At 68.0% G+C, this 57671-nt stretch carries 49 protein-coding genes, 1 tRNA gene and 1 pseudogene (1 of these 51 running past the window's edge); 32 read left to right on the top strand and 19 right to left on the bottom strand.

Going from position 1 to position 57671, the window contains the following annotated elements; genetic code table 11:
- The 4 genes from EPO52_RS05980 to EPO52_RS05965 form a co-directional block, all read right to left on the bottom strand.
- On the bottom strand, positions 1-1101 hold the 5' portion of the coding sequence (locus EPO52_RS05980; protein ID WP_290803405.1) for an ABC transporter substrate-binding protein. 72 nt of this gene lie to the left of the window's left edge; only the first 1101 of its 1173 coding nucleotides appear in the window; it begins with the start codon at positions 1099-1101; its stop codon lies beyond the left edge, outside the window.
- Positions 1102-1200: 99 nt separating this feature from the next.
- Positions 1201-2049 carry an ABC transporter permease gene (locus EPO52_RS05975; protein WP_290803401.1) on the bottom strand — a complete coding sequence of 283 codons (849 nt, stop codon included), beginning with the start codon at positions 2047-2049 and terminating at the stop codon, positions 1201-1203.
- A 34-nt stretch (positions 2050-2083) separates the two neighbouring features.
- Positions 2084-2857, bottom strand: coding sequence for an ABC transporter ATP-binding protein (locus EPO52_RS05970; protein ID WP_290803397.1), 774 nt, complete (start codon positions 2855-2857; stop codon positions 2084-2086).
- A gap of 8 nt (positions 2858-2865) precedes the next feature.
- Complete coding sequence (locus EPO52_RS05965; RefSeq protein WP_290803394.1) at positions 2866-4167, bottom strand: amidohydrolase family protein; 1302 nt, start codon at positions 4165-4167, stop codon at positions 2866-2868.
- Between the two features lie 273 nt (positions 4168-4440).
- On the opposite strand from EPO52_RS05965, the gene EPO52_RS05960 reads away from it, so the two are divergent.
- Both EPO52_RS05960 and EPO52_RS05955 read left to right on the top strand, forming a co-directional pair.
- Positions 4441-5001 (top strand): XRE family transcriptional regulator, encoded by a 561-nt coding sequence (locus tag EPO52_RS05960; RefSeq protein WP_290803391.1) that lies wholly within the window; start codon positions 4441-4443, stop codon positions 4999-5001.
- Positions 5002-5095: 94 nt separating this feature from the next.
- Positions 5096-6082, top strand: a complete 987-nt coding sequence (locus tag EPO52_RS05955) for a PDR/VanB family oxidoreductase (protein ID WP_290803387.1) — start codon at positions 5096-5098, stop codon at positions 6080-6082.
- 641 nt (positions 6083-6723) lie between these two features.
- Here EPO52_RS05955 and EPO52_RS05950 read toward each other — a convergent pair.
- Complete coding sequence (locus EPO52_RS05950) at positions 6724-8070, bottom strand: amidohydrolase family protein (protein ID WP_290803383.1); 1347 nt, start codon at positions 8068-8070, stop codon at positions 6724-6726.
- 56 nt (positions 8071-8126) lie between these two features.
- Here EPO52_RS05950 and EPO52_RS05945 point away from each other — a divergent pair, with 56 nt between their 5' ends.
- Together EPO52_RS05945 and EPO52_RS05940 are read left to right on the top strand one after the other, a co-directional pair.
- Complete coding sequence (locus EPO52_RS05945; protein ID WP_290803380.1) at positions 8127-9272, top strand: XdhC/CoxI family protein; 1146 nt, start codon at positions 8127-8129, stop codon at positions 9270-9272.
- Complete coding sequence (locus EPO52_RS05940) at positions 9269-10729, top strand: 8-oxoguanine deaminase (protein ID WP_290803377.1); 1461 nt, start codon at positions 9269-9271, stop codon at positions 10727-10729. The genes EPO52_RS05945 and EPO52_RS05940 overlap by 4 nt, the downstream gene beginning before the upstream one ends.
- A gap of 29 nt (positions 10730-10758) precedes the next feature.
- On the opposite strand, the gene EPO52_RS05935 is transcribed toward EPO52_RS05940, so the two are convergent.
- Complete coding sequence (locus tag EPO52_RS05935) at positions 10759-11604, bottom strand: LysE/ArgO family amino acid transporter (RefSeq protein ID WP_290803372.1); 846 nt, start codon at positions 11602-11604, stop codon at positions 10759-10761.
- A 71-nt stretch (positions 11605-11675) separates the two neighbouring features.
- On the opposite strand from EPO52_RS05935, the gene EPO52_RS05930 reads away from it, so the two are divergent.
- Positions 11676-12572 carry a LysR family transcriptional regulator ArgP gene (locus EPO52_RS05930; protein ID WP_290803368.1) on the top strand — a complete coding sequence of 299 codons (897 nt, stop codon included), beginning with the start codon at positions 11676-11678 and terminating at the stop codon, positions 12570-12572.
- A gap of 247 nt (positions 12573-12819) precedes the next feature.
- Here the strand turns inward: EPO52_RS05930 and EPO52_RS05925 are convergent, their stop codons facing one another.
- From EPO52_RS05925 to EPO52_RS05900, 6 genes are all read right to left on the bottom strand, one after another.
- The gene (locus tag EPO52_RS05925) at positions 12820-15684 is read right to left on the bottom strand and encodes a molybdopterin cofactor-binding domain-containing protein (protein WP_290803363.1); all 2865 of its coding nucleotides are present in this window, start codon (positions 15682-15684) and stop codon (positions 12820-12822) included.
- On the bottom strand, positions 15681-16484 hold the full coding sequence (locus tag EPO52_RS05920; protein WP_290803360.1) for an FAD binding domain-containing protein: 804 nt from the start codon (positions 16482-16484) through the stop codon (positions 15681-15683). Before EPO52_RS05920 ends, EPO52_RS05925 begins: the two co-directional genes overlap by 4 nt.
- Positions 16485-16602: 118 nt before the next feature.
- Positions 16603-17073, bottom strand: coding sequence for a molybdenum cofactor biosynthesis protein MoaE (locus EPO52_RS05915; RefSeq protein WP_290803357.1), 471 nt, complete (start codon positions 17071-17073; stop codon positions 16603-16605).
- Positions 17057-17560 carry a MogA/MoaB family molybdenum cofactor biosynthesis protein gene (locus tag EPO52_RS05910; RefSeq protein ID WP_290803354.1) on the bottom strand — a complete coding sequence of 168 codons (504 nt, stop codon included), beginning with the start codon at positions 17558-17560 and terminating at the stop codon, positions 17057-17059. Before EPO52_RS05910 ends, EPO52_RS05915 begins: the two co-directional genes overlap by 17 nt.
- Entirely contained in the window at positions 17557-18036 is a 480-nt protein-coding gene (moaC, locus tag EPO52_RS05905) for a cyclic pyranopterin monophosphate synthase MoaC (protein ID WP_290803351.1), read from the bottom strand. The genes EPO52_RS05910 and moaC overlap by 4 nt, the downstream gene beginning before the upstream one ends.
- Entirely contained in the window at positions 18029-19450 is a 1422-nt protein-coding gene (locus EPO52_RS05900) for a molybdopterin molybdotransferase MoeA (RefSeq protein WP_290803348.1), read from the bottom strand. The genes moaC and EPO52_RS05900 overlap by 8 nt, the downstream gene beginning before the upstream one ends.
- Positions 19451-19603: 153 nt before the next feature.
- On the opposite strand from EPO52_RS05900, the gene moaA reads away from it, so the two are divergent.
- The gene (moaA, locus tag EPO52_RS05895) at positions 19604-20740 is read left to right on the top strand and encodes a GTP 3',8-cyclase MoaA (RefSeq protein WP_290803345.1); all 1137 of its coding nucleotides are present in this window, start codon (positions 19604-19606) and stop codon (positions 20738-20740) included.
- Between the two features lie 2 nt (positions 20741-20742).
- Positions 20743-20982, top strand: coding sequence for a MoaD/ThiS family protein (locus EPO52_RS05890; protein ID WP_290803342.1), 240 nt, complete (start codon positions 20743-20745; stop codon positions 20980-20982).
- A 108-nt stretch (positions 20983-21090) separates the two neighbouring features.
- On the opposite strand, the gene moeB is transcribed toward EPO52_RS05890, so the two are convergent.
- Positions 21091-22353, bottom strand: a complete 1263-nt coding sequence (moeB, locus tag EPO52_RS05885) for a molybdopterin-synthase adenylyltransferase MoeB (RefSeq protein ID WP_290803339.1) — start codon at positions 22351-22353, stop codon at positions 21091-21093.
- Between the two features lie 102 nt (positions 22354-22455).
- On the opposite strand from moeB, the gene EPO52_RS05880 reads away from it, so the two are divergent.
- Together EPO52_RS05880 and EPO52_RS05875 are read left to right on the top strand one after the other, a co-directional pair.
- Positions 22456-22824 (top strand): VOC family protein, encoded by a 369-nt coding sequence (locus EPO52_RS05880; RefSeq protein ID WP_290803334.1) that lies wholly within the window; start codon positions 22456-22458, stop codon positions 22822-22824.
- 114 nt (positions 22825-22938) lie between these two features.
- The gene (locus EPO52_RS05875) at positions 22939-26715 is read left to right on the top strand and encodes an AAA family ATPase (protein ID WP_290803330.1); all 3777 of its coding nucleotides are present in this window, start codon (positions 22939-22941) and stop codon (positions 26713-26715) included.
- Between the two features lie 171 nt (positions 26716-26886).
- Here EPO52_RS05875 and gndA read toward each other — a convergent pair whose 3' ends face one another.
- Positions 26887-28344, bottom strand: coding sequence for an NADP-dependent phosphogluconate dehydrogenase (gene gndA / locus EPO52_RS05870; RefSeq protein WP_290803326.1), 1458 nt, complete (start codon positions 28342-28344; stop codon positions 26887-26889).
- Positions 28345-28592: 248 nt separating this feature from the next.
- Between gndA and EPO52_RS05865 the strand changes: the two genes are divergently transcribed.
- The 4 genes from EPO52_RS05865 to EPO52_RS05850 all read left to right on the top strand — a co-directional run bounded on the left by EPO52_RS05865 (position 28593) and on the right by EPO52_RS05850 (position 34991).
- Positions 28593-29204, top strand: coding sequence for a 50S ribosomal protein L25/general stress protein Ctc (locus tag EPO52_RS05865; RefSeq protein WP_290803323.1), 612 nt, complete (start codon positions 28593-28595; stop codon positions 29202-29204).
- Positions 29205-29246: 42 nt separating this feature from the next.
- A complete protein-coding gene (gene pth, locus EPO52_RS05860; protein WP_290803320.1) occupies positions 29247-29837 on the top strand; it encodes an aminoacyl-tRNA hydrolase in 591 nt (196 codons plus the stop codon).
- A 523-nt stretch (positions 29838-30360) separates the two neighbouring features.
- Positions 30361-34092, top strand: a complete 3732-nt coding sequence (mfd, locus tag EPO52_RS05855) for a transcription-repair coupling factor (protein WP_290803317.1) — start codon at positions 30361-30363, stop codon at positions 34090-34092.
- 185 nt (positions 34093-34277) lie between these two features.
- On the top strand, positions 34278-34991 hold the full coding sequence (locus EPO52_RS05850) for a MazG family protein (protein WP_290803313.1): 714 nt from the start codon (positions 34278-34280) through the stop codon (positions 34989-34991).
- Positions 34992-35082: 91 nt separating this feature from the next.
- On the opposite strand, the gene EPO52_RS05845 is transcribed toward EPO52_RS05850, so the two are convergent.
- From EPO52_RS05845 to EPO52_RS05835, 3 genes and pseudogenes are all read right to left on the bottom strand, one after another.
- Positions 35083-36135: an ABC transporter permease gene (locus EPO52_RS05845; RefSeq protein WP_290803311.1), complete on the bottom strand. Its 1053-nt coding sequence runs from the start codon at positions 36133-36135 to the stop codon at positions 35083-35085.
- A gap of 175 nt (positions 36136-36310) precedes the next feature.
- On the bottom strand, positions 36311-36466 hold the full coding sequence (locus EPO52_RS05840) for a hypothetical protein (RefSeq protein WP_290803556.1): 156 nt from the start codon (positions 36464-36466) through the stop codon (positions 36311-36313).
- A gap of 106 nt (positions 36467-36572) precedes the next feature.
- Positions 36573-36770 (bottom strand): annotated as a pseudogene (locus tag EPO52_RS05835) (ATP-binding cassette domain-containing protein); the annotation flags it as partial.
- Between the two features lie 100 nt (positions 36771-36870).
- On the opposite strand from EPO52_RS05835, the gene hisS reads away from it, so the two are divergent.
- From hisS to EPO52_RS05785, 10 genes are all read left to right on the top strand, one after another.
- Positions 36871-38217 (top strand): histidine--tRNA ligase, encoded by a 1347-nt coding sequence (gene hisS / locus EPO52_RS05830; protein WP_290803308.1) that lies wholly within the window; start codon positions 36871-36873, stop codon positions 38215-38217.
- A 130-nt stretch (positions 38218-38347) separates the two neighbouring features.
- Positions 38348-38815, top strand: a complete 468-nt coding sequence (locus EPO52_RS05825) for a MarR family transcriptional regulator (protein ID WP_290803304.1) — start codon at positions 38348-38350, stop codon at positions 38813-38815.
- Between the two features lie 79 nt (positions 38816-38894).
- A complete protein-coding gene (locus tag EPO52_RS05820) occupies positions 38895-40091 on the top strand; it encodes an MFS transporter (protein ID WP_290803547.1) in 1197 nt (398 codons plus the stop codon).
- A gap of 78 nt (positions 40092-40169) precedes the next feature.
- A complete protein-coding gene (locus EPO52_RS05815; protein WP_290803300.1) occupies positions 40170-40616 on the top strand; it encodes a MarR family winged helix-turn-helix transcriptional regulator in 447 nt (148 codons plus the stop codon).
- 131 nt (positions 40617-40747) lie between these two features.
- Positions 40748-42028 carry a phosphopyruvate hydratase gene (gene eno, locus EPO52_RS05810; protein ID WP_290803298.1) on the top strand — a complete coding sequence of 427 codons (1281 nt, stop codon included), beginning with the start codon at positions 40748-40750 and terminating at the stop codon, positions 42026-42028.
- Between the two features lie 24 nt (positions 42029-42052).
- Positions 42053-42568 carry a septum formation initiator family protein gene (locus tag EPO52_RS05805; RefSeq protein WP_290803296.1) on the top strand — a complete coding sequence of 172 codons (516 nt, stop codon included), beginning with the start codon at positions 42053-42055 and terminating at the stop codon, positions 42566-42568.
- A complete protein-coding gene (locus EPO52_RS05800; protein ID WP_290803293.1) occupies positions 42565-43080 on the top strand; it encodes a DUF501 domain-containing protein in 516 nt (171 codons plus the stop codon). Before EPO52_RS05805 ends, EPO52_RS05800 begins: the two co-directional genes overlap by 4 nt.
- The gene (locus EPO52_RS05795; RefSeq protein WP_290803290.1) at positions 43080-44330 is read left to right on the top strand and encodes a S8 family serine peptidase; all 1251 of its coding nucleotides are present in this window, start codon (positions 43080-43082) and stop codon (positions 44328-44330) included. The genes EPO52_RS05800 and EPO52_RS05795 overlap by 1 nt, the downstream gene beginning before the upstream one ends.
- A 42-nt stretch (positions 44331-44372) precedes the next feature.
- The gene (locus EPO52_RS05790) at positions 44373-45923 is read left to right on the top strand and encodes an FAD-dependent oxidoreductase (protein WP_290803288.1); all 1551 of its coding nucleotides are present in this window, start codon (positions 44373-44375) and stop codon (positions 45921-45923) included.
- 99 nt (positions 45924-46022) lie between these two features.
- Positions 46023-46096: transfer RNA gene (locus EPO52_RS05785), tRNA-Leu, on the top strand.
- On the opposite strand, the gene EPO52_RS05780 is transcribed toward EPO52_RS05785, so the two are convergent.
- Together EPO52_RS05780 and EPO52_RS05775 are read right to left on the bottom strand one after the other, a co-directional pair.
- Complete coding sequence (locus tag EPO52_RS05780; RefSeq protein WP_363339474.1) at positions 46056-47303, bottom strand: tyrosine-type recombinase/integrase; 1248 nt, start codon at positions 47301-47303, stop codon at positions 46056-46058. The genes EPO52_RS05785 and EPO52_RS05780 overlap by 41 nt on opposite strands.
- Positions 47303-47863: a hypothetical protein gene (locus EPO52_RS05775; protein WP_290803285.1), complete on the bottom strand. Its 561-nt coding sequence runs from the start codon at positions 47861-47863 to the stop codon at positions 47303-47305. The genes EPO52_RS05780 and EPO52_RS05775 overlap by 1 nt, the downstream gene beginning before the upstream one ends.
- Before the next feature lie 399 nt (positions 47864-48262).
- Here EPO52_RS05775 and EPO52_RS05770 point away from each other — a divergent pair, with 399 nt between their 5' ends.
- The 9 genes from EPO52_RS05770 to EPO52_RS05730 all read left to right on the top strand — a co-directional run bounded on the left by EPO52_RS05770 (position 48263) and on the right by EPO52_RS05730 (position 57105).
- On the top strand, positions 48263-48598 hold the full coding sequence (locus EPO52_RS05770; protein WP_290803283.1) for a hypothetical protein: 336 nt from the start codon (positions 48263-48265) through the stop codon (positions 48596-48598).
- 885 nt (positions 48599-49483) lie between these two features.
- The gene (locus EPO52_RS05765; RefSeq protein ID WP_290803280.1) at positions 49484-50419 is read left to right on the top strand and encodes a hypothetical protein; all 936 of its coding nucleotides are present in this window, start codon (positions 49484-49486) and stop codon (positions 50417-50419) included.
- Positions 50420-50733: 314 nt separating this feature from the next.
- Complete coding sequence (locus EPO52_RS05760; RefSeq protein WP_290803277.1) at positions 50734-51030, top strand: helix-turn-helix domain-containing protein; 297 nt, start codon at positions 50734-50736, stop codon at positions 51028-51030.
- A complete protein-coding gene (locus EPO52_RS05755) occupies positions 51011-52006 on the top strand; it encodes a hypothetical protein (protein ID WP_290803273.1) in 996 nt (331 codons plus the stop codon). Before EPO52_RS05760 ends, EPO52_RS05755 begins: the two co-directional genes overlap by 20 nt.
- A 37-nt stretch (positions 52007-52043) precedes the next feature.
- The gene (locus EPO52_RS05750; RefSeq protein WP_290803269.1) at positions 52044-52892 is read left to right on the top strand and encodes a hypothetical protein; all 849 of its coding nucleotides are present in this window, start codon (positions 52044-52046) and stop codon (positions 52890-52892) included.
- 203 nt (positions 52893-53095) lie between these two features.
- The gene (locus EPO52_RS05745; protein WP_290803265.1) at positions 53096-53431 is read left to right on the top strand and encodes a hypothetical protein; all 336 of its coding nucleotides are present in this window, start codon (positions 53096-53098) and stop codon (positions 53429-53431) included.
- A 4-nt stretch (positions 53432-53435) separates the two neighbouring features.
- Complete coding sequence (locus EPO52_RS05740; protein WP_290803261.1) at positions 53436-56381, top strand: hypothetical protein; 2946 nt, start codon at positions 53436-53438, stop codon at positions 56379-56381.
- A 52-nt stretch (positions 56382-56433) separates the two neighbouring features.
- On the top strand, positions 56434-56865 hold the full coding sequence (locus EPO52_RS05735) for a hypothetical protein (RefSeq protein WP_290803257.1): 432 nt from the start codon (positions 56434-56436) through the stop codon (positions 56863-56865).
- Between the two features lie 18 nt (positions 56866-56883).
- Positions 56884-57105, top strand: a complete 222-nt coding sequence (locus EPO52_RS05730) for a hypothetical protein (RefSeq protein WP_290803253.1) — start codon at positions 56884-56886, stop codon at positions 57103-57105.
- Positions 57106-57671: the final 566 nt, after the last annotated feature.

Raw genomic sequence — 57671 nt, 5'->3', positions numbered from 1 at the left:
CGGGGTGCCGAGGTTCTGGAAGATCGGCAGGGTCTGGTCGAAGAAGTCCGACAGTCGCGCATCGTCGAAGTCGCCGATCGTGTCGTTGTCGCCGTTCGAGACGATGCCGAGGTCGGTCATGGTCTTGAACGAGTAGTCGGCGACGCCCTGCGAGTAGACCCAGCCGGTGTCGAACTGGGAGACCAGGTCGAGGATCAGCGAGTTGACCGCGGTCGGGTCGGCGAAGTAGTCCACCTCGGCCTGCTGCAGAACGGGAACCAGCGCCTTGAGGCAGTCCGAGTTCTTCTCGAGGTCGCCCGTGCGGATGGCCATCACCGACTGGTAGTAGTCGTAGCCCGTGTCGTTGATCAGCTGGAAGTTCACCGGCTTCATCCAGTCGGCGACCTCGTTCTCGTAGATGTACGGCTCAGCGGTGGCGAAGCCCTGCTGCGCGGCCTTGCCCTGGTCGGCCACGAAGTTGGCCGGGGTGCCGTCGTAGGAGCCGTCCGCCTGGGCCGCGGGCACGATGCCGGCCGACGTCAGGTACTCCATGTAGGCGGAGTTCGCGAAGTAGCGCACCACGGCGCCCTGGCTCGTGACGTCCTTGATCGTCTTGGCGTCGGGGTAGGTCGCCGGGTCCCACATGATCATCAGCGGGCTCTTCTCCAGCGGAGCGAAGACGGCCGTGGTGGGGAAGTCGGCCGAGTTCTGGATCTGCTCGTCGGTGGAGACGTAGCCGAGCAGGATGTCGGGGTCCTGGTACATCGTCGAGGTGACGTTCTGGAATCCGATCGCGGGTCCGCCCGAGCGGATCTCGACGTTGACCCCCGTGTACTCGCCGTTCGAGTAGAGCGGGCCGGAGACCTTCTTGTTGGCGGCGTCGATCGTCGGGTTCGGCCCGAGCAGCTCGTAGAGGTGGCCGTGCTCGGCCTCCGGGTTCCAGTCGGTCTGCAGCACCACGTTCGCCGGGCACACGCCGGAGAGGTCGGTGGCGCCGATGGCGGTGTCGGCCGAGGAGGTCGAGGTGTCGGTGCCGCCTGAACTGCTGCAGGCAGTCAGGGCGAGTGCGGTGGTGGCGACCAGTCCGGCTGCGAGGACGAGCCGTGTTCGGGTGCTGCGCATGTCATCTCCTTGTAGTGGGTGCGGTGCGTGTGATTGTGGTGCGGTGGGACAGGTGGGGCCGGATGCCGCCCGAGGGCCGCATCCGGAGGTCGTCGTGGCTCAGCTGGCCGAGAAGTCGTACCAACGACCGACGACGCGCTTGCCGATCCAGCCGAAGATGGCGAAGATCGCCACTCCGAGGAGCGCTGCGGTGATGATCGCGGCGAACAGCTCTGCGGACTGGAGCCGCGAGGTGTAGGTGCTGAGCAGGGACCCGAGACCCGGGTCTCCGCGGCGGAAGAAGAAGTCGCCGACGATGGCGCCGACCACGGCGAGACCGGCGGAGATGCGCATCCCGGCGAAGATCGCCGGCAGGGCGGCGGGGAACTCGAGCTTGGTGAGCACCGTCCAGCGGTTGGCGCGCTGCAGCTGGAAGAGCTCACGCTGCCCGCGATCGACCGACTGGAGGCCGAAGAGGGTGTTCGAGACCATCGGGAACAGCGCGATCATCACGCACACGATGATGCGGGCCGGGTAGTCGAAGCCGAACCAGAAGCCGATCAGCGGCACGAGCGCCAGGATCGGGATGCACTGGAGCACCACCGCGTAGGGGTAGAGCGAGCGCTCGACCCATTTGGCCTGGCTCATCGCGATGGCCCAGAGCACGCCGATCACGATCGCCACGGCGAGGCCGATGAGAGCCACGAAGGTGGTGCGCCCCAGCGCCACCACGAGTTCGTTGAAGGTCTTCGGGTCGAAGAACGCCGCGAGCACCTCGTGGGGCGGAGGCATCAGGAAGCGGCGCTTCTCGTCGAGGATCAGGTAGCTGATGGCGTACCAGATGGCCAGAACGCCCGCGAACACCGCGATCGGCGGCAGCCAGGTCGCCGTCCGGTTCTTCGTGGTGCGCACGGTGGCGGGCCGCATCAGGGTGCGGTTCTTCGGGGGAGCCGGGGGCGTGGTGGTCATGAGCGGTCGCCTTCTCGGGGAGCTGCGGGGATCATCAGTGGTGGCCCTCTCGGAGTGCGTGCGAGACCTGGCCGCAGAGTTCGGCGAATTCGGCGGTGAAGCGGATGTCGGGGTCGCGGGGGAAGGGGAACTCCACCGGGAACTCGTCGACGATCTTGCCGGGGCGGCCCGACATGACGACGACCTTGGTGGAGAGGTACACCGCTTCCGACACGGAGTGCGTGATGAAGAGGCCGGCGAACTGCTGCTCGGTGAAGAGCTTGATGAGCTCGTCGTTGAGGCGCTCGCGGGTGATCTCGTCGAGTGCGCCGAACGGCTCGTCGAAGAGGAAGAGCTCGGGGTCGAGGGTGAGGCTGCGGGCGAGGCTCGTGCGCATCTTCATGCCGCCCGAGAGCGTGCGGGGGAGATGCTTCTCGAAGCCGGTCAGGCCCACGAGGTCGATGGCCTCCTTGGCCGTCTTCTGCCTGTCCTTCTTGGGCTTTCCGTTCAGCTCGGCGAGCAGTTCCACGTTGGACTGCACGTCGCGCCAGGGGAGCAGCGTCGCATCCTGGAAGACGTAGCCGATGCGGCTCGTGTCGACCTGCGTGACGCCCTCGGTGGCGGGGGTGAGACCGGATGCGATGCGCAACAGGGTGCTCTTGCCGCATCCGGAGGGGCCGACGACGGTGACGAACTCGCCGCGGTTGACGGTCAGTGACACTCCGGAGAGCGCCGTCGTGCCGTTCGGGAACGTCATGGCGACGTCCTCGAAATGCAACAGCTGATCGGTCGTGGTCGCGGGAGCGACAGGAGGGGTGGCGATGGACATGGAGCTTCTCACCTCGTTTCGAGAATGGCTTCGGTGGATCGGGACGTGATGATGGGGGCGATGTGGCGGGTGACTTCGCTCTGGGCGACCAGACGGCCGGCGTGCACGACGTAGCGGTCGGCCGAGGCGTTGGCGACGACATCCGAGAGGTTCACGCCACGCACCGCGAGGAGCTCGGCCTTGGCGCCGACCACCACGCCGGCCTCGGGCAGGCTCATGACCGAGCGAGCGCCGCTCGACACGGCGGCGTAGGCCTCGTCGAGCGTGAGGTGGCCGGCCGTGACCAGCAGCGAGGCGGTCTCGAGAGCGTCGCTGCGCCCTACGGGGTTGAAGGGGTCGCGCACGTTGTCGGCGCCGGCGCCCAGCCGCGCTCCCGCGTCGAGCAGGGCGCGCACGGCGGTGAGACCGCGAGGGGTGGAGACCGGATGCTCCCAGCCCTGCAGGTAGAGGTTCGTGATGGGGAGCGTGACGATGCCGATGTCGCTCCGCACGATCTCGGCCACGACCTCGGCCAGTTCGGCCTGCTCGAGGGTGCCGAGCCGCACGCAGTGCCCCGCGGTCACCGGCTGGGTGGAGGGCCAGTCGCGCACCACGGAGGCCAGGGTGCGCAGGGTGAGCGCTCCGCCGAGACTCTCATCGGTGTGCATGTCGACCCCGACCCCCTGGCTCGCGGCGATGGCGAGCAGGCGGCGGAGGTCGGCATCGGGGTCGTCGGCGAGGTGGGGGGCGCCGCCCACGAGGTCGACGCCGAGTTCGAGGGCCTCGAGCACCTGCCCGCTCGGCACGTTCGGGCCGGCGAGGGCCACGAGTTCGAGGTCGAGCAGCTCCCTGAGTTCATCGCGCACCTGCACGAGGGCGCGCACGCCGCGCATCGGCTCATCGCCCGAGAGCAGGTCGACGTGGCAGCGGATGGCGGTGATGCCGTTCGCCAGCATCGCGAGGGCCTGCTGCCGGGCGCGGTCGGCGATCGACTCCGTGGTCATGCCCGCCGAGTAGCGCTTCCACGACTCGATGGCGAGAACGAGGTCTCCCATCGGCGGCTCGATCAGATCCCAGCTGAGGGCCTTGTCGAGGTGGGCGTGCGGCTCGGCCGGGGCCGTGAGGAGCAGGAAGCCGTCGAGGTTGAGGGTGGAGTCGGCGTCGGCGTCGGCGCCGGTGGTTCCTCGGCGGCTGATGTGACTGTCGCCGTCACCGCTGCCGGCCGGCGTGACCGCCGTGACCGTGTCGCCGGTGATCTCCACGTCGACCCGCGAACCGTCGGCGAGGGTGGCATCCGTTAGCCGGGTGAGGGTGCGGGGGAGGACGTTCATCGAAGCGATCTCCCCTCAGACGACAGGTCTCTCAGACCCGGGTGATGATCATCGCGTCGTCGAGGTGATCGTTGGCATGGATGTTGATGGGTTCAACATGGGCCACGCTACGGACGGCTCGTTTCCGGCGCGTAACGCGAGCATTTCCGAATGTAAATTGCGGGTGGGGACGATTTCGCGCGGGGCGCGTTTCGTGGTTACTGTCTCACTGACAGGGCGAGCAGAAGGAGGTGCCCCATCACGTCTGGAAGCGTCGCACTCGACGAGCAGACCGTGCGCCTCGGCGCGCGCATCCGCTCGTTCCGCCGCGCTCGCGGCCTCACGCTCGTGGAGCTGGCGCGGCTCGCCGGGCTGTCGCATCCGTTCCTCAGCCAGCTCGAACGTGGGCAGGCGCGGCCCAGCATGGTGTCGCTCGAGAAGATCGCGCGGGCACTCGGCTCCAGCCAGATCGAGCTGATCGCCGCGGCCACCGACGACCTGCTGCCCCCCACGACCGGCACCGGGCGGGTGTCGATGGTGCGGCGGAGGGAGGGGCCGCAGGGGCCGTTCGGCGGTGGCGAGGCCCGCATCCTGGTGCACGGCGACGTGCCCTTCATCCCCCTGGAGTTCCGCGGTTCGAACCGTTCGCTCGGCGAGTTCTACACCCACGAGGAAGACGAGTTCCTGCACGTCGTGGGCGGTTCCGTGCTCGTCGACCTCGCCGACGAGGGGGAGTTCGAGCTGGAGCCGGGCGACTCGATCCACTACGCCGGAGGCACCCTGCACCGCTGGTGCTCGCGGGGCGACGGCGAGTACCACCTGTTCATCGTGAAAGAGCGGCGGGCGGGGTCGTGATCGTGTTGTCCGAGTCGTTCGTGTTGCTCGTGTCGTTCGTCTTGCTCGTGTCGTTCGTCTTGTTCGCGGTCGTCTCGTTCGTGGGGGTCGTGTCGTGAGTGTCGAGCTGGCCGAGATCGAGATGGTCGTGTCGGCGGCGCGGGCGGTGGCGACGGATGTCGTGCTGCTCGAGCTGCGGGCCGCCGACGGGTCGTCGCTGCCCGCCTGGGCGCCGGGAGCGCACCTCGACGTGACGGTGCAGGAGGGCGTGGAGCGGCAGTACTCGCTCTGCGGCGACCCGTCGGATCTCTCCCGGTACACGGTCGCCGTGCTGCGCGAGCCCGACGGGCGCGGCGGATCGCTGCACGTGCACGAGCACATCGTCGAGGGCACGTCGCTACGGGTGCGGGGGCCGCTCAACCACTTCGCGCTGTCGCTGCCGCCCGCGTCGACTCCGTTGATGCCGCACTACGTGTTCGTGGCGGGGGGCATCGGCATCACGCCGATCCTGCCGATGGTGCGCGCCGTGGCCGCGGCCGGGGTCTCCTGGGAGCTGCACTACGCCGGGCGCTCGCTCGAGCGGATGCCCTTCGTCGACGAGCTCGTCGCCTCGTACGGGTCACACGTCTCGGTGTACACGCCGGAGGCGGGGCACCGGCTCGACCTCGCGTCTCTCTCCGGTGGTTCTGTCTCGAAACCTGTTGCGGTGTACTGCTGCGGGCCGGCGCGGATGCTCACCGAGCTCGAGTCGTTTGCCGCATCCGCTCGCTGGCCGTCGGGCACCCTGCATCTCGAGCGCTTCGAGGCTCGTGCGGTGGCCGAACCGGTGCGGCATGAGGCCTTCGAGGTGGAGCTCGAGATCTCGGGGCTCACCGTGACGGTGCCGCCGGATCGCACGATCCTCGAGGTGGTGGAGGATGCCGGCGTACTGGTGTTGTCGTCGTGCCGCGAGGGCACCTGCGGTACCTGCGAGACGCCCGTGGTGTCGGGCGAGGTCGAGCACCGCGACTCGGTGCTCACCCCCGACGAGCAGGAGGCGAACGAGGTCATGATGATCTGCGTCTCGCGCGCGGCGTGCCCGCGCCTGGTGCTCGAGCTCTAGCCGCGCCCCTCCTCCGGGTTGCCACAAGTTGTGGCAACCCGCGCCCCTGGGCAACACGTGGTGGCAACTCGATGCCGCGCGCGGGTGCGTGCACGCGCGGCTCCACTCCTGGTTGCCACAAGTTGTGGCAACCAGCGCCCCTGGGCAACATGTGGTGGCAACTCGATGTTGCGGGCGGGTGCGTGTAGGTGTGGCCCCGCTCCGGATTGCCACAAGTTGTGGCAATTGCCGGGCCTGGGCAACACGTGGTGGCAACTCGATGCCGCGCGCGGGTACGTGCAGGTGCGGCCCTACTCCGGGTTGCCACAAGTTGTGGCAACCCGCGCCCCTGGGCAACACTTGGCGGCAACTCGATGGGGCCGGGAGCATGCGGGCGGGTGTGCCCTACTTCTGGTTGCCACAAGTTGTGGCAACCCGCGCCCCTGGGCAACACTTGGTGGCGACTCGATGGGGCCGGGAGCGTGCGGGCGGGTGTGCCCTACTTCTGGTTGCCACAAGTTGTGGCAAGTGGCGCGTGTAGGCCGCAGTTTGTGGCACGTCGGCGTGGTGTGTGCGCGTGCGTGGGTCGATGAGTGGGTGGGGTCGGATGCGGGTTGCCATGCGTTGTGGCAACCGGCGCGCGCGTTCCGCCGCAGATGCCGTCACCGGGCGGCGCGGCGGGCGGCCAGAAGTCGCGTGAGGTCTGCCGCGAGGGAACGCTGGTCGTGGGCGACGAGCTCGTAGTCGCGCACCACGACCCGGCCGGCCACCACGACGTGCCTCGGGCGGCGGCCCGGCGACGCCCACAGCAGGCCGGCCACGGGGTCGGCGACGCCCGCGTCGGCGACGCCCGACACGTCCCAGACGCAGAGGTCGGCGGCGGCGCCCGGCCGCAGGTGGCCGAGCTCGGGGCGGCCGAGGCCGATCGCCGAGCCCGACGTTGCCATCGACAGGATGCCGCGAGCATCGATGGGCGGCCCGACGAGCGGGGCGACCTGCATCGCCAGCCGGGCATCCGCGAGCAGATGGCCCGCGTCGTTGCTGCCGCCGCCGCTCGTGCCGAGCCCCACCGGGATGCCCGCCTCGCGCAGCGCCGCGACGGGGGCGATGCCCCAGCCCATCGGCAGGTCGCATCCGGGGGCGTGCGTCGCGGTCACACCGTGCGCGGCGAGCTGGGCGATCTCGTCGTCGGTGACGGCGCAGAGGTGCGCGAGCGTGACGTCGTCGGCGAGCCAGCCCCACTCCTCGAGCAGCGCGATCGGGCGCCGGCCGTACTTCTCGAGCGCGATCGCCACGTCGACCTGCTCATTGGCCTGGGTGCGGCGGCGGAGTCCGCGACGTGAGGCCACCTCGCCGAGCAGCCGGAACGTGGCCTCGCTGTCGCTGTGCACGCCGGCCGGGCCGACCGCGAGCTGGAAGAGACCGTCGGCGGTGATGCCGTGCGGAGCATCCGGAACCAGCGCATCGGCGATCGCGTCGGCGGATGCGGCGGCCTCCTCGGGGTCGTCGCGGGCCGACCCGCGCACTAAAGCGAGGCGACCCCCGAGCTCGCGGGCAGCGTCGGCCGTGGCACGGGCGATGCCGACCGTGTCGGCGCCGGACGGCCAGGTGAGGTGGTGGTCGGCGACGGTGGTGACGCCGCTCAAGAGACCTTCGGCGACCCCGACGAGCGCAGAGGCACGCGCGAGTTCGGGATCGATTCCGATGCGCGCATACTCGGCGGCCATCGTGGGCAGCCAGACGTGCATCGGCACGCCCCGGGTGCCGGGGAGGGTTCGGAAGGCGCTCTGCAGCAGGTGGTGATGAGCATTGACGAGCCCGGGGGTCACGACGCATCCCGTGGCGTCGAGGTGAACGACCTCCGCGTCGAGGGGTGCCCCGGATGCGGCTGCCTGCGTGTGCGCCCGATCGCCGATGCCCTGCACCACATCCGTGACGGTCAGGGTGGTGCCGGTGCTCTCCGTCTGGGCGTCGACGAAGACATGGTCGGCATCGTGGATGATGATCATGGGGAATTTCTAACACGCCCGTGTGTCAGGCTGATGACGGAGAGGACGGTGAACGGATGCTCGAACTCGCGTCGGCTCTGCTCTCCTCGCTCGCGAGCGGGCGCCGTCTCGCGGTGGCGACCGTGATCGCCGTCGACGGCAGTGCGCCGCGTGCCTTGGGCACATCCATGGCGGTCGACGACGAGGGCCGCGTGATCGGCAGCATCTCCGGCGGCTGCGTCGAAGGCGCCGTGTACGAGGCGTGCACCCGGGTTCTGGAGACCGGTTCGGCGGAGGTCTGCACATTCGGTTTCACGGATGATGACGCGTTCGCGGTCGGACTCTCCTGCGGCGGCCGCCTGACGGTGTCGGTGCAGGAGATCGCTCCCGTGGGCGCGCGGAATGCCGTCCCCGACGACGTGCGAGCGGAACTCGAGAACGCTCGCGACGGCCGCGCAGCGGGGGTAGCGCTGCTGTGCGAGAGCGCGGAGGGTCCGCTCGAGCTCCTCGCCGCATCCGCCGGCACCGCCGCGCCGCTCGTGAACCACACGTCAGGGCGCGTGCGGCAGCGGGTGCGCGAGGAGTTGCGGGCGAGCATCCACGCGGGGCGATCGGTGCGACGGCAGGTCGAGTGCGAGGGGGCGGCGGTCGATGCGGTGTTCCTCGTGAGTGCTCCGCCCGCGCGCCTGATCGTGTTCGGGGCGGTCGACTTCTCGGTGGCGCTCTCGAACGCCGCGGCTCTGCTCGGCTACCGGGTCACCGTGTGCGATGCGCGGCCGGTCTTCGCCACCCCGGATCGTTTCCCCGCCGCCGAGGTGGTGAACCAGTGGCCCACCGACTACCTCGCCCAGACGGAGGTCGACGAGCGCACCGTGGTGTGCATCCTGACTCACGACGACAAGTTCGACGTACCCCTGATCGAGGCCGCCTTGGCGCTGCCCGTGGCTTACGTGGGCGCGATGGGCTCGCGCGCCACCCATGAGCGGCGGATCGCGAAGCTGCGCGAACGCGGCATCGACGAATCCGCCCTCGCGTCGCTGCACTCGCCGATCGGGCTCGACCTCGGTGCGTCGAGCCCCGAGGAGACGGCGGTGTCGATCCTGGCTGAGGTGCTGGCGGTCAGGAATGGCGCCAGCAGGCGGTCGTTGTGTGCGACGACAGGTGCCATCCACGCGGCCCGGCAGCTCGCCGAACGGCCCGGAGCAGGCGGAGGAGGAGCATGAGCGCGAACGGCGCACTGGATTCCCGGCTCGTGATCGACGGCGCCTACATCGCGACGGTCGACAGAGCCGGAACGGAATACGACGCCGGCCATGTCGTGATCGACGGCGCGGAGATCGTGGCCGTAGGCGCTGGCGCGGCGCCTGAGTGGGCGCTTCAGGGGTGGGATGCGCCCGCTTCGGCTCCTGTTTCGGCCTCGATCGCGGGCACCGCGTCGGCGGATGCGGGGCGATCCGCGCCGCGCTCGGTCACACGCATCGACGGCCGCGGCCATCTGCTCACGCCCGGACTCATCAACACCCACCACCACCTCTACCAGTGGCTCACCCGCGGTATCGCTCAAGACGCCATCCTCTTCGACTGGCTCACCGCCCTCTACCCGACGTGGTCGCGCATCACGGCCGACACGGTGGGGCCGGGTGCTCTCGGCGGCCTCGCCGTGGGTGCGCTCTCGGGGTGCACCACGATGGGCGACCACCACTACGTCTTCCCGCAGGGTGGTGGCGACATCCTGGGCTCCATCGTCGATGCCGCCGGCACTCTCGGAGTGCGCCTGCACGGCACGCGCGGGTCGATGGACCTCGGCGCGTCGCAGGGAGGCCTGCCGCCCGACTTCGCGGTGGAGACCACGGCCGACGCGCTGCAGGCGAGCGCGGATGCGGTGGCCCGCTTCCATGATCCCTCCCGCGAGGCGATGGTGAAGATCGCCATCGCGCCTTGCTCGCCCTTCTCCGTCACCGCCGATCTGCTGCGGGAGGCGGCCGTGCTGGCCCGATCGCTCGATGTGCGGCTGCACACGCACGGCTCGGAGACGGTGGAGGAGGATGCGTTCTGCCTCGAGCGCTTCGGCCGAACGCCCACGCAGTATCTCGACGATCTCGGCTGGCTCGGCGACGACGTGTGGATGGCGCACTGCGTGCACCTCGACGACGACGCGATCGGCCGCTTCGCCGCCACCGGCACGGGTGTGGCGCACTGTCCCTCGTCGAACGCGCGGCTGGCCGCGGGAATCGCGCCGATTCCGCAGCTGCTGGCCGCCGGAGTGCCGGTCGGGCTCGGGGTCGACGGCTCGGCCTCCAACGAGTCGGGGGAGCTCGGAACGGAGATCCGGATGGCGGTTCTGATGAACCGTCTGCGCTCGGGTGCCACGGCGATGAGTGGGCGGGATGCGTTGTACGTCGCCACCCGCGGCGGCGCGAAGGTGCTCGGCCGGGAGGCGGAGCTGGGGTCGATCGAGACGGGCAAGCTCGCAGATCTGGCCTTATGGAAGGTCGACGGCGTCGCGCACGCGGGCATCGTGGATCCGGTTGCGGCGCTGACCCTCGGCTCGCAGCCGCCGCTCGCACTGCTGCTCGTGAACGGGCGCGAGGTGGTGCGCTCGGGCGCGTTGGTGAATGCGGATGAGGGGCGCATCGCGGCGGGGGTGACGGGCGCGGTCTCCGCGCTGCTCGGCCGCTGACCCGGGCTGCCGGCGTCGGCCTGCCGCGGTCAGAGACCGAGGAGCAGTGAGACGGCGATCCCCGCCATCATCAGTGCGATGATGCCGTCGAGCACGCGCCAGGCCGCGGGCCGTGCGAACAGCGGGCGCAGGAAGCGCGCGCCGTAGCCCAGGGCGCTGAACCACACGATGCTGCCGATCGCGGCGCCGATGCCGAAGAGCCACCGCGAGTCACCATGCGTGTTGGCCACCGAGCCGAGGAGCACCACGGTGTCGAGGTAGACGTGCGGGTTCAGCCAGGTGAGCGCCACGCAGGTGAGCACGGTGGCGAGCAGCCCGGCGGATGAGCGGTGCAGCGGGGTGACGGATGCGCGCTCCGCGGGCGGGTGCCCCGATTGCGCGGAGTCGGCCGGGGCTGGGGTCTGTGGCATGGCGGGTGTGACGGATGGGGTGGACGGAACTCCGGGCCGAGCGATCGCGGGTGTGGTCGACGTGGTGACGGGGGAGGGCCTGGATTCGGCTGTGGTGGATGCCTGCGCTGCGCTCACCAGGGCGTCGGATGCCTCATCCGGCTCCGGGTCGTCGGCGGTGAGGGCAGTGGGCCGAAGGGCGCGTCGAGCCGCGAGGGCGGCGTAGACGAGGAGGAATGCGGCGCCGCCTGCGCGGGCCACGACCATGAGCCAGGGCACCTGCTCGAAGGCCACGCCTACGCCGGCGATGCCGAGCCCGATGAGCACGATGTCGGAGATCGCGCACACCGCCACCACGGAGAACACGTGGCGGCGAAGGAGACCCTGCCGCAAGACGAAGGCGTTCTGCGCGCCGATCGCGACGATGAGCGAGAGCCCGAAGCCGAGGCCGGCCACGAGAGCGAGGGGGTCGAGAGCGGGAGTCACAGAAGTGACGCTAAGGCCGATCTCATCGCAAGTACAGCTAATGTTTCTTTGGCTACATTAGAGTGACTAATGTGGATTTCGAGATCTCACAGCTGGCCGCGTTGGAGGCTGCGGTCTCCGAGGGCACCTTCGAGGCGGCCGCCCGTCGCCTTCGGGTCACTCCGTCGGCGGTGAGCCAGCGCATCAAGGCGCTCGAGACATCCGTGGGCCGGGTGCTGCTGCAACGGAGCAAGCCGATCGAGCCCACGGAGTCCGGACGCATCATCTTGCGCTTCGCCCGTCAGATCGACGCTCTCGGCGACGACGTGCGTCGCGGGCTCGGGCAGGAGAACGCGTCCCGCAGCCGCATGCCCATCGCCGTGAACGCCGATTCCCTCGCCACGTGGATTCTGCCGGCACTGGCACCCCTTGCCGCCGAGATCGCATTCGACTTCCACCGCGAAGATCAGAGCCACACCCTCTCGCTGTTGCGCGACGGCACCGCGATGGCGGCGATCACGGGCGTCGCCGAGGCGGTGCAAGGGTGCTCGTCGACGCCGCTCGGGGCGATGCGGTACCAGCCGATGGCGAGTCGGGCGTTCGCGGCCCGCTGGTTCGCGGGGGCCCCGGATGCTTCGGACGAGCCCTTCGCCCACGCTCCGGTGGTGATCTTCGACCGGCGTGACGATCTGCAGGATGTGGTGCTTCGGCGCCGCGCCGCACGTTCGGGCAGCGTGGTCGATCCGCCGCGCCACTATGTGCCCGCTTCGGTCGACTTCGTGGAGGCGGTACGTCTGGGGTTCGGCTGGGGCATGGTTCCCGAGCTCCAGGCCGATGGCGTCGACGACCTCGTGCTCGTCGATCCGGAGGCCACGATCGATGTGCCGCTCTACTGGCAGCAGTGGCAATTGCACACGCCGTCGTTGGAGCAGGTGGCCGCGACGGTGCGCCGCGCTGCCGCGGCGGCGCTGAAGCCGCTCGCCCACTGAGGTCGGCGCCCGGACTCCTGGGCATCCGACTCCGCAGCTTCGGCCTTCGGTGCTGAGGGCTGGGGCGCTTCGGCCTCCGGCCCTTGGGCTTTCGGCGCTTAGGGCTGGGGCGCTTCGGCCTCCGGCCCTTGGGCCTTCGGCGCTTAGGGCTGGGGCGGTTAGGGCTGCGGCGCTTGGGCCTGGGGCGCTTCGGCCTCCGGCGCTGGCCTCCGAGGCTTCGGACTGCGGCGCTTCGGCGCTTCGCCGCTCACCCGGCCGGCTGCAGCATCCTCCAGATGCGGTCGCGCGACATCGGGAGCTCGTGCGGCCGCACGCCCGTCGCGTTGCGGATCGCGTTCGCGAGCGCAGCCGCCACCGGGTTGTAGGGAGCCTCGCTCATCGACTTCGCGCCGAACGGACCGACCGAATCATCCGTCTCGGCGAAGTACACCTCGGTCTCGGGGATGTCGGCCAGCTGCGGAAGGTGGTAGCTCCGGAACACCTGGGTCGTGACGAGGCCCTCGTCGAGGATCATCTCCTCGTAGAGGGCCGACCCGATGGCCTGGGCCACGCCGCCCTCGATCTGCCCCCGGAGCTGCTCGGGGTTCAAGACGAACCCCGCGTCGGCCGCGTGCGCCGACTGCAGGATGCGCACCTCACCCGTGGCAGAGTTCACCCCCACCCGGAACGCATGCACATTGAACGCGAGCGACCGCAGTGCTCCGTCTTCGCTACCGGTCTCTGTGATCGACCCGCCGGCGGCCGCCGCGATCGCGGTCAGCGGCACGAAATCCTCGCCGATGCGCACACCGTCGGCCTCGAGGTGACCCTCACTCCACGCACCCACGATCTCCGACGCCGTTCGGAGGATCGACGCCTTGAGGGCCAGGGCCGCCGCGTGCAGTGCCTTGCCGGCCACGACCGTACCCGCCGAGCCGAACGCCCCGGTGTCGAACTGCGCCGCATCCGTGTCGGACTGACGGATGCGGATGCGCTCCGTTCCCGTACCCAGCACACTCGAGGCGATCTGGGTGTGCACGGTGGTGGTGCCGTTGCCGAACTCCGAGGTGCCGACGCCCGCGGTGTAGGAGCCATCGGCGTCGAGTGTGATCGAGACCGTGGAGAAGTGCCCGCGGGGCGGCATCGTGGCGATCATGGTCGACGCCATCCCGGTGCCGACCGACCACTCCGCCCCCTCGGGCGACGGCACGTCGTTGCCGCGCCGCAGCGCGCTCTCGACGAGATCGAGGCACTGGTCGAGCCCGTAGCTGCCGAACACCAGGTCGTCGCCCTCGACGTGCGAGGCCACGAGGGGCTCGCCGGGGCGCACCCGGTTGATGCGGCGAAGTTCGAAGGGATCGATACCGAGCTCCACCGCCAGCTCGTCCATCGCCGCCTCCATGGCGAAGACCACCTGGCCGAGCCCATACCCGCGGAACGCGCCCGACGGGATGTTGTTCGTGTAGACCACCTCGGCGTCGATCTTCTTGTTCGGCGCCGTGTAGATGCTCACGGTCTCGCCGACGCTGTGGAACATCACGCCCGGACCGTGGTTGCCGTAGGCACCGGTGTCGCTCAGCACGTCGAGGGCCATCGCGGTGAGCTTGCCATCGGCCGAGGCGGAGAGTTCGACCGACACGCGCATCGGATGGCGGCACGGTGCGATGGAGAACTCGTCGCTGCGGGTGAACTCGAACTGCACCGGCAGACCGGTCTTCAGCACCGCGGCGGTGACCACGTCTTCGGTGAGGATCTCCTGCTTGCCGCCGAATCCGCCCCCGACGCGGGCCGTGAACACGCGCACGCGCTCGGGGTCGAGCTGGAAGATGTGGGCGATCTCGTCGCGCACGAGGAACGGCACCTGGCTGCTCGTGCGCAGCACGAGCCGGCCGTCGTCGTCGACCCAGCCGATGGTGGCGTGCGTCTCGAGGGCGGCATGCGACACGCGGTGGGTCTGCCAGGTGCCGGAGACCCGCGCATCGGCGGCCTCGAATGCCTCTGAGACCGAGCCGATCTCGCTGTGCACCGCCGCGATCACGTTGCGATCGGGCTCCGCGATGCGCGACCGGGAGGACACCTTGTCTGCATGCAGTCTCGGCGCGCCCGGCTGGCGGGCCTGCTCCGGGTCGAAGACGGCGGGGAGCAGCTCGTAGTCGACCTGGATGAGCCGGCACGCCTCCTCGGCGATGGCGATCGAGTCGGCCACCACCGCTGCGATGCGCTGCCCGCGGTAGCGCACGACCGTGTCGAAGAGCCGGGTGTCGTCGGGGTCGTCGGTGCGGAACTGGTGGCGACCGGTGGAGTAGAGCGCCTCAGGCGAGTCGGCGGCCGTGAGGACGGCGCGCACACCCGGCAATGCCTCGGCGGCCGAGGTGTCCATCGACAGGATGCGGGCGTGCGCGTGGGGGCTCTGCAGCAGTTTCAGGTGCGTGACCCCGGGGACTGCGATGTCGAGCGTGTACGGCTCGCGCCCGCTCACGATGCGCGGGCCGGCGGGCGCTCCGATCGAGCGCCCCACGGTGAGCGTCGTGGGAACGCTCGCGGGCGGCTCGGTGACGGGAACGTCGACGACCTCGGCCACGGGGGGAGCAGCGTTCGCCGCCTCGACGGGAGAATCGGCGTGACCGGCCGCCGCATCCTGGTGCCCGCCGCAGATGCCGCCGCAGCCGCCCACGGCCGAGTCGCCCCGCAGGGCGGCCGCCGCGCAGACGCCCTCGGTGACCGCTGTGCGCACCGAGCGGTAGCCCGTGCAGCGGCAGAGGTTGCCCTTCAGCAGCCGGGGCAGATCGTCCAGCTGTTCGGGCTTCAGCGTCGTGGCGGTGACCACCATGCCCGCCGTGCAGAACCCGCACTGGAACCCGGCGTTGTCGACGAAGCTCTGCTGCACCGGGCTCAGGTCGCCGGGCTCGCCGAGCCCGGCCACCGTGGTGATGATGCGGTCTTCGGCCCGGTAGGCGGGGTAGACACAGGAGTGCACGGGCAAGCCGTCGACGATCACGGAGCAGGCTCCGCAGTCACCCGAGTCGCAGCCCTTCTTGACTTCGAAGTGGCCCTGATCGCGGATGAAGGTGCGCAGGCACTGGCCGGCGGCGGGCTCGGCATCGAGCTGCTCACCGTTCATGATGAACCTCATCGCAGTTCCTCCAGGATCTCGAGGGCGAGAACGGTCGACACGGCGCGCCGCCAATCGGCGGCCCCGTGCGGATCGGTGAACCAGCTGGCGATGGCGCCGACGTCGGACGAGAGGGTGGCCGCATCCGGAACCGTGCGGTACACGAGCTGCTCGGGATGGAGCGTGGCACCCGAGACCGTGAGCGTGAAGGCGCCGTCGGCATCGAGCCGGCCGACGATGACCGCACCCGAACGGCCGAGGGGCGAGAGGGCGATCTTGCGGTAGGCCGTGCGGGCCTGCAGCGAGGTCAGTGGCACGAGCAGTGCGCGCAGGATGTCGCCGGGCTGCAGCTGATTCGTGCCGTTGCCCGTGACGAACGCGGCGACCGGGATGCGCTCGTCGGAGCCATCGGAACGCCAGACCAGCGCATCCGCCCCGAGGCCAGAGAAGAGCGAGGTCATCGGGCCCGCCGGCAGCGAGGCGCAGATGTTGCCGCCGACCGTGGCGACGTTCCACACCTTGAACGAGCCCAGAAGGGCGGTGCAGCACTGGAAGAACAGCGGATGCGCGGGCCACCCCTGATCATCGGGCAGAGCTGCGAGCTCGGCGAGCGTGCACGTGGCCGCAACCGTGAGGCCGTCGGGCGTGAGGGTGAGTGACGGCCAGCCGAAGGTCATCAGGTCGATGAGGCCGGTGAGGTGGTCTTGCTCTTCGGAGAACAGCCACGAGCCTCCGGCGAGCGGGGCGGTTCGGGCGTCGAGCGGGGCCAGATCGGCCCGGGTGCGCGCGGGGACGATGCGGGAGATGGTGTTCAAGTCCACAGTGGCTCCGATCGAGTGCAGGTGCACGACTCAGTAGACCGCAACAATGTGTCTGAGATGTAACGCAGCCCCTGTTGGGGATGAAATCGCATCTCTTCCCAGGTTGTGCAGGAGTGGATCACCCGAGCGACGCCACCCACTCGGTGCTGCCGTCGTCGAAGGCCTGCTCCTTCCAGATCGGCACGGTCGCCTTGATGTCGTCGATCAGCTCCGCGCAGGCCGCGAATGCCGCGGCGCGGTGGGCCGACGACACCGCGCACGCGAGCGCCACATCTCCCACGGTGAGGTCGCCGATGCGGTGCGAGACCGCGATCACGACCTCCGGATGCGCGGCGGCCACCCGGTCGGCGGAGGCCGCCATGGCCTCGCCGGCGGCCGGATGCGCCGAGTACGACAGCCCCTGCACGCCCCGCCCCTCGTCGTGGTCGCGGACGACCCCGGCGAAGGTGACGACCGCGCCGGCCTGTCGCTCCTGCACCGCCGCGACGCACTCCTCGACGGTGATCGTCACCTCCGAGATCCGGGCGAATCGCACCGCTCGTGAGGCGCCGTCGCCCGGGATTCCGCCGATGTCAGTCGGTCCTGGCATGGTCGCCTCCATGGATCTGATCGATGAGGTGATCGAGCACCTCGCCCAGCACCGCGAGCCCGTCGCGCACGCCGCCGGTCGAGCCCGGGAGGTTCACCACGAGAGTGCTTCCTGCCACGCCCGCGGTTCCCCGGGAGAGCAGGGCGAGCGGCGTGTGCGCGGCCCCGCGCCGCCTGATCTCCTCGCCGAGGCCGGCGATCTCGAAATCGAGCACGGAGCGGGTCTGCTCCGGCGTACGATCGGTCGGCGAGGCGCCGGTTCCGCCCGTGGTCACCACGGTGTCGACGCCTTCGGCCACAGCCGTGCGCAACGCCATGCCCACCGGCTCGCCATCCGGAACCACGTCGACCGACACGGTCCAGCCCCGGGTCTCGAACCAGTCCCGGATGAGGGGCCCGGTCGTGTCTTCGTAGACACCCGCTGCGGCGCGGTTCGATGCCACGATCACGCGCGCGCGTCGCTCGGTGCGGCCTCCCGCGTCGCTCATCCCCGCTCCCAGTCGCCGCTCGCCCCACCTGATTTGGCGAGCACCTCGATGTCGGTGATCCGCGCGGCACGGTCGACGGCCTTGATCATGTCGTACACGGTGAGCGCGGCGACGGACGCGGCGGTCAGCGCCTCCATCTCCACTCCGGTCACGCCGGTGGTCGTGACGGTGGCCACGATCCGCACGGTGTCGTCGGTGGCGCTGAAGTCGACGTTCACGCCGCTGATGGGCAGGGGGTGGCAGAGCGGGATGAGGTCGGAGGTCTTCTTCGCGGCCAGGATGCCGGCCACGCGCGCCACCGCGAGGGCTTCACCCTTCGGGAGCTCACCCGCCACGAGCAGGGCGATCACGTCGGGTCGGGTGTGCAGCACGGCCTGCGCCGTGGCGATGCGCGCGGTCACAGCCTTGCCCGAGACGTCCACCATGTGGGCAGACCCATCGGCGCCGACATGCGTGAGTTCTGATCCCTCAGCCATCGATCCTCCAGTAGTCGAGTTCGTCGCCCTCCGCGACCGCGGTGACGCCCACCGGCACGTGCACCAGCACCGTCGAGTTCGCGTAGGAGTGCAGGAGGTGACTCGAGGGCCCCCCGATGAGTTCGAGCGAGCCATCCGGGCGCACGATGCCGCGGCGCAGCTGGTGGTGGGTGGCCGGGGAGTCGAACGGATGCGCCGCTCGCCCGCGCCGCCGTTCGCGCAGCGGGTCGGCGATGCCGAGCGCGGAGAGGAGGGCCGGTCGCAGGAATGCCTCGAAGGAGACGAGGGCGCTCACCGGGTTGCCGGGAAGGCACACGACGGGCAGCTCGGCATCGCCGAGTCGCGCGAGCCCGAAGCCCTGCGGGCCTCCGGGCTGCATCGCCACCTTCATGAACTCGACCCCGAGTGGTTCGAGGGCGTCGCGCACCACCTCGCGGGCGCCGGCACTGACTCCGCCGACCGTGACGACGAGGTCGATGGGGTGCTCGCTCGTGCGGTCGGCTGCGGTGAGTGAGTCGCCGTTACCGTCGCTGTCGATGGCGAGGTCAGCGTTGCGGTCACCGGCGCGGTCTCGTTCGCCACCGCATTCGCGCTCGAGCAAGGCCAGCAGGTCGGCCGCGTCGTCCGAACGGCACGGCGCGGGCCGCACCACGACGCCGATGGGTGTCAGAGCCGCGGTGAGGGCCGCGGTGTTGGCGTCGAAGATCTGGCCGGGCGCGAGGGTCGTGCCCGGCTCCCGGATCTCGTGACCCGTCGACACCAGCAGCACCACGGGCCGGCGGCGAACGCTCACCGAGGTGTCGCCCGTGCCCGCGATCACGCCGTAGTGCGCGGGCCCGAGCACCGTGCCCGCCGCCAGCAGACGCTCGCCACGACTCACATCGCTCCCGGCGGCACGAACGAACGTGCCCGGCTCGACCGGCGCAGTGAAGGTGACGGATGCCTCGCCCCCCTCGGCGGGAAACACCGGCGGGTCGGCGCGCTCGATCTGCACCACGGCATCCGCCCCGACGGGAATGGGCGCGCCGGTCATCACGGGCGTGGCGGTGCCCGGCAGGTGGGTGGCGAACGGATCGCCGGCGGCCACCCGGGCGGCCACGGGCAGAGTGACGGGCCCGGAACCCCGACCTGCACTGCCGCCGGAGCCGCTGCCTCCGCCATCGCGTGGATGGGCGGCAGCGTCACGGGCGGCACCGGCGAGGTCGGCGGCGAGCACCGCATAGCCGTCCATCTGCGAGTTGTCGAAGGCGGGAAGGCTCGACATCGCCACCACGTCGGCGGCCAGCACGCGATGCGCGTAGGCCGAAGGATCGGAGGCCATCGCCTCACCCGACACCGTCAGCACCTCGGTGCCGGCCGAGATCGTGCCGACGAGAGCCGTCACCTCACGACGGTGATCCTCGATCGTTCGCATCGCCCCAGTCTGCCCCATGCCGCACCCCGCCCGCCTGACCCGGCCGCACCCCTCGAGGTCGCGCGAATCTGTCTTCAGGCAGCAACGAAGACACATTCGCGCGACCTGAGTCGCCCACGACCGCCTCCCCGCGGGAGCACGTAGGGTTGTGGCATGAGCGTGGTCCTCGGAATGCCTCGCCGCCTCCCCAGCGGGAGCGGCGGGATCGGCGATGCGCCCGTCGCGGCGAGCGGAACGCGACCACCCGTCGCCCTGCCGACCGAGCGGCCGGCCGCATCCGGCCTCATCGACCGGTTCGGGCGCGAGGCCACCGACCTCCGCATCTCGCTCACCGACCGCTGCAACCTGCGCTGCACCTACTGCATGCCCGCCGAAGGCCTGCCGTTCCTGCCGCCGCCCGCGCTGATGTCGCTCGACGAGATCACGCGCCTCGCCCGCATCGCGGTGACCGAGTTCGGGGTGCGGCAGATCCGGTTCACCGGCGGGGAGCCGTTGCTGCGCAACGACCTCGTCGAGATCATCCGCTCCGTGGCCTCGCTCGAACCGCGCCCCGAGATCTCGCTCACCACCAACGCCATCGGCCTCTCGAGCCGGGCCGAGGCCCTGGCCGAGGCGGGGCTCGATCGCATCAATGTGTCGCTCGACTCGATCCACCCCGAGACCTTCGCCAAGATCACCCGCCGCCCCTTCCTCGACCGGGTGCTCGGGGGCATCGACGCGGTGCGCGCCGCGGGCCTCCGCGAGACCAAGATCAACGCCGTGCTCATGCCCGGCGTCAACGACCACCAGGCCGTCGAACTGCTCGAGTGGGCTCTCGCCGGGGGGCACCAGCTGCGGTTCATCGAGCAGATGCCACTCGATGCCGACCACACCTGGGACCGCGACTCGATGATCACCGCCGCGGGCATCCGCGAGCGGCTCTCGGCCCGCTATCTCCTCAGCCCTGACGACGCGCCGCGCGATGGTGCACCGGCCGAACTGTTCCAGGTGCGTGAGCGAGCGGAGGGCCCGGACAGCCGGATGCTCGGCCTCGTGGGCATCATCGCCAGCGTGAGCGAACCGTTCTGTGCCGACTGCCGGCGCACCCGGCTCACCGCTGAGGGCGCCGTGCGCAGCTGCCTCTTCTCGCACGTCGAGACCGACCTGCTCGGCCCGATTCGTGCGGGCGCCGACGACGTCGAGGTGGCCGATCTGTGGCGGGGCGCCATGTGGGCGAAGCCCTCGGGTCACCGCATGAACGAGACCGGGTTCGCCCAGCCCGACCGCCCCATGAGCGCGATCGGCGGCTGACGGTGATCACAATTCGGTACTTCGCCGCGGCGAAGTCGGCCCTCGGCGTGGGGCAGCAGCAGCGGGAGGCCGGAACCTCCATCGCCCAGGTGCTCGCGGATGCGGCATCCGGAGTGCCCGGCGCCGAACCTGTGCTCGCGCGGTGCTCGTTCCTGCACAACGGCCAGGCCACCACCGACCGGCGCATCGTGCTGGCCGACGGCGACACGCTCGACGTGCTCCCGCCCTTCGCGGGCGGCTGACGCCCTTCGCCGGGTTCCGAATCGCATAAGAAAAAGGGGGTTCATCGACATAGTGTCGACGAACCCCCGCTTTCTTATGCGATTCGGCCATGCGACCCCGAGGCGCGATCAGTACCGCGGCTTCTCCGGCTCGATCTCGGCCGCCCAGGCGTCGATCCCGCCGCGCACGAACACCACGTCGTCCCACCCGTTCGCCCGCAGCATCGCGGCGGCCTGCTGCGAGCGGCCGTCGTGGTGGCAGTGCACGATCACCTTCTCCTGCGGCGGCAGCACCTCCCGCGCGGCATCGCTCAGGATGCGGCCGAGCGGCACCAGCTCGGCGCCCTCGATCGACACCAGCGCGTGCTCGTGCGGCTCGCGCACGTCGACGAGCACGAAGTCGGCCTCGTCGCGCGAGCGGGCGGCGAGCAGCTCCTGCAACTCGGTGACGGAGATCGAGGTGGGGGATGTCGAGTTCACGGATGCGTCCTGCCTTTCGAAGAGACGGGTGGCGGGCCCGGAGGCACCCGCTCCCTGCCGGGTCACACTGTACGGTTCGCCGATGTTCGCCGCGCCGGCCGAGCCAGACCGGCCGCGCGCCGACGACCCGAGATTCGCCCGGCCGGCGGACGGTCCGAATGGCACCTCGCGCCACGTCGCATCGAGCGCGTCGTGCACGAGCAGCCGTCCGAGCAGCGGTTCGCCGTAACCGCCCAGCAGCTTCAGCGTCTCGGTGGCCATGACGGCTCCGATCGCCGCGCACACCGGGCCGAGCACGCCCGCCACGGAGCAGCTCTCCGCGGGATTGGCATCGGGTTGCTCGGGGTAGAGATCGTCGAGGGTGCGGTCGAGCCCGGCGGGCGCGGTGGCCCAGAAGATCGTGACCTGCCCGTCGAAGCGCAGCGCCGACCCCCAGACGAGTGGCTTGCCCACGAGTGCGCAGGCCGCGTCGACCACGTACTGCACCTCGAAGTTGTCGGTGCCGTCGACGATCACGTCGTACTCCGACACCACTTCGAGCACGGTCGAGGGGGTGACCTCGACGTCGTGCTCCACCACCTCGACGAGCGGATTGAGAGCACGAACCGCCGCAGCGGCCGACGCCGTCTTGCGCAGGCCGACCGAGGCTTCGGGATGGATCGTCTGCCGCTGCAGATTCGACACCTCGACGGTGTCGTGGTCGGCGATGCCGATGGTGCCCACACCCGCCGCTGCGAGGTACTGCAGCACGGGCGAGCCGAGGCCGCCGGCGCCCAGAACGAGCACGCGCGCGTCTTTCAGGCGGCGCTGCCCGTCGATCCCGACGTGGGGCAGCGCGATCTGGCGCGCGTAGCGGAGCAGTTCCGCGCGGGTCAGGTCGGAGGCGGGGGAGACGAGTGCCGGCAAGGCCATCGGGGCGTCCTTTCGTGCCCCTCCAGCGTACGGTCTGCGGAGCGACCCCCGGCACTCGGTCCCCGCTGTGGAGCAACGGAGGCCCGGAGTAGGGTCTGCCGCATGACACTCCGCTTCGAACAGATCGTGATCGACAGCCTCGACCCCCGCGCTCTCGCCATCTGGTGGAAAGACGCCCTCGACTGGCAGATCACCTACGAGTCCGCCGCCGAGGCCGCCGTCGAAGACACCGAGATCGAGATCGCCCCGGATGCCTCGGTGCACCCGAGCCTGCTCTTCGTGCCCGTTCCCGAGAAGAAGACGGTCAAGAACCGGCTGCACTTCGACTTCGTTCCCGACGACCAGGCGGCGGAGGTCGAGCGTCTGATCGCGCTCGGGGCGACCCGGGCCGACGTGGGGCAGAGCGACGTGTCCTGGGTGGTCCTGGCCGACCCGGAGGGCAACGAATTCTGCGTTCTGAGCGCACGGTGAGCTGAACCCGGGCGGCTGCCTGCCGCATCCGTCGCCCGGCTGGCCGCCCGTCGTTGCGCGCATCCGGTCGCCGATTGGGTACCGTAGGGGTCACTCCATCCACGAGAGGCCGCCGTGTACCTGAAGAGCTTGACCCTCAAGGGATTCAAGAGCTTCGCCAACCCCACGACCTTCGCCTTCGAGACCGGGGTCACCTGTGTCGTGGGTCCGAACGGCTCCGGCAAGTCGAACGTGGTCGACGCCCTCGCCTGGGTGATGGGCGAGCAAGGGGCGAAGACGCTCCGCGGCGGCAAGATGGAAGACGTCATCTTCGCCGGCACCAGCACCAAGGGTCCCCTCGGTCGCGCCGAGGTCACCCTCACCATCGACAACGCGGATGGTGCCCTCCCGATCGAGTACTCCGAGGTCACGATCTCGCGCACCCTGTTCCGCAACGGCGGCAGCGAGTACGCCATCAACGGCGACAGCTGCCGCCTGCTCGACGTGCAGGAGCTGCTCTCCGACTCCGGACTCGGCCGCGAGATGCACGTCATCGTGGGCCAGGGCCAGCTCGATGCCGTGCTGCACGCCACCCCCGAGGGCCGGCGCGGCTTCATCGAGGAGGCCGCGGGCATCCTCAAGCACCGCCGGCGCAAGGAGAAGACACAGCGCAAGCTCGAAGCCATGCAGGCCAACCTCACGCGGCTGAGCGACCTCGCGGGCGAGATCCGGCGCCAGCTGAAGCCTCTCGGGCGCCAGGCCGAGATCGCCAAGGAGGCCCAGTCGATCGCCGCCATCGTGCGCGACGCCAAGGCCCGCCTGCTCGCCGACGAGATCGTGGGGCTCCGCACCACCCTCGACGCCGCGGCCCGCAACGAGAGCGAGCGGCACACCGAGCGCCTCGTGCTGCAGGAGCGACTCGAGCAGAACCAGCTGCGCATCAACCGTCTCGAACAGGCGCAGGTGGGCGACGCCGTCGATCTCGCCCGCCGCACCAGCTTCGGCCTCGAATCGGTGCAGGAGCGGCTCCGCAACCTTCACAACCTCGCCCACCAGCGGCTCGCCCTGCTCGGCACCGAGGAGGGGGTTCCGGATGCGGGGCCGAGCGTCACCCCCTCGATGGTGGCCGACTCGCGCGACGAGGTGGTGCGGCTGCAGGCCTCGGTGGCCGAGTCGCAGGCGGCCTGGGAGGCCGCGCAGGTCGGGACTGGTCGCGCCCGCAGCTCGCTCGACGCCCTGGACGAGCAGATCGCCTACCAGTCGTCGCTCGTGTCGAAGCACGACCTCGAACTATCGAAGCTCACCGGTCAGCTGGAGTCGGCGAACTCGCGGCTCGCCGCCGTGCGGGGTGAGGTGCTGCGCCAGCAGAACGCACTCGATGCCGCCGAGGGGCGACGCTCCGAGGCATCCGCCGCCTTCGCGCTCGCCGAGGCGGAGTCGGCCGAGAGCGAGGTCGACGAGACCGACCTCGACGAGGCCTACGAGTTCAGCCAGTCGCAGGTGTTCGAGGCCGAGGCCGAGATCGAGACGCTGCGCGAAGCACTGCACACCCACGAACGCGAACGGGATGCGCTGGCCGCTCGCACGAGCGCCCTCAGCCTGGCGCTCAATCAGAAAGACGGATCGGCCGACCTCGTGGCGGCGCGGCTCGATGGCATCCGTGGGCTGGTGGCGGAGCACGTGCGCGTGCAGCCCGGCTACGAGGCCGCCATCGCGGCCGCCCTCGGCTCGCTCGCCGACGCCGTGCTGGCCGATGACCTCGGCGCGGCCGTCGCCGCGGCGACCGCGGCGGGCGACGCCGACATGGGTCGGGTCGAGCTGATCATCGCCGACCCTGGTGGGTCCGCCGGCTCGGCCGCTCTGCCGAGTGCGCTCCTCGGCGTCGACGGCGTGGTGGCTGCCACCACGGTGCTGACTGCGCCGGGCGGTGTGCACGGTGTGCTCTCCGCCGTCGCCATCGCCGACGACCTCGACACCGCGCGCCGCGCCTGGGCCACGCTCGACGCGGCGTCTGCCGAATCAGGGGCCGCCGCATCCGGGACGTTCTCGGTCGAGAGCATCACCGTGGTCACGAAGGCCGGCGAGGTGCTCACCCGCTACGCGCTGCGGGGCGGATCGGGCGCCACCCGGTCACGCATCGAACTCGTGGCCGAGCGCGACGCCGCCGCCGCGGCTCTCGACGAGGAGAACTCGATCATCGAGCGCGCGCGGTTCGCCCTCACCGAGCAGCGCGAGATCGTGCAGCAGTCGAAACAGCAGTCGCAGGCCGCGCTCAGTGCGCTCCGCGAGCACGACGCCACGCTGGCGGCGCGCACCGAGCGGCTCAGCCGGCTGAGGGCGCAGGTCGAGGCGAGCGCGGGCGAGCTCGAGCGCCTCGGGCGGTCGCTGCAGCTCGCGCAGGAGAACGTGGCCCACGCCGAAGCTGCCGTCGAGAAGGCGCGCGGAGACCTCGACACGGTGCGGGAGCGGCCCCGGCCCATCCTCGATGTGTCGTCGCGCGACGGACTTCTGGCCGAGCTCGAGGCCGCGCGCGACCGCGAGGTCGAGGCGCGGCTCGGGGTCGAGACCGCGCGCGAACGGGTACGGGCGGAGCAGCAGCGCACTGCGTCGCTCGAACGTCAGCTCGAGGCCGAACGGGCGGCTGCCGAGGCCGCGGCCCGGCGGGCCGTCATCCGCCGCCGCCAGATCGCCGCGGCCACGGATGTGGCGGATTCGCTGCCCCCGGTACTCGAGTCGATCGACCGCTCGGTCACCCAGGCCAAGGTCGAGCTCGCTCGCCGTGAAGCCGAGCGCGCCGAGCAGAACGAGGAGCTCTTGGCCCTGCGGCGCGACGAGGCCGCCCTGCGCGAGCGGCTGCAGGCCATCACCGAGAACGTGCACGGCCTCGAGCTGCAGATCTACGAGAAGAAGCTGCACCTGTCGGGTCTGCTCGAGCGCGCCGCATCGGAGCTCGGGCTGGTCGAAGACGTGCTGGTGGCCGAGTACGGGCCCGGGCAGCTGATTCCGGATGACGACGCCGTCGTGCTGATCGACACGAGTGCCGCCGCGGTCGAGGCCGCCACCGCGGAGCTGGCGGCTGCTGCTGCCGCCGCCGAGGGCGAGGCCGACGCGGGGGCCGCCGACGGTGGCGCCGACGCCGAGCGGGGCGCCGACGCCCCCGAGACCTCCGCGGCGGCATCCGGTGCCTACGACGAAGACGGCGACCGTTCCCACGCCGAACCGGCCGCCCCCACCGGCCGCCCCTTCGTGCGGGCCGAACAGCAGCAGCGCCTCGCCCGCGCCGAGCGCAAGCTCGCCGAGCTCGGGCGCGTGAACCCGCTGGCGCTCGAGGAGTTCGACGCCCTCGAACAGCGCCACAAGTTCCTCACCGAGCAGCTCACCGATCTCACGAACACCCGCAAAGACCTGCTCACGATCATCGACGAGATCGACGAGCGCATGCAGACCATCTTCGAGAGCGCCTTCAACGACACGAAAGAGGCGTTCACCCAGGTGTTCCCGGTGCTGTTCCCGGGTGGCACAGGCTCGATCCACCTCACCGACCCCGAGAACATGCTCACCACGGGCATCGAGGTGAGTGTGAAGCCCGCGGGCAAGAAGATCGAGCGGCTCTCACTGCTCTCGGGCGGTGAACGATCGCTCGCCGCGGTGGCACTGCTGATCGCGATCTTCAAGGCGCGTCCCAGCCCGTTCTACATCATGGACGAGGTCGAGGCCGCCCTCGACGACGCCAATCTCGGCCGCCTCCTCACCATCTTCGAAGACCTGCGCCAGACCAGCCAGCTCATCGTCATCACGCACCAGAAGCGCACGATGGAGATCGCGGATGCGCTCTACGGCGTCTCCATGCGTCAAGACGGCGTCTCGGCCGTGGTAGGCCAGCGCGTGAAAGCCGAGCAGGAGAGCGCGTAGCAGCACGCACGGAGAGCGCGTAGCAGAACGCATGGAGAGCGGGTCCGCCTTGGCTGCAGGCCGTACTCGACGACCCAGGGCTGCACAGCCGCCGGGCGGCGCCGCGTTAGCGACGGCGTCCGACGGACTGCGCAGCATGTCGCCCGCGCCGCAGAGGCGGCGGCGCGGCAATCAGTGGGTGCTCGGCTCCGACTCGATCTCGGTGCGGTCGCCCGACCACAGGGTGTGGAACGTGCCCTCGCGGTCGACGCGCTTGTAGGTGTGGGCTCCGAAGAAGTCGCGCTGGCCCTGCACGAGTGCGGCCGGCAGGCGCTTCACCGACAGGGAGTCGTAGTACGACAGCGCCGCACCGAAACCGGGAACCGGCACGCCCGAGAGCGCCGCCGTCGACACCACACGACGCCAGGCCGCCTCGCCATCGGCCACGGCCTTGGCGAAATACGGGTCTTCGAGCAGCGTCGCGATGTCGGGGTTGTTCTCGTAGGCCTCCACGATGCGGTTGAGGAACTGGGCGCGGATGATGCATCCGGCGCGCCAGATCTTCGCCACGGCGCCCTTGTCGATGTTCCAGCCGTACTGCGCGGCACCGGCGATGATCTCGTCGAATCCCTGGGCGTAGGCCACGACCTTCGAGGCGTAGAGGGCGGCGCGGATGTCGTCGGCGAAAGCGTCGACATCCACGTCGACGACGGCCGGCCGCGACGTGATGGTGGCCTGCACGGCCGCACGCTGCTCGGGCTTCGACGACACCGACCGTGCGAACACGGCCTCGGCGATTCCGCCGACGGGGGTGCCGAGGTCGAGGGCGTTCTGCACCGTCCAGTTGCCGGTGCCCTTGGCGCCGGCCTGGTCGAGCACGATGTCGACGAACGGCTTGCCCGTCGATGCGTCGACCTGCTTCAGGATCTCCGCCGTGATCTCGATCAGGTACGACTCGAGATCGCCCGAGTTCCAGGTCTCGAACACCTCGGCCAGCTCGGCCGGCTCGCGCTTCGTGATGGTACGCAGCAGGTCGTAGGCCTCGGCGATGAGCTGCATGTCGGCGTACTCGATGCCGTTGTGCACCATCTTCACGAAGTGGCCCGCGCCGTCGGTTCCGATGTGGGTGACGCAGGGCTCGCCCTCGGCCACCGCGGCGATCGACGCGAGGATGGGGCCGAGCGTCTTGTAGGCCTCGACCGTTCCGCCGGGCATGATCGACGGGCCGTTGAGCGCGCCCTCCTCGCCGCCCGAGATGCCGGTGCCCACGAAGTGGATGCCCGTGGCCGACACGTCCTTCTCCCGGCGGATGGTGTCGTGGAAGTTGGCGTTGCCGCCGTCGACGATGATGTCACCCGGCTCGAAACGCGCGGCCAGCTCCGAGATCACGGCATCGGTGCCGGCGCCGGCCTGAACCATGATGATGGCCGTGCGGGGCTTGGCGAGCGACGCCACGAAGTCGTCGACCGACTCGGAGGCCACGAAGCCGGCCTCAGGATGCTCCGACACGAGCTTGCGGGTGCGCTCGGGCGAGCGATTGTACACGGCCACGGTGTTGCCTTCGCGGCTGGCGAGGTTACGAGCGAGGTTCGAGCCCATCACCGCCATCCCGACGACTCCGATGTTGGCGCTTCCAGCGGGGGATGACATGGCGTGACTCCTCAAAGACGGCCGTAGACGGCGAACCCTCCCAGCGTAGTAGAGCAGATGCGCTAAGCTAGGCCACTGAACTTCGGCGAGGGATGCACACGCAACCGCGAGCATCCGTTATCGACGCGGTGGACTGGGCCTTAATACGTCTTTCCTCTCGCTTCACGCGGTCGAGTTGAAACCACACAGTGCTTGAGAAAGCACACAGACGAGGCGGGCCCAGAGCTCGCACATGAAGGAGCACAATCATGGCTGACGACACCAAGGTCACTGCCGAGACCCGCACCCAGTTCGGCAAGGGCTTCGCCCGCCGCACGCGCGCCGCCGGCAAGATCCCCGCGGTCATCTACGGTCACGGCACCGAGCCCCAGCACATCACGCTGCCCGGTCACCAGACCGCGCTCATCCTGCGCAAGTCGAACCAGGTTCTCGAGCTCACCATCGACGGCGTCGAGTCGCTCGCCCTGGTGAAAGACGTGCAGAAAGACCCCGTGCTGCAGATCATCGAGCACATCGACCTCATCGTCATCCGCAAGGGTGAGAAGGTGCAGGTCGAGGTCAACGTGCACCTCGAGGGCGAGTCCGCCCCCGGCACCATGGCCACCCAGGACTCGCAGACCGTTCTGCTCGAGGTCGAGGCCATCCACATCCCCGAGAGCGTCGTCGTGTCGATCGAGGGCCTCGAAGAGGGTTCCGTCGTGCGTGCCGCCGACATCACGCTGCCCGCGGGTGCCACCCTCATCACCGATGAGGATGCCGTCATCGTCGGCATCAGCATCCCCGAGGAGGAGCCCACCGACGAGCCCGCCGAGGGCGAAGGCGCTGCCGAGTCCACCACCCCGGCTCCCGACGCCGAGTAGTCGACCCCACCTCCCGCATTTCCTGAACGGCGGACTGATCGAGTGAATCCCGATCTGTGGCTCGTAGTCGGGCTCGGCAACCCCGGGCCCGGCTACGCCGCCAACCGTCACAACGTCGGCCAGATGGTGGTCGACGAGCTGGCCGACCGGATGCGCGCATCCTTCACGTCACACAAGGCGAACGCCCGTGTGGCCGAAGGGCGCGTCGTTCCGGGCGGCCCGCGCTTCGTTCTGGCGAAGCCGAACACGTACATGAACGTCTCCGGCGGGCCGGTGAACGCACTGCTGAAGTACTACGGCATCGAGCCCGACCACCTCATCGTGCTGCACGACGAGCTCGACATCCCGTTCGACACCCTGAAGCTCAAGCAGGGCGGCGGCCACGGCGGCCACAATGGCCTGCGCGACATCATCGCGGCCTCGGGCAGCGCCGACTTCATCCGGGTTCGGGTCGGTATCGGCCGCCCGCCCGGCCGGCAGCAGGCCGCCGACTTCGTGCTGCAGAACTTCTCGGGCACCGAGCGCGACACCCTGCCGAACCTCATCGTCGACGCAGCGGATGCGGTCGAGCTCATCGCCTCCGAAGGCCTCACCGCCGCCCAGCTGAGGGTGCACACCGCCCCACCGGCCTGACGGGCGAGCCGGCGCGACTTGACACTCCTTGTGGCCTGAGGCTGTCACTTGCCACATCTTGTGGCAAGTGGATGCCCGGCCCGCCGCGGGGTTGCCACTTCTTGTGGCAAGTGGATGCTCGGCCCGGAGCGACTTGCCACTTCTTGTGGCCTGAGGCTGTCAGTTGCCACTTCTTGTGGCAACTGGATGCCCGGCTTGCCGCAGGTTGCCACATCTTGTGGCAAGTGGATGCTCGGCCCGGAGCGACTTGCCACTTCTTGTGGCCTGAGGCTGTCAGTTGCCACTTCTTGTGGCAACTGGATGCCCGGCCCGCCGCGGGGTTGCCACTTCTTGTGGCAAGTGGATGCTCGGCCCGGAGCGACTTGCCACTTCTTGTGGCCTGGGGCTGTCACTTGCCACATCTTGTGGCAAATGGATGCTCGGCCCGCCGCCAGACGGCAACCCGCACGGGCGTGACGCGCGGCTTGGCCTGCGGCATCCGACGCCGACGGCGGTGTCGTGGGTGGCGCGTAAACTCATGTGAGTGATCCTTCAGGGCTTAGTTACGGCGATTTCGCGCGCCTCCACCGTCGAACGAGCCCTGGTGAACGCCGGGCGCGACAGCGACTTCTCGCTGCCCGAAGGGGTGCGCACACCGTTCCTCGCCGCATTGATGCAGCGCCGCATCGAGCGCGGGCTGCCCGCCGCGATGCTCGTGGTCACCGCCACCGGTCGCGAGTCGGAGAAGCTCCGCGAGTCGCTCGCGAGCTTCCTGCCCGAAGCCGAGATCGTGGAGTTCCCCGCCTGGGAGACATTGCCGCACGAGCGCCTCAGCCCGAGCGCCGAGATCGTGGGCCGCCGCATCGACGCGCTCCGCCGTCTCGTCGAGTGGCAACGGGCGACGGATGCCGCTGGCCTAGGCACATCGGCCGCCGCCGATCTGACGAATCGCGTTGATCCTGACGGGCGCGAACCGTCAGATCGGGCGCGATCGGCCGGCGGGTCGACCGGCCCCCGTCCCCTCGTGGTGGTCGCCTCCGTGCGCGCCGCCTTGCAGCCCATCGCCTCCAACCTCACCGACCTCGAGCCGATCGTGCTCCGCAAGGGCGGCCGCGGCTTCGACCTTTCCGCCCTCTCGCTGCAGCTCGTCGAGCTCGCCTACTCGCGCGTCGACATGGTGACCCGCCGCGGTGAATACGCGGTGCGCGGCGGCATCCTCGATGTGTTCCCGCCCATCGCCGAGCACCCCTACCGGGTCGACTTCTTCGGCGACGAGGTCGACGAGATCCGCGCGTTCTCGGTAGCCGATCAACGTTCGCTGCCTGACGCGGTCGACTCCGTCGTGCTCCCGCCGAGCCGCGAACTGCTGCTCAGCGAACCCGTGCGCCAGCGCGCGCGTGAGATGCAGCACGAGTTCCCGAGCCTCGCCGGCCTGCTCGAGAAGATCGCCGCGGGCATCCCCGTCGAGGGCATGGAATCCCTGGCGCCCGCCCTGCTCGACCAGCTCGTCACCATCGCCCACTACCTGCCGAAGGCCGCCGCCGTCGCCGTCGTCTCGCCCGAGAAGGTGGCCACGCGCGCCATCCACCTCTCCGAGACGAACCGCGAGTTCCTCGCCGCCGCCTGGACGGCCGCGACCGCCGGAGCCGAAGTCCCCATCGACCTGGCCTCGGGCGAGTTCATCACCCTCACCCAGCTGCGGCACGCGGCCGGCGTCGACCGTGCCTGGTGGACTCTCAGCGAGTTCCAGCAGGGCCCGAGCGAGGAAGAGGTGCTGCCCGAGCACCGCGAACTCGAGGAGCACCTCACGCTGCGCATCCAGGCGGATGCCGTTCCCAGCTTCTCCGGCAACGCCGACGGTGCCATCGCCCACGTCGCCTCGCGGCTGGCCGAGGGCTGGACGGTCGCCGTGGCCGCAAAAGGCCAAGGCCTCGTCGAACGCGCTGTCGATGTGCTCAGCGAGCGCAGCGTCCCGGCCCGCATCATCGACGACTTCCCGGCCGACGCAGTGGGGGAGAGCGGCCGCGACGCCGACGAGCACGTGGTGCTCGCCATCCGCGCCGCCGTCGAGCACGGCTTCGAGCTGCCCGAGCTGAAGCTCGCCCTGATCGGCGAGACGGAGTTCTACGGGCGAACCGTGGGCTACGACAACCGCCAGGTCAAGAAGCTCGCGAGCCGGCGCAAGAACGTGGTCGACCCGCTGCAGCTGAAGGCCGGCGACTTCGTGGTGCACACCACCCACGGCATCGGCAAGTTCCTCGAGCTCACGCAGCGCGAGGTGTCGAGCGGCGGGCGCAACGCGGTCAAGACCACGCGCGAGTACCTGGTGATCGAGTACGCCCCGTCGAAGCGCGGCTACCCCGGCGACAAGCTGTACGTGCCCACCGACCAGCTCGACCTCCTCAGCCGCTACGTCGGCGGCGAGGCGCCGGCGCTCAGCAAGATGGGCGGCAGCGACTGGGCCGGTGCCAAGAGCAAGGCCCGCAAGGCGGTGCGCGACATCGCCGTGGAACTGGTGAAGCTCTACAGCGCCCGGATGGCGTCGAAGGGCTACGCCTTCGGCCCCGACACCCCCTGGCAGCACGAGCTCGAGGAGTCGTTCCCGTTCCAGGAGACCCCCGACCAGCTCACCGTCATCGACGAGGTGAAAGCCGACATGGAGCGGCCCATCCCCATGGACCGCCTGCTCTCGGGCGACGTCGGCTTCGGCAAGACCGAGATCGCCGTGCGGGCGGCGTTCAAGGCCGTGCAGGAGGGCAAGCAGGTCGCCATGCTCGTGCCCACCACGCTCCTCGTGCGCCAGCACATGGAGACCTTCGCCGAGCGCTTCGCCGGTTTCCCGGTGCACCTCAAGGCGCTCAGCCGCTTCCAGACCGACAAGGAGGTGAAGGAGACCATCGCGGGGCTCGCGGATGGCACGGTCGACGTCGTCATCGCCACGCACCGCATCCTCAGCGACAACATCGCCTTCAAAGACCTCGGTCTGCTCATCATCGACGAGGAGCAGCGCTTCGGGGTGGAGCACAAAGACCAGCTCAAGAAGCTCAAGACCAACGTCGACATCCTGGCGATGAGTGCCACGCCGATTCCGCGCACGCTCGAGATGGCGGTGACCGGCATCCGCGAGATGTCGACGCTCGCCACGCCGCCGGAAGACCGGCATCCGATTCTCACCTTCGTGGGGCCGTATTCCGACAAGCAGGTGGCGGCGGCCATCCGGCGCGAGCTGCTGCGCGAGGGTCAGGTGTTCTTCGTGCACAACCGTGTGTCGTCGATCAACCGGGTCGCGGCCCAGCTCGCCGAACTCGTGCCCGAGGCGCGCATCGCGGTGGCGCACGGGCAGATGAACGAGCACGCACTCGAACAGGTGATCGTCGACTTCTGGGAGCGAAAGTTCGACGTGCTCGTGTCGACCACCATCATCGAGACCGGCATCGACATCGCCAACGCGAACACGCTCATTGTCGACCGGGCCGACAAGTACGGGCTCAGCCAGTTGCATCAGCTGCGCGGTCGCGTCGGCCGCGGGCGCGAGCGCGCCTATGCCTATCTGCTGTTCGACGAGCACAAGCCCCTCTCCGAGACGGCGAACGACCGGCTCTCGACGCTCGCGGCCAACAACGAGCTGGGTTCGGGCATCCAGGTGGCGCTGAAAGACCTCGAGATCCGCGGGGCCGGAAACCTGCTCGGCGGCGAACAGGCAGGCCACATCGCAGGGGTGGGGTTCGACCTCTACCTGAGGATGATCGGCGAAGCGGTGTCGACCTTCCGCGGCGACGTGGCCGAAGGCCAGACCGAGCTGCGGCTCGAGCTGCCGGTGGAGGCGCACATCCCCGAAGACTATGTCGACAGCGAGCGGCTGCGCCTCGAGGCCTACCAGAAGCTCTCGACGGCCTCGGCACCCGCGGCCTCGGATGACTCGATCGACCGGGTCATCGAGGAGCTCACCGACCGCTACGGCGAGCCTCCGCTCGAGGTGCAGAACCTCATCGCGGTGTCGCGCCTGCGGCGCAAGGCGCAGAAGGCGTCGCTCAGCGAGGTGGTGACGATGGGCTCGAACCTGCGGGTGGCACCGGCCGACCTGCCCGACTCGCTCCAGGTACGACTTCAGCGCATGTATGCAGGATCGAAGTACTTCGCCCAGACCAACGCGGTCTCGGTGCCCATGCCGGTGGTCGACGGAGTGCCCCTGGCGGGCGCCGACCTGGTGGCGTGGGTGACGAACTTCTTGGACACGATCTTCGCGGCTGCGAAGGCGCCGGCGGCGTCCAACTAGATCGCAACGCGTCCGTGTTGCTCGGGACCGAGCGAGCACAGCTCGCTCGGCGCTGGCGTCGCGGCGACGATCCACCGGATCGTCGCTCCTAGCTCCAGCGCGCGGCGGCGCGCTCACCTTGGGTTGTCGAGTACGGCCCGCGGCTCTCACTGCCGACATAGGTGTTGGCCGAATAGTCTCTTCCTATGCCTGAGACGCCGATTCCGGATGCTGCCACCGAGCTCGATCGGCTCGTCGCCGTCACGGCGCTGCTGCGGGCGCCCGGCGGCTGCCCGTGGGACGCGGAGCAGACCCACGCGAGCCTCGTGCAGTACCTCGTGGAGGAGTCGCACGAGCTGATCGAGGCCATCGAGTCGGGCTCCCGTGAGGAGATGATCGAGGAACTCGGCGATGTGCTCTACCAGGTGATCTTCCACGCCGACATCGCTGCGAACACCCCGGGCGAGCGGTTCGACATCAACGACGTGGCCGCGCACATGACCCAGAAGATGGTGGGGCGGCATCCGCATGTCTTCGGCGACCTCGACCTGGCCACCGCGGGCGACGTCGAGAACGCCTGGGACGCCTTCAAGGCCGAGGAGAAGCCCGAGCGAACCAGCGTGCTCGACGGCATCCCGCTCGGTATGCCCTCGCTCGCCCTCGCCGACAAGCTGATCGGCAAGGCGCAGAAGATCGGCGTGCTGGAGACGGATGCCCCCGCCGCCATCCCCGTGGCCAGCGAAGACGAACTCGGCCCCCTGCTGCTCGCCATCGTGGCCTCGGCCAGGGCGCAGGGACTCGACGCCGAGCGCGCGCTCCGCACCACCCTCCGCGGCCTCCGCGCGGAGATCACGGAGGCGGAGGCACTCGCCGCCGCCGACGCGGGCATCGTGGCTCGCCCCTCCGAAAACGACGGATGATTCGGCCAACGACGGCGTCCGACTCCGTTGTCTGCCCGAAACGGCTCTGAACCCCGTCGTCTCCGGGCACAGCCGGACGCCGAGAGCAGTGTCAGGCCATGCGGCTGCCCGAGGCGAGCCGCCCCGACGGGGTGCGCGTCGCCCGCCACGCGCCGAACAACGCCAGCCCGGCCAGCACCGTCTGCAGCCCGAGCCCGATGAACCAGCTCGGCGCCCCTGACCGCATGAGCTCCTCGCCGGTGGCGATTTCAGGTCCGCCCCACGAGGTGGAGGTCGAGTCCACGCAGTAGTCGTAGTAGGGATCGGTGTCCGGCATGATCTGGGCTTGACGCACAGCCACGGCGATGAACCCGAACAGGTCCAGCGGCTGGCCGCCCTCGTCGAAGTCACCCGTCGACGCGTCCGCCACCACGACGTACGGGTTGACCACGAGCAGTCCCCAGTAGGGATCGAAGCGCGGCATCGTGTACGTGGAGGTGGAGGGCGCCCCGCAGCCGAGGTAGTCGCCGTCGGAGTCGTACCGCGCCTCTATGGAGGTGGAGCTCACCGTCACCTGGGTCACCGACCCGGCGATGCTGAAGGCGATCAGCGTGCCGAGGCTGAGGGCGGCCACGAGGAGGTAGCTCACCACCACCGAGAACACCGGATTGCGGATGAGCCCTGACAGTCCCACCCCGAAGGCGGAGAGGATGCCCAGCTCGGCGGTGAGCACCGCGAGCGATGAAGCAACGGTGGCCGCCGACACATCGCCGATCGCCACCACGATGCCGAGGAACGGCAGGGTCGCCACGAGCAGTACCAGCGACGCCAACCATGCGGCGAGCCACTTGCCGATCACGATCTGTGCCGTGGTGATGCTCGTCACCTGAATGGTGGCGAGCGTGCCGCCCTCGCGTTCGCCGTTGATGGCGTTGCCCGAGAGGGCGGGGGAGATGAGGCTCGCGAGCAGGAGCACGAAATACACGATCGAGGAGAACAGCACGCCGCTCGAGTGGCCGAAACCCGTGATCACCCACCCCCCGATGGTCACCAGCCCGACCAGCACGAAGAAGATGCCCAGGATGACGTACCAGGCCACCCCGCGTACCCGTTGCTTCAGCTCAAGAGCCATGATGAGGCCCACGCCACGCCAGAATGCACTCATCGCACGTCTCCTCTCCCGAGCCCCTGCAGCGTTCGCTCCAGCTCTCCGGATGCCGGGGCGAACCAGCTCACCCGCACCCCGGCGCCGACGGCACCGCGGCGGCATCCGCCTCGTCGGCCATCGCCACGGTGAAGCCCTGACTGTCGGCGCCGATGCGTTCTCGCGGCACCCCGATCTACTGGAGCACCGGGCCGAGCACGAGGTCGTCGACCGCCGTCACCCGCCACAGCCGCGAGGCTGCCCGGGCGCGTGACACCGCTTCCTGCGAGGCCGTGACACCGGCGTCGAGATACACCGCGTCGGTGACGAGCTCGTCGAGCTCGGAGAGCACGTGGCTCGAGAGGAGGATGGTGCGCCCCTCGCACGCGTGCAGGCTCGGCCACGGGGTCGATGCCGCCGATCCGGATGCTGCCGCGGTCGGGCCGCAACAGGGTCGCGAGCATCATTATCAACGTCGTCTTGCCGGCGCCGTTCGGGCCGATGAGCGCGGTGATCGAACCAGGTCGGGCCTCGAAGGTCACCGATCGCACGGCGGCGACCGCACCGAACGAGCGGCCGACATCGTGCACCACGATGCCGGCCGGCTCGCTGCGTGGAGGCTCGGGTGGAAAGGGAGCGGGTTGCGTCTCGGCCATGGTGCCTCCGGGGGTCGCGGCGTTCCGATCGAGCCCAGAGACACCCCGGGCCGGAGGCGCATGAGTATTCGATGCTCCACCACTCGCTAACCTGGATGCCATGGCATCACAGGTCTCACCCCCGCGCGGTATGCGCGACTTCCTGCCGGGCGACAAGGCGAAGAGGGAGCGGGTGCTGGGCCTCATCCGCTCCACCTATGCCGCACACGGGTTCGACGAGATCGAGACGCCCGTGGTCGAAGACTTCGGGCGCCTGCACTCCGGCCTCGGCGGCGACAACGAGAAGCTGGCGTTCAACGTGATGAAGCGGGGCCTGGATGCGGCTGCCCTCACGGATGCGGCCACCGCCGACGATCCCGACCAGCTCGCCGATCTCGGCCTGCGCTTCGACCTCACCGTGCCGCTCGCCCGGTTCTACGCCACGCACCGCGCCGCCCTGCCGCAGGTGTTCCGGGCGGTTCAGATCGCCCCGGTCTGGCGCGCCGAGCGACCCCAGAAGGGTCGCTACCGGCAGTTCGTGCAGTGCGACATCGACATCATCGGAGAGGCCGGCATCCTTGCCGAGATCGAGCTGCTCACGGCGACGCTCGCCACGCTCGACACGTTGGGGCTCGCGGGCTGCCGCATCCGTATCAACGACCGCCGCATCCTCACCGGCCTCCTCGAGTCGTTCGGCTTCGATCCTGGAGAGTTCGCGTCGGTGCTGATCACGGTCGACAAGCTCGACAAGGTCGGCACCACCGGCGTCATCGACGAGCTACGCGCCAAGGAGGCGACGGCCGGGGCGGTCGACGCCCTCGAGCGGTATTTCGCGCAGAGCCCTCCCGCTGCGGCGGCCCCGGGGGAGCAGGCGCACCCCGGCGACGACGAGCTCGCCGTCGAGTCCACCCCCCTCACGGCCGACAGCGTCGCGGCCGCGCTACCGGAGGGCGTCGCTCCGGATGCCGTCGCCGACCTCGCCGCCATCGGCACCGCCCTGCGTGAGGCCGGTGTGGAGGGCGCACTCGTGTTCGACCCGTTCCTCGTGCGGGGCATGGGCTACTACACGGGCACGATCTTCGAGATCGAGCACCCCGACTTCACGTTCTCGCTCGGCGGAGGGGGGCGTTACGACGGCATGATCGGCCGCTTCCTCGGCGAGGACGTGCCCGCCTGCGGGTTCTCGATCGGGTTCGAGCGCATCATCGACCTGATCGACGACCCGGCGGGGGAGTCGCGCGAGTCGATCGTGCTCGTGCACGACAAGAACGCCGGCGCCACCCGACTGCTCACACTCAAGGCGCAGCTCGTGGCCCGGGGCGCCCGCGTGCGCCTCGAGCGCCGCACCAAGAACCTGGCTCCGCTCCTCGACCGCGCCGCCGCGTCGGGCTTCACCTCCTTCGCCCTGGTAGGCACCGAAACGGTAGACGCCGACCAACTCGACCTCCGCCCCCTGAGTACCCCGTAACCGCAACCTCCTCGCGAGTCGCCAAAATCCGGCCTAAGTTGCGCCGAATGGACCGAATTCTGGCGAGTCGCGAGGAGGAGTTTTGCCCGGAGTGACCGATACATAGTTGAGCTATGTAAAATAGATTCTCGTGAATAGCGAAAACCCGACTTCCCCCGAACTCTCCGAGCTCCTCGCCGACCTCGTGTCGGTCACGAACCGCCTCACCCGCATCGCCGCTAAGGCCACCGGTGAGTCGACGTCGCCCGCCACCTGGCGAACCCTCAGCGTGCTCAGCACCTTCGGCCCCATGCGGCTCGGCGAACTCGCCAAGCAGAGCCGCGTCTCGCAGCCCACGATGACCAAGATCGTCGCCAACCTGAATGAGGTCGAGTGGATCCGCCGCATCGCCGACGTCGACGACGCCCGCGCCTGGCAGATCGCTCTGGCCCCGAAGGGCATCCGCGCCCTGGCCGAGTGGCGCACCCGCCTCGGCGAGGCGCTCGCCCCGCTCTTCGATGACCTCGACGCCACCCAGATCGAGGTGATCTCCCGCGCGGTCGACCTGCTGCACGAATGCACCGACGTGCGCGCCACCGACGTCGTGAAGGCGGCCTGACGTGGCCACCACACTCCCCGACACGGCGAGCACGAACGCCACCGCATCGCAGCCCGCCCCCACGGCTCCGAAGAACTCGATCCTGCACCAGCCCAAGGCCGTCTGGGCGGTCGCCTTCGCCTGCGTCATCGCCTTCATGGGCATCGGGCTGGTCGACCCGATCCTCCCGGCCATCGCCGACAGCCTCGACGCCACCCAGACCCAGACGAGCCTGCTCTTCACGAGCTACCTGCTCATCACCGGCTTCGCGATGCTCTTCACCAGCTGGATCTCCACCCGCATCGGCGCCCGCCGCACACTGCTGATCGGCCTCGCGCTGATCGTGGTCTTCGCCCTCGCGGCAGGCCTGTCGGGCAATGTCGAGTCGGTCATCGGCTTCCGCGCCGGCTGGGGACTCGGCAACGCCCTCTTCATCTCCACGGCCCTCGCCACGATCGTGGGTGCGGCCTCCGGAGGCGCGAGCTCGGCCATCATCCTGTACGAGGCGGCGCTCGGCCTCGGCATCGCGATCGGTCCACTTCTCGGCGGCCTGCTCGGCTCGCTCAGCTGGCGCGGCCCGTTCTTCGGCACCTCGGTGCTCATGGCCATCGGCTTCATCGCCATCTTCACCCTCATGAAGAAGGATGCGGCCAAGCCCGTTCCGACGCCGCTCTCCGCTCCCTTCAAAGCCCTGACGAAGCCGGCGCTCACCACCCTCGCGGTGGCCGCGCTGTTCTACAACATCGGCTTCTTCATCCTGCTGGCCTACACGCCGTTCCCCCTGGGCCTCGATGAGATCGGCCTCGGTCTGACCTTCTTCGGCTGGGGTCTCGCCGTGGCCATCACCTCGGTGTGGGTGGCCCCGTGGCTCACCCGTCGTATCCCGCGCACCCGGGTGCTCTGGAGCGTGCTGCTCCTTCTGGGTGCCGATCTCGTGGCTGCGGGACTCCTCGTCAGCAGCACCGCCGGCCTCATCACCTGCGTGGTGGTCGGCGGCGCCCTGCTCGGGGTGATGAACACCGTGCTCACCGAGTCGGTCATGGCCGCCACCGACCTGCCGCGCCCCGTGGCCTCGTCGGCCTATTCGGCTGTGCGCTTCATGGGTGGTGCCGTCGCCCCGCCCCTCGCCTCCCTGCTCGCGGTGTGGTTCACCGCGGCGACGCCGTACTACGTCGCTGCCGCATCCGTCGTCATCGCGTCACTCGTCGTCATCATCGGTCACCGGGCCATCGCCCATGTCGACCACGAGGTGGAGGACGAGCTCGAAGAGGCCCAGGCGATCACCGCGGGGGAGTGACCCGAAAGACTCCGCAATCCCTGCGAGACAGGCGGATCGAGCGGGATGGAGGGGGTTGGCCCGGATACCCTGGTGGCTGTGAACGAGGAACGGTCAGGCGCGCTTCTCGCCGTCGAGAGCGAGATGGGTCGGCTCGTGCGGGCCATCCGCTCGACGCTGCTGCAGAACGCGCTCCGCTTCTCCTCCGAGGTGCAGCCATCGGGGTACTCCGTACTGCGGTCCATCGTGGCCAACGACCCCACACCGCCCGGTGCCATCATCGCCGACGTCGGCATGGACAAGAGTGCGGTGAGCCGGCAGCTCCGGGTGCTGAAAGACCTCGGCTTCGTCACCAGCGCCCCGGCGCCCGACGATCGGCGGGCGAGCCTCTATTCGCCGACCCCGCTCGCCCTCGCCCGCCTCGATGAGGTGCACCGCGAGATCAAGGCGGCCTACGCCGACGTGCTCGATGACTGGAGCGACACCGACGTGAGCGACTTCGTGCGCCTCCTCGGTTCGTTCAACGACCGGATGGAGCGGCGATGACGGTGCCCGGCCGGGCGAACGGTGCGGTGCCGCGACCACCATTCAGGCCGACGCCTGCGACTCGTTAGACTAGCCAGCGGCGGGCGCAGGTAAGCGCTCCCACCCTGCCTGATACAGAGGAGAAACCACCCGTGGCACTCATCGAAGCCGTTGGCGCTCGCGAAATTCTTGACTCCCGAGGGAACCCGACCGTCGAGGTCGAGGTTCTGCTCGACGACGGTGTGGTCTCCCGTGCCGCTGTTCCCTCCGGCGCCTCCACGGGCGCCTTCGAGGCCTACGAACTGCGCGACGGCGACAAGGGCCGTTACCTCGGCAAGGGCGTGGAGAAGGCCGTCGACGCCGTCATCGACGAGATCGGTCCGGCCCTCGAGGGCTTCGACGCCACCGACCAGCGTCTCGTCGACGCCGCCATGATCGAGCTCGACGGCACCGACAACAAGAAGCGCCTCGGCGCCAACGCCATCCTGGGCGTCTCCCTGGCCGTCGCCCGCGCCGCGGCCGACTCGGCCGACCTGCCGCTCTTCCGCTACATCGGCGGCCCCAACGCCCACACCCTTCCGGTGCCGCTCATGAACATCGTCAACGGTGGCGCGCACGCCGACACCGGCGTCGACATCCAGGAGTTCATGGCGGTTCCGCTCGGTGCGGAGACCTTCTCCGAGGCTCTCCGCTGGGGCGTCGAGACCTACCACTCGCTCAAGTCGCTCCTGAAGTCGAAGGGCCTCTCCACCGGCCTGGGCGACGAGGGCGGCTTCGCCCCCGAGCTGCCGAACAACCGTGAGGCGCTCGACTTCATCCTCGAGGCCATCACCCAGGCCGGTTTCACCCCCGGTAAAGAGATCGCGCTGGCGTTGGACTGCGCCGCGAGCGAGTTCTTCGAGGGTGGCGTCTACAACTTCGAGGGTCAGAAGCGCTCCGCCCAGGAGATGTCGGCGTACTACGCCGACCTCGTGGCGAACTACCCGCTCGTCTCCATCGAAGACCCGCTGAACGAAGACGACTGGGAGGGCTGGGCCCACCTCACGGCAGAGGTCGGCTCGAAGGTGCAGCTGGTCGGCGACGACCTCTACGTCACCAACCCGAAGCGTCTGGCCCAGGGCATCGCCGAGAAGGCCGGCAACTCGATCCTGGTCAAGGTCAACCAGATCGGCACGCTCACCGAGACGCTCGACGCCGTCGCGCTGGCGCAGCGTTCCGGCATGACGGCGATCCTGTCGCACCGCTCCGGTGAGACCGAGGACACCACCATCGCCGACCTCGCCGTGGCCGTCGATGCCGGTCAGATCAAGACCGGTGCGCCTGCCCGAAGCGAGCGGGTCGCAAAGTACAATCAGTTGCTGAGGATCGAAGAAGAGCTCGCCGAGGCGGCGGTCTACGCCGGTCGTGGCGCGTTCCCTCGTTTCTCTGCATAGGAGATCCGACCGAAGGTAGTTTTCATGCGGCAGCGCACACCGGCTTCCCGCCCCTTGCGGGTTCCGGTTGCGCTGCCGCAGGCCTCTGCCGCCGCGGCCGGTTCGGCGAACTGGCTGCGCAGCATCCGCTTCTCGGGTTTCACCGTGCTCATGCTCGTGGTGATCGTGATGTTCGTCGTCATCATCTCTCCGGGTCTGCGCGTGTACATCGAGCAGCGCCAGCAGCTCGCCGCGCTGCACGCGGACGTGGATGCGAAGAACTCCCAGAACGATCAGCTCGGCGCCGAGATCGCGCGCTGGAGCGACCCCGCCTACATCAAGGCCGAGGCGCGCGACCGGCTGTATTACGTGATGCCCGGCGAGACGAGCTTCCTGGTCATCGACGATGCGCCGCCCGCGGCAGACGACAGCTCTTCGGTGAGCGACACCATCTCCACCACTCAGGTCGACTGGCTGTCGTCGCTCTTCGCCTCCGGTATGTCCGCAGGCCTCTCGACCCAGACGCCCGACCAACTCCAGACGGATGGGACCGTGCAGTGACCACCCCGCCCTTCGAGCCCGCCTCCGAGCGCGACATCGCGGTCGCATCCGCTCAGCTCGGCCGGCCGGTGCGCAATGTGCTCGGCGTCGCCGCGCGGTGCGTCTGCGGCAATCCCACCGTGCTCGCCACGGCTCCGCGGCTGGCTGACGGCAGCCCGTTCCCCACGCTCTACTACCTCAGCCACCCCGCCGCGACGGCCGCGATGAGCGACCTCGAGGCCGAGCACGTGATGGTCGAGTTCCAGGATGCGCTGGCCGACGACGAGCTCGCGGACCACTACGCGGCCGCGCACGCCGCCTACCTCGCCGATCGCGAGTACTACGGCCAGGTGCCCGAGATCGCGGGCATCTCCGCGGGGGGCATGCCCACGCGGGTCAAGTGCCTGCACGCTCTCGCGGGCCACGCCCTGGCGGCAGGACAAGGTGTGAATCCCATCGGCGATCTCGCGCTCGCGCGGGGCGACTGGTCGCCCGCCGTGTGCGAGTGCGTCGACTACGCGATCGACCTCTGATGCGCCCCCGGTTCGCGGTCGGGCTCGGAGCGATGGTGGCGGTCGGCATCGCCCTGGGTGCGATCGCGCCGGCAGGAGCGGTGCCCGCGGCCCGCGCCGATTCGATCCGTGACATGGAGTACTGGCTGGCCGACTACGGCTTCACGGATGCCTGGGACACCACGCGCGGCAAGGGCGCCACGGTCGCCATCATCGACACGGGGGTCGACGGCAGTGTCGCCGAGCTGAAGGGCGCCGTCGTCGACGGAACGGATGTCTCGGGCCTCGGTTCCTCCAACGGCCAGACCCCCGTGGGCGACACCCCCGACCACGGCACCATGGTGGCCTCCTTGATCGCGGGTCGCGGCACGAGCTCCGGCAACGGCGTGATCGGGGTCGCGCCGGAGGCATCGCTGCTGTCGATCTCGGTGGCGCTCGGAACAGGCTCCGTCAGTTCCGACGAGCAGATCGCGCACGCGGTGCGCTGGGCGGTCGACCACGGTGCCGATGTCATCAACATGTCGCTCACCCGCAACAGCCTCGACTGGCCTGAGAGCTGGGACGACGCGTTCTCCTACGCCTTCGACCACAATGTCGTCATCGTGGCGGCCGCGGGCAACCGGGTCGACGGCACCACCGAGGTGGGGGCGCCCGCCACCATCCCCGGGGTCGTGGCGGTGGCCGGCGTCGACCGCAACGGCGACGCGAGCTTCGATGCCTCATCGCAGGGCATCACCATCGCCGCCGCCGCTCCCAGCGAACAGCTGGTCGGCATCGTGCCGGGTGGCGGCTACGTGCTCTGGAACGGCACCTCGGGTGCCGCGCCGATCGTGAGCGGGCTCGCGGCACTCGTGAAGGCCGCGCATCCGGAACTCGACGCCGCGAACATCATCAACCGCATCATCTCCACGGCCACGCCGAAGGGCTCGCCGGTGCCCGGCCCGATCTACGGCTACGGGCTCATCGATGCCGAGCGTGCGGTGAACGCGGATGTCGCGTCGGTGGCCACGAACCCCATCGGCGATCTCACCGCGTGGATCGCCACCTACCGGCCGTCATCGGGCACCGTCTCCGTCGATTCCCTGGCCATCCCGGCACCCACGGCTCCACCCGTCACTCGCGCAGAGCCGAGCCGATCGGAGGCGTCGGGTGGGGTGTACACTCTCATTCATTGGGCGGTGCCGCTGGGGCTCCTGCTCGGGTTCCTCATCCTTATGGCGACTTTCGCTCTAGGGGCGGTCTCGCGTTTCAGACGGCTGCTTCGCAAGTAGTAGCCTTTAGCCAGGCCCCTGTATTGAGGAGATCGTTTCACTGTGCCCAAGATCCTGATTGTCGGCGGCGGATACGCCGGTTTCTACACCGCCTGGAAGCTCGAGAAGTGGCTTCGTTCCGGTGAGGCCGAGGTCACGGTGGTCGACCCGCTGCCGTACATGACCTACCAGCCCTTCCTCCCCGAGGTCGCCGCGGGCTCCATCGAGCCACGTCACGCGGTGGTCGGCATCCGCCGTCACCTCAAGAAGACCCGCGTCATCGCCGCGAAGGTCACCCACATCTCGCACGCCACGAAGACGGCCACCATCACGCCGGTCGAGGGTGCGGGGGAACCGTGGGAAGAGGAGTACGACATCATCGTCGTCACCGCGGGCGCCGTGTCGCGCACGTTCCCGATCCCGGGTGTGGCGGATGAGGCCATCGGCCTGAAGACCATCGAGGAGGCCACGGCGATCCGTGACCGCATCCTCACCAACTTCGACAAGGCCGCCCTGCTGCCGGCCGGTCCCGAGCGCGACCGCCTGCTCACCGTCGTGGTGGTCGGCGGCGGCTTCGCCGGCATCGAGGTCTTCGCCGAGCTGCGGTCGTTCGTCTCCGCGCTGGTGGAGTCGTACCCCGAGATCGGCTTCGAAGACACGCATTTCCACCTCATCGAGGCCATGGGCCGCATCATGCCCGAGGTCAGCCTGCCGACGTCGCTGTGGGTCATCAAGAACCTCGCCGAGCGCGGGGCGCAGATCCACCTCGACACGCAGCTCAAGTCGGCCGTCGGCGGCGTGATCGAGCTCTCGACCGGTGAGTCGTTCGAGAGCGACACCATCATCTGGACGGCGGGCGTCATGGCCACGCCCGACATCAAGAACTCCGACCTCCCCATCGAGGAGCGTGGTCGTCTGCGCGTGCGCGCCGACCTGCGGGTCGAGGGCGACGACGGGATCGTCGAGGGCGCCTGGGGTGCCGGCGATGTGTCGGCCGTGCCCGACCTCACGGGTGGCGGCGTCGGCGGCTTCTGCGTGCCGAACGCCCAGCACGCGGTGCGTCAGGGCAAGCTGCTCGCGAAGAACATCGTGGCCGACCTGCGCGGCGAGGGCGTCAAGGACTACTTCCACAAGAACATGGGCGCGGTGGCCGGCCTCGGCCTCGGTGTCGGAGTGTTCCAGTCGGGCAAGATCGCGATGAAGGGCCTGCCGGCCTGGTTCGCGCACCGTGGCTACCACGGCCTGGCGATGCCGTCGTGGGAGCGCAAGTTCCGCGTGATCTGGGGCTGGGTGAACAACTTCTTCCTCGGCCGCGACAACGTCTCGCTCGAGGCCCGTGTGCACCCGCGCGCTGCGTTCGAGCAGTTCGCGGCCCGCCCGCGTCCGGCGGCGCCTGCGGCGGCTCCGGCCGCAGCCCCTGCGGCCCCCGCCAAGGCAGCGACGGCACTCGCCGAGAAGCCCGCGAATGCCGAACTGCCGGGCTCGCACTCGTCCGAGCCCGCGGCCACGGCCGAGGTCAACGGCGTAGCGGCGGTCGACTCGGCTCCGGATGCCCCCAAGGCCACGAAGCCCCGGGCCAAGGCTGCTGCGAAGACGGCTCCGTCGCCGGAGTAGACCTCCCCGTCACCTGCGCGCCGCGCATCCGCTCGCTCACCGCGTTCCGGATGCGCGGCGCCGCTGTTCCCGGCCCCTCCCGCTACGATGAGGGCGCCCGCCCCCATAGCCCAATCGGCAGAGGCAGACGACTTAAAATCGTTTCAGTCTGGGTTCGAGTCCCAGTGGGGGTACTGCATTTGATGGCTCTACTTGCTTGTCTTTGAGCGGAAGTGGCGTCACGATTGTCTCCGGTGCGGTGCCATTTGCCCACATTTTGCCCACAATCGACTTGGCTCGTGCCTGATCGAGGGCCTCGGAAACTGCGTCTAGATCGTCATCGAAGAGGTCGGCATAGGTGTCGAGCGTCATGGCTGCGGAGGCATGGCCAAGCATTTTCTGGACTACCTTCACGTTGGCGCCGGCCGACACAGCGAGACTAGCCGCGGTATGTCGGAGGTCGTGGAGCGTCAGGTTGGGAAACGAGGGCTGTATAGCTCGTGCCCTCTTCTTGGCGTACATGTACCAGCCGTCTCGGGTAGATGGGGTGACAAGGTGATTCACGCCATCGCCAAAGACCAGCTGGTCGAATCTCTTTCCCTCGCAGAGCTGCGCGAGTGACTCGGAGAGGAATGCCGGATAGGGAACGCTCCTAGCCTCGTGGCTCTTCGGGGTGCCTACGATGATGCGCCCCCGCACCCGCACGGCGTTCTCTCGCACATTGGCGCGCCGACGCAAGGTATCAAGGTCTCGCACACGCAGTGCAGTCGCCTCGCCCCATCGCAATCCTGTGTACGCAAGAAAGCGAACTAGTGTGCCGCGGTCATTCGCGGAACTGGCTAGCAATTCGACCTGATCATGTGTCAGGTATGGATGCGCCTTCTTCACCTTTCGAGGCAGTTCCACCCCTCGAGCGGGGTTGGTGGCAATCCGTCGATCCTTCACCGCGATGTCAAGAATCGCTGCGAGCACTCCGTAAGTGCGTATCACGGTCGAAGCGCCGCGGGGACCGGGTTTTGTGTGGGTTGTCTTAGCCGCGCCGACACCAAGGTCAGCGACCCACGCTTGCACCTCGGAATGACGGATCGAAGCGACTGAGCGGTCGCCCCACTGAGGTGCCACGTAGAGTCTCCACGCGAGTCGAAGAGGCTCCACTGAGCTGGGCTTGAGCCGAGCCTTTGAATTGAGCCAGGCTGGCCCTAGAGCACCCACCGTCACGCGAGCGGCCGTGGCGTCCACAAACTCACCGCGCGCGATCGAGACCTCGAGTGACGCCGCGAAGAGTTCCGCTTCGCGCTTTGTCTTGAATCCTCGCCGGTCTGTCTGTGTGTGGTCCGGTTTGCGGTAGCGAACACGGTACCTGCGGCCGGAAGCGGTTGCGTAAGAGCTTATGGTCGCCATTAGTCGAGGTGGCCGATCTGGCGGGCGCGCGCTATCCAGCGTGTGGCCGTCCGCTTGGGCAAGCCGAGCGTGGAGACGACGAGCTGATTTGGATTGCCGCCCATGATGCGACCCCAGGCGTAAATTCGCCCCACCCATTTCAGAACGTCATCGGTTGGGCCGGCCGCAGCAATCTCGCTTTGAAACTCGGTCAGGTCCAAAGACGCAAGTACCAACTCGAATCGCTCCCAGTCACCCTCCTCTGTCATGACTTCCGGATCACCTGACGCCGCAAGCCTGATGAGTGTTGGCAGTGAGACCTTATGGAGATCGGCAGTGGAAACCGCGCCGTCGGCGTCGATGACGAGCCGCTTCACGAGGTAAGAGAGCTCGGCACTGTCCCACTCCAGTGCTACCTCAAACGCCATGGGTTGATCACTGAAGACCACCCGGGCATGGATACGTGACGGAACACGCAGATCTGGTCTCACCGAAATGAGCGGGCCTAAGACTTCTTCACCCACGTGTGTCACAACGACTCCGCGAAGGGGCCGCGGCGAGTAACTCTCTTCATCCGTCACGATCTCATCTTATGTGGCCAACCTGTTGCATAGCTAGGCCACATTGATCTACTATCTGCGTGTGGCCAAGCAAAAAATTAGCTTGGCCACTGAAGGGAGCCAAACGTGGAGAAGTATCTCTCACCGCAAGAGGTCTGCGATCTCATTCCGGGGATGACTAAGTCGAACCTCGCGCACTTGCGCTATGTCGGATCCGGCCCGAGATACAGGAAGCCGACTGCTCGCACCGTGCTTTATCGCGAGTCGGACGTCATCGACTGGGTCGAGGCTACGGCTCGGCAGGGGACAGCAGCAGAGGCCGTCTGATCAGGGGGCAGGCCCGCCAATCGAAAACGGCCCCCGAGAGGATCTCACGGGGGCCGAAAGTACCAGTCTCACCATCCAAATGAAAGAGGCACCATGCTCACGTCAACAATAACTCACGAAGCGCCTATTTCCGAAGCATGTTCAATTTCGGGCTGCGACCCATCCAAGCACGACCCGCAAGCCGAGTCCGGAGCTCAGGAGCACGTCGTCTTCTACGACACATTCGACGACGACTGCGTACTGTTCGAGATTCGCTTCGTCGAACGACATTCAACATACGTCGCTTCGCTCTCCATTTCGGAGAGCGAAGGTGATGTCTCGCTCCACGAGCTTGAGGCCGAGATCGCGAAGTTCAACGAGTTTCCTTCCAAGCTCGTCGAGTGGCGCGGAGTGCTCAAGGAGTTGCTTTCCGGTAGTTCGAACATGTAAGGGCTGATCCGGCTGGCAAACATTCATCAAGCTCGTCTTCGGAAGGACCCACTGGGTGGGAGCACAACTGGTCTCACAGGCATACGCGTTCGCTGCAGGCCGCGACATAAGCGGCAACGAGATGCGCCTTCTTCTCTTCATGGCGCTATCGGCGATGGACGCGGACAACCCGCCGCGCTACTTCGCGTCTCGGGAGGAGTCCGCCTTCGCTCTTGGTCGCCGAGTGGTCGACGCATCTTGCGAAGATCCGGTAGCCCTGGCAGACCGTGAGGCGGCCTTCGCAAGGGTGAAGGTCGCACTCAGGGGACTAGTTCGAGCCGGCGCCATCCTGCGCGTGGTGAACGGCCGCAACGGACGTAGGTCTGAATACGCGCTAACCCTAGGTCGCCTCAAAGGGTCGGAAAGAGACCCCTAGCGAAAGTGAATCAGCTCGCTGTGCGCAGGAGTCTCAGGGGTACCTAGCCGGTCGGAATGCGACCTCCCAAAGGGCCGGAAAACGACCCCTCAAGGGGTCGGAAAACGACTGTTGGGGGGTCGGAAAGCGGCCCCCCAAGGAACAACGAGGAACAACAGGACCAGACAGAAGAAAAACCTCGGCTCGGGTGAGCACCTCACTTGGCCGGTTCAGATCCAAATCGAAGGGAGCTCCACCATGTACGAAGTCGACACCGGAATCCGATGCGAGACCCACGCCGGTGAAGTCTTCCCGCCGAGATGCGAAGAGTGCGCCGAGGCCGAGGAGGAATTCAGGCGCGACCACCCGGCCGCCAAAATCTACGTCCCCGGCTCGGAGTGCGAATTGCACTCCGACTACCCGATGCCATGCGATCGCTGCGAACGCGACGCAAGACAAATGCACCAAGCCCACGATGAAATGGAGATCAGATGACGACCACGCAGGACACGACGGGATTGCTTCGCAAGAGCATCCTCATCGCCGGCTCGAGCGGAGTGGAGCGAGATGCGCTCGACGGAAACGAGCAGTTCGCAGAACTGGCTGCATCCATCGATGAAGGCTGGCTCAGTTTCGTTGCCCAGTCTCAGACGCTCCGAGCACAGATAGACGAGATCGGTCCACGGTCTCGAAACGATCGAGCCGAATTAGCGGATGCCCGCGCACTCCTCGAAGCGACAGAGATTGACCTCACGCGCGCGGCCGAGGCGGCGATAGCAAGAGAGGATCAGGCAAAGCTCCGCCAGTGGGCGTTCAAGCTCGAGGAGAACGCACGACGACTGCTAGTCGAACGGGCGAACTCCTGGGTTGATGCCCACCAGTCGGAACTGTGTCAAGAAATCCAAGATCGCCGATCCGTGATCGCAGCGGCGATCTCCGAACGCGCGAACCTCCTCCACGACGTGTCAGCCCTGGAAGACATCTCATCCCGGCCAGACGCAGCAGCCGCCTACGCAGGAGCTTTGCCCCTGCTCGAGGAATGGCAGCAGTTATCGGTGATCCATCGCGGAGTCATCAACGGCGCGTCCAACGTCTGGACACACCTCGAGTTCATCAAGAACTACGCCGAGGTGTGGCCGATGTTCTACCTCCGCGTGCCGCTTGAGCGGACAGACAATCGCTGGGCATCTCCCGAGCGCTTGGACATCGACGGGACTCTTCTCGCGGCGATTCGGAACGGAAGCCAACCACCATGGGATGGCGATTCGGCGCTCGCCACGATCAAAGTCATCGCTAGCTCGGAGATCTGGACGCCCACCGCGTCACAGCTCAAGACGACGAGCGCCCGCATCGATCAGGACGCAACGGCAAGGCGATTTGCATTGACCCGTGACTATGCCGCGGCCGCAGAGAAGGCACGCCGATGACCGACGCGCCGGGCGAGCACGAGTCTGAGACGCCTCCGCCGTCGATGGCCGAGATGAGGGAACAGGCTGTAGAAAGGCTGAAGCCTTCCCGAGTCGCGCCGGCAGGAAACGGCGAGATCGGGAAAGCTCGCGAGTCCGCCCGGGAGCGGCTCCGCCGCAAGTAGCCCACGACTGACTGCGCGCGGGCCGCACTGCGCACAGTCAAGGGCGCCCGGCTGAGCTCACGAGCCTCCACCAGCCGGGCGCCCGACCTACCAATCCTCCAGACTCGCCGGCACCATCAGGTAGCGGGCCAGAACGGCGATACTCGGCAGATGCAGAACCAACTACCCGACGTCGCCACCGCCGCAGAGGCCGCCGAATACCTCCGAATTTCCGAATCCCAACTGATCGCCCTCGCACGAGAGAAGCGCATCGGAGTCATGCGAATTGGCCGCCGCACACTGTTTCCCCGGGCCGTGATTGAAGCCTTCATTCACGACCACACCGAACCTCCGGCACCCAACTCATGGGGCTTGACCGGCGCCCAGATCGACCGAATACTAACAGGCCGCGCGGAACGCACGACCAGAGGAAAGGGGAAATCTCATCATGGCGATATCCACACGTAGGGTCGCGGCTATCGTTGATCGACATGCGCTGGAGCGCCGCACCATCGCTGAGAAGCTGATACGGCTACTGCTAGGCATGTGGGGGTCTTTCGACGACTGGTACGACAGCGACTTGGTGACCGCGCAGTCAGCACGCTCATCCGTGTACGTCGACGCAGCGCTAAAGCAATCCCGCAGGCTGTCACGCGCCTACATGCTGGCTGTGCTGAGAGAGATTGGCGCACAAACGCCGACCCTCGATCCAATCGACGATCTGTACCCGCGAGCGAACATTGACATGCTCGAGGTCTACCAGCGGCCGGCCGTCCAATACCGCTACGCGCTCTCTCAGGGGAAGAGCGTCCAGCAGGCGCGCGACGTCGCAGAGAGGCGGTTGAAAGATCTGGTCGAGACCGACCTAGGGATCGTCAACAGGGACGAAGCGCGCGTGGTTATGAGCGCCGCGCCGCTCGTGATCGGCTATCGACGTGTGATCCATCCTGAACTCTCCGAGTCCGGTACGTGCGGTCTATGCGTGGTGGCCGCGAGCAACTACTACTCCAGTGACGATCTCCTCGACATCCACGACGAGTGCAAGTGCGAAACGATGCCGATCACCGCGGCAGCGGACCCCGGTCTGCAGCTCAATCGCGAAGACCTCGATCGAATCTACGAGGGCGCCGGCGGCAACGATCGTGACTCTCTCAAAGAGGTTCGCATCGCGATCGGAATGCACGGAGAGATCGGCCCCGTGCTCGTCCGGGAGGCAGACCATTTTCGTGATCCCGCGGAAATCGGACGAGCGCCATACTCGCCGCCCACGCCCGCACAGCAGTTCGAAAAGCTCAGCGAGCGTAAGGTGCTCATCGATCGAACGATCGACAGCCTGGAAGAGCGTCTCGCGAAGGGTGACGGAGATCCGACCAAACTACGAACGGCACTTCTCTCCACACGCGTGGTTGCCAACTCGATCAGCCAACGCCTGGGCGGCGCCTAGCTACTTCAGGATCGGCAGCTATCGATAAGCTCGCGGCATGATGAGTGTCCCCACGCCGGCGGCGACATCCGCTGCATCCGAATCAATCACCTGGGTAGCCCAACTGGAAGCCTGGGCCACCCTAGGCGCCGCAGTGGTTACCGCCGTGACCGGCATCCTGATTTACCTCCAGATTCGGCAGACACAACGTAGCGTCAAGGCAACGGAGTTGACTCTAGATCTGGCACGTTCCGAGCAAGAAGTCACGCGCAACACTCTGGTCGACAACGCGAAGGCCCGAATCGACGCCGAGATGCCACGGCTCACCGTAGAAGTCACTCATCAAGCGAAAGACAGCTTGGATCCCCTTCTGCGCGGACAGCGAGACGAAGATACGCTGGCTGATCTCTCCGTCATCCAGCCGGGAACGAAGTTCATCCTGCCGCAGGACGCGGCCCGCGAAATTGGGGTGCGCATCGGGATTGTCGTATCAAACGACGGCCCGCGCCGCGCACTGATCAAATTGGGCTCGGACCACGGAGACCGCAAGCTGCACGAGCACATGCTCGATGTAGGCAAGTCCAAGCACTTCTATCTCGAGCGAATCCACACCCTGGCGGCGTGGATTGAGTACGCGAAGCTGCACCTGGGTGACCCGAGCGAGCACGAAACGAGCAGTTGCGTGATTACGACAATCACCTATGTCTTCCCCGGTGACACAGGCGCGATCGAGAGACACGAAGTCATCCAAGGGGGCGCGATGCTCGTAAAGACACCGGGTAACGACGCTGGTTGGGAGATCGCGGAATTCACGTCCGGTCCCTGGGGATATCCCTCAATGAATGCAGTTGCGATGCCCTTCACCCGCGACTATTACGCATCGTTCATAGACGAACGCCGACTTTGACTACTGACGCCGCGATGGCGGCCCGCGCGAAATAGCCCCCAACTGCACGAGTTGCAAGGTAACCTTGTCATACATCTAAAAACCGACGCTAGGCGCGCTGGGAGACATTCCCGGCAAGCCGAACGGTGAACGACATGCAAGCCGAGCACGACTAGTCAAGTGACTAATCGGAGCTCGGTTTTTCCGTTCCCGAAGGTCACAGCATGTCGGCTCAGATCACCACCCCCACATCCCCACTGACGCCCGAGTCGCCCGAATGGCACGACTGGGCCAAAGCCTCCTACCTCGGCTTCATTGCCCTCAGAGACAGCGGACGAGAGCGGCAGGGCGAGTACCTCCGCCAGCAGGCCTCGGCGGTAGAAGACGACTACAAGTTCCTGTTCCTGGGAATGGTTCTAAGCGGCACCCTGGAGTTGGTCCGAAATCTGACCACGCTCATGCCCGCTCTCGAATCTTTCGTCGACTCGTACGTCGACGTTCAAACGATCGACATCGCGTTCAGCCAGACCATCGCGGCCAACTTCACCGAGACGGACTAGGCCAGTGGCCAAGTCGCCCGGAGGCAAGAGTGTCGGCCGCGTCTCCATTCGCGCGGTACCCGACTCCTCGCGATTCCGGGAGGACCTGAAGAAGTCGCTCGAGCGCATCGAGCGGTCGATGCAGGTCTCCATCAAGGCTGTTGTCGACGATGGGACTCTCCGAGAGTCGGTGCGGGACGCCGGCCGGAAGGCGCAGCAGTGGGCGAAGGAAACTCGCGCATCTGTGCCGGTGTCAGTGGACACGCTCGACAAGGTGTGGGCGCAGCGCCTCAAGTCGCAAGTCGAGGCAGCCGCGAAGACGATCGAGGCCAAGATCCCCGCCACGGTCGACGGTGAGCGGCTGCGCAGCGAGCTCCAGAACCGTCTCCGAATCATCAGCGAAAGCATGCACGCCACCATCGGCGCGACGATGACCGAAGAGGAGATGGCGAACTTCCGGCACAAGGTCCATCAGATGGTGGACAGCGTCGAGAAGGATGCGCTGCATATCCAGGTCGAGGCGGAGACGCTCTCCGCGAGCACCCGGCTTCGGTACCTCGCCCGCGATCGGATCGTGACGTTCTTCGCCAACGTCAACGAACCGTCGTTCGTGAAGGTGGCCACAGCCCTTGCAGCGCTTTCCGGCGGTCGGGTCGCTTTCAACTGGATCAAAGACATTGTCGATGGCGTCGCGAACCTCGACAAGGCACTTCCCAAGCTCAGTGTTCTACTCACGGGCCTCACCTCTCTGGCCTCGGTGCTGTTCTCCTCAGTGTCGGGACTCACGGGAATTGGCGCCGGACTCTACTCGATCCTGCCCGCGCTACTCGTGATCCCCGGGCTGTTCGCTGGTCTCGTCGCAACGGTGACGGTGCTCGTCGTGGCACTCAAGGACGCGAAGACAGAATTGGCCGAACTCGCGCCAGCCATGTCGGAGCTCTCCTCGATCATCCGAACGAACTTTTGGGCACAAGCACGGCAGCCGATCGTCGATCTGGTCACGAATCTGATGCCACAGCTGCGGGCTTCGTTCGATCGGACCGCGACGGCCGTTGGCTCCTTCGTGGGCAGCCTCGCCCGCTCCTTCGATACCTCGTTCTCGGGCGGGCGGCTCGAGGCGATCTTCGCTGGCCTTGCCGACTCACTGGACATCCTTGCCAGCGGATCTGATGGATTTGCAGGAGCCATCACGTCGCTCGGCATGGTCGGTGCACGGTACATGCCGCGGCTCGCGAAGTGGTTCGTCGATCTCGCCAACCGCTTCGACAAGTGGCTCGCCAAGGTGGCCAATGACGGTCGGCTCGACAAGTGGATGGACAAGGCTGTCAAGGCCATTTACGACGTCTGGGATGCTCTCACGGCGACGGGGCGCATCTTTGCTGGGATCTGGAAGGCCGCGGAGAACGCCGGCTCGAAAGGTCTAGCCGGGTTTGCTGATTCGCTCGAGCGAATCGCTGACGTAGTCAACGGGCCCCGCTTCCAGCGGACCATGACGGCGATCTTCAACGGCGCCGAGGCTGCAACCGAATCGCTTGGCGGGGCGCTCGAGTCTGTGGGGGATCTTCTCTATGATCGGCGGACCGATGTAGAGGCGTTCATCACGATCGCCGGCCGCGCCTTCTCGCAGCTCGTGTCAGACATTGCCGGGGCGCTGAATAGCCCGGAGATCGGCAAGGGTCTCCGTGACCTCATCGGCGGCATCGAGGATGGCCTTGCCAGCTTCGGGGACTCCCTTCCCGATATCGCCCTCGGGGTGGCGTCGCTGTGGAGCTTCGCAGGCGAGCTTGCCCGCCAAATCGGCCCCGTACTCGGTGCCGCCGTCAGCGGCCTCTCGGACGTACTCTCGCCGATCCTCGACTACCTGACAACCGAAGTACTCCCCGTCCTAGGCCCTGCACTCACGGACGCTCTCAACGATCTGAAGCAGCCCCTCTCTGATCTCAGCAGCTCGCTTCTGCCACTTCTGGGCGCCCTATCTGAATTTGCCGTCGACATCCTCCCCGGATTCGTCGAAGGCATCAAGGGGCTAGCCGGATACATCTCTGGGATCGCTTTCCCGATCTACGAGCTCTTCGGCACCATCATGGAGAACCTAGATGCATTCGTGAGCGATGATGCGCTGAACAAGATCCAAGACGCGGGTATTGCCGGCGAATTTGGCGAATTCTTCCAACAGATCTTCACGTTCACGAGAGATTTCGACGCCGGATGGGTCGGATTCTGGAACGACTTCGGCGCCAACTGGACCAACTTCTGGCACGGCCTCTTCGTCAACCTCGTCTCCGTCGTAGCCGACGGCGTCGCCATGATCCTCGGTTGGGCCCAGGGCCTACTGCAGGTAGGCACTCTCATTTCCGGTGTCGCGAGTCTGGCCATCGCCGCGTGGGGCCAAATGTGGGCAAATCTCCAGTCGACCGTGTCCAACGGCGTCATCGGGGTCATCGCAGCGGTCATGTCCCTGGGGTCGCGCATCCAGGGCGCGTTGTCGGGTGCCGGCGGTTGGCTCGTACAAGCCGGACGAGACCTGATCAATGGCCTCGTCTCAGGCATTCAGCAGAAGGTCGGCGCGGCCATATCCGCCGTCGTGAGCGCCGGCCAGCAGATCATCAACGGTGCCAAGGGGGTTTTTGGCATCCAGTCGCCATCGAAGGTGTTCCGCGACGAAGTCGGCGCACAGATTGTCGCCGGCCTGGTGCTGGGAATCAATCGCAATGCGCCGAGTGCAGTGCGCGCGATAGAAGGGCTCGTCACGGTACCGACCGGGCCGACTCTCTCGCCGAGCTTCGCCAGCTCAGGCCTCCAAACTGCTGCGACTGCTCAGGGCTTCACCGACCAGCAAATCGTTCTCGAAGGGGTCGGAGTAGTCGGCTGGCTCCGCCGATTGGCGAACGGAGAAGCGCGCATAGTTCTCGCTGAATTCGATAGCTCCGAGAGTCAAACCTTTGGTGCCGGCTACCGAGTCGGAGTGTAGTTACGTGCGCCCGGTGAAAGAAATTGTCGGAGGGGGGCAGGACAATAGCCTCATGCCGCTTCTCGCACAGCAGATTGTCGTCACAGTTCTAACCGTTGCCGCTTTCGTCTTGTCAGCCATTGGCCTCTGGGGTGCGCGTCGCGGAGCACGCAAGGCTGCAATGCAGATGGACGTCGAGCGCCAGCAGCGCGCCGACATTCGCGCGGAGTACGCGCGCCTTGGAGCGCTGGCTAAGAACGAGACGGGCAAGGACCGAAAGGCGGAGCTCGAGGCCGAGCAGGCGCAGTACTGGATGAAAGCGCACGCCGCCAAAGGGCTCGAGGCATGGAGCTACACAATGATCGAGACGGGACGAGAGCTCTTGGCCGAGCGAATGATTCGAGGGCTGGACAGCTCAAGTCGAGTCGACGTGATCTTGTTAGGTATCGGTCTCGTGTGCGGTCTTACTGCCGGTATTTGGGGAACGTGGCTTCCCAACGCGTAACGATTGGAGTCAGAAAACATGATGGTCGTGCAGGAGTACATAACCCTGGAGATGGCAGCCACCATCTACGACAAGTCCACGCGCACCATCCGGCGGCGCCTCGAAGCTAACCCCCGCATCAGCACCGGACGACAGGGCAAGGCGTTGGTGATGTGGATGCCAGCCCTGCACGCCGAGATGATGAAGCCAGTGAACAAAGGAGGCCGGCCGCGAGGTTCGGCACGGCCGCGCTGGAACTGACCCCCTTCCACGGGCCGCGCCCGACGCTCCGCCGCTAGTACGCTCGCGGTCATGGAGAGACCTGAAGCAAGCCTCGCTCGAGCATCTGGACGACGATAGTTGGCACACGACGCCGAGAGCTACCGTCGTGCACTCCTCCGTTCTGGACAGCAGCCAATCACCTTCTCGATGCCCGGCCCAGATCACGCAGGGCGAACAGCCGAGAACACGACAACCATCGCCGAACAGATGACGCTAGCCACCGAAGCACTCCAGGCCAGTGTGGTACTCACAGAGCAGGCACGCGAGGACGCCAAGCGGGCAGAGCGAAGGTCTCTAGCCATCTCTCTCAGCTCGATAGCCATAGCCGTGGCATCACTCGCAGTAGCAGTGGTCACCTCAGTTCTCTAGCCCACAGCCTCCCGCTTCGCGTTCTGCCGAACGCTGTGCGCCAAGGTCTGGGGGTACCCCACCGCTTCGCGTTCTGCAGCTCGCTGTGCGCAGGAGTCTGGGGGTGGGGTGGGTACCCCCTCCCCCCCCGGGGTCGACCCCCACCGCTTCGCGTTCTGCAGCTCGCTGTGCGCAGG

It is taken from the genome of Herbiconiux sp., assembly GCF_004297105.1.
GTDB lineage: Bacteria > Actinomycetota > Actinomycetes > Actinomycetales > Microbacteriaceae > Herbiconiux.
Note: the sequence above shows the minus strand (reverse complement) of the source record. Positions and strands in the feature narration are given on the sequence as shown.

Coding starts and splice junctions, on each gene's coding strand:
- EPO52_RS05965 (WP_290803394.1), bottom strand. CDS start 4,167: ATGAACGTCCTCCCCCGCACCCTCACCCGGCTAACGGATGCCACCCTC.
- moaC (WP_290803351.1), bottom strand. CDS start 18,036: ATGGCTGAGGGATCAGAACTCACGCATGTCGGCGCCGATGGGTCTGCC.
- EPO52_RS05730 (WP_290803253.1), top strand. CDS start 56,884: ATGATGGTCGTGCAGGAGTACATAACCCTGGAGATGGCAGCCACCATC.
- EPO52_RS05780 (WP_363339474.1), bottom strand. CDS start 47,303: ATGGCGACCATAAGCTCTTACGCAACCGCTTCCGGCCGCAGGTACCGT.
- EPO52_RS05845 (WP_290803311.1), bottom strand. CDS start 36,135: ATGAGTGCATTCTGGCGTGGCGTGGGCCTCATCATGGCTCTTGAGCTG.
- EPO52_RS05795 (WP_290803290.1), top strand. CDS start 43,080: ATGCGCCCCCGGTTCGCGGTCGGGCTCGGAGCGATGGTGGCGGTCGGC.
- gndA (WP_290803326.1), bottom strand. CDS start 28,344: ATGTCATCCCCCGCTGGAAGCGCCAACATCGGAGTCGTCGGGATGGCG.
- EPO52_RS05900 (WP_290803348.1), bottom strand. CDS start 19,450: ATGCGAACGATCGAGGATCACCGTCGTGAGGTGACGGCTCTCGTCGGC.
- EPO52_RS05735 (WP_290803257.1), top strand. CDS start 56,434: ATGCCGCTTCTCGCACAGCAGATTGTCGTCACAGTTCTAACCGTTGCC.
- EPO52_RS05975 (WP_290803401.1), bottom strand. CDS start 2,049: ATGACCACCACGCCCCCGGCTCCCCCGAAGAACCGCACCCTGATGCGG.
- moeB (WP_290803339.1), bottom strand. CDS start 22,353: ATGGCCTTGCCGGCACTCGTCTCCCCCGCCTCCGACCTGACCCGCGCG.
- EPO52_RS05745 (WP_290803265.1), top strand. CDS start 53,096: ATGTCGGCTCAGATCACCACCCCCACATCCCCACTGACGCCCGAGTCG.
- EPO52_RS05950 (WP_290803383.1), bottom strand. CDS start 8,070: ATGATCATCATCCACGATGCCGACCATGTCTTCGTCGACGCCCAGACG.
- EPO52_RS05760 (WP_290803277.1), top strand. CDS start 50,734: ATGCAGAACCAACTACCCGACGTCGCCACCGCCGCAGAGGCCGCCGAA.
- EPO52_RS05925 (WP_290803363.1), bottom strand. CDS start 15,684: ATGAGGTTCATCATGAACGGTGAGCAGCTCGATGCCGAGCCCGCCGCC.
- EPO52_RS05880 (WP_290803334.1), top strand. CDS start 22,456: ATGACACTCCGCTTCGAACAGATCGTGATCGACAGCCTCGACCCCCGC.
- hisS (WP_290803308.1), top strand. CDS start 36,871: ATGGCATCACAGGTCTCACCCCCGCGCGGTATGCGCGACTTCCTGCCG.
- EPO52_RS05910 (WP_290803354.1), bottom strand. CDS start 17,560: ATGAGCGACGCGGGAGGCCGCACCGAGCGACGCGCGCGCGTGATCGTG.
- EPO52_RS05755 (WP_290803273.1), top strand. CDS start 51,011: ATGGCGATATCCACACGTAGGGTCGCGGCTATCGTTGATCGACATGCG.
- EPO52_RS05915 (WP_290803357.1), bottom strand. CDS start 17,073: ATGCCAGGACCGACTGACATCGGCGGAATCCCGGGCGACGGCGCCTCA.
- EPO52_RS05970 (WP_290803397.1), bottom strand. CDS start 2,857: ATGTCCATCGCCACCCCTCCTGTCGCTCCCGCGACCACGACCGATCAG.
- EPO52_RS05765 (WP_290803280.1), top strand. CDS start 49,484: ATGACGACCACGCAGGACACGACGGGATTGCTTCGCAAGAGCATCCTC.
- EPO52_RS05770 (WP_290803283.1), top strand. CDS start 48,263: ATGCTCACGTCAACAATAACTCACGAAGCGCCTATTTCCGAAGCATGT.
- EPO52_RS05865 (WP_290803323.1), top strand. CDS start 28,593: ATGGCTGACGACACCAAGGTCACTGCCGAGACCCGCACCCAGTTCGGC.
- moaA (WP_290803345.1), top strand. CDS start 19,604: ATGAGCGTGGTCCTCGGAATGCCTCGCCGCCTCCCCAGCGGGAGCGGC.
- EPO52_RS05940 (WP_290803377.1), top strand. CDS start 9,269: ATGAGCGCGAACGGCGCACTGGATTCCCGGCTCGTGATCGACGGCGCC.
- EPO52_RS05850 (WP_290803313.1), top strand. CDS start 34,278: ATGCCTGAGACGCCGATTCCGGATGCTGCCACCGAGCTCGATCGGCTC.
- EPO52_RS05805 (WP_290803296.1), top strand. CDS start 42,053: ATGCGGCAGCGCACACCGGCTTCCCGCCCCTTGCGGGTTCCGGTTGCG.
- EPO52_RS05750 (WP_290803269.1), top strand. CDS start 52,044: ATGATGAGTGTCCCCACGCCGGCGGCGACATCCGCTGCATCCGAATCA.
- EPO52_RS05945 (WP_290803380.1), top strand. CDS start 8,127: ATGCTCGAACTCGCGTCGGCTCTGCTCTCCTCGCTCGCGAGCGGGCGC.